Here is a 55,874-nt window from a genome sequence, read left to right on the forward strand (position 1 = left end):
GCAGCCGCCGGCCGCGCCGGGGTCGGCCGCGCCGAAGCCGGGCGCCGCTGCGCCCAAGCCGGGTGCGTCCGCGCCCAAGCCGGGCGCCCCGCGTCCCGGAAACAACCCGTTCAGCCCCAAGGGCGGCTCCGCCGGGCCCCGCCCGGGCGCCCGCCCGGGCGCCCGCCCGGGCGGCCGTGGCGGTGCGCCGCGCCCGGGCAACAACCCGTTCGCCCCCTCGCAGGGCATGCGCTCCGGTCGTGAGGACCGCGCGCCTCGTCCGGGCGGGCCCCGTCCGCAGGCCGGTGCCGGCGGCCCCCGTCCGGGCGGTCCGCGCCCGGCCGCGGGCGCCGGCGGTCCCCGCCCCGGTGGGCCGCGTCCGAACCCGGGCATGATGCCCAAGCAGATCACCCCGGCCCCGCAGCCGGCCCGCGGCCGTGGCCGTCCGGGCGGCGGCCCCGGCGGCGGTCCGGGTCGTCCCGGCGGCCCGGGCGGCCGTGGCGGTCGAGGCAACGCCCAGGGCGCCTTCGGGCGCGGCGGCGGCCCGCGCAAGGGACGCAAGTCGAAGCGCGCGAAGCGCCAGGAGTTCGAGCAGCAGCACACGCGGGAGATCGGCGGCGTCAAGGTCCCCAAGGGCGACGGCACCACCGTCCTGCGCCTGCGCCGCGGTGCGTCCCTGGCCGACTTCGCCGAGAAGATCCGCGCCGACGTCGCAGACCTGGTGAAGGTGCTCTTCACCCTCGGCGAGATGGCCTCGGCCAACCAGTCCCTCGACGAGGAGACCTTCCAGCTGCTCGGCGACGAGCTGGGCTACAAGGTCCAGATCGTGTCCCCGGAGGACGAGGACAAGGAGCTGCTGGAGGCCTTCGACATCGACCTCGAGGCCGAGGAGGCCAACGAGGACGAGGCCGACCTCGAGCCGCGCCCCGCGGTCGTCACCGTCATGGGTCACGTGGACCACGGCAAGACGCGTCTGCTGGACGCCATCCGCTCCTCGAACGTCATCGAGGGCGAGGCCGGCGGCATCACCCAGCACATCGGCGCCTATCAGGTGCCCGTGGAGCACGAGGGCGAGCAGCGTCGCCTCACCTTCATCGACACCCCGGGTCACGAGGCGTTCACCGCCATGCGTGCCCGCGGTGCGAAGGTCACCGACATCGCCGTGCTGGTGGTGGCGGCCGACGACGGCGTCATGCCGCAGACCGTCGAGGCGCTCAACCACGCCCAGTCGGCCGGCGTGCCGATCGTGGTGGCGGTCAACAAGATCGACAAGGACACCGCCGCCCCGGACAAGATCCGCGGTCAGCTCACCGAATACGGCCTCGTGCCCGAGGAGTACGGCGGCGACACGATGTTCGTGGACGTCTCCGCGCGCAGCAACATCAACATCGACAAGCTGCTCGAGGCGATCCTGCTCACCGCGGACGCCGCCCTCGAGCTCAGGGCGAACCCGCACAAGGCCGCCCGCGGCGTGGCCATCGAGGCCAACCTCGACAAGGGCCGCGGCGCCGTCGTCACCGTGCTGGTGCAGACCGGCACGCTGCGCGTGGGCGACACCATGGTGGTGGGCTCCGCCCACGGCCGTGTGCGCGCCATGTTCGACGAGAACGGCAACGCCGTGGAGGCGGCCGATCCGTCGCGTCCCGTCCAGGTGCTCGGCCTGTCCTCGGTGCCGCGCGCCGGCGACTCGTTCCTCGTCACCGACGACGAGCGCACCGCCCGCCAGATCGCGGAGAGGCGCGAGGCGGCGGACCGCAACGCCCAGCTGGCCAAGCGCCGCAAGCGCATCACCCTGGAGGACTTCGACCAGGCCGTGGCCGAGGGCAAGCTGGACACGCTCAACCTCATCATCAAGGGCGACGCGTCCGGTGCCGTCGAGGCGCTGGAGGACTCGCTGCTCAAGATCGAGGTCGGCGAGGACGAGGTGCAGCTGCGCGTCATCCACCGCGGCGTCGGCGCCATCACGCAGAACGACGTGAACCTGGCGACCGTGGACAACGCCATCATCATCGGCTTCAACGTGCGCCCCGCCGAGCGGGTCGCCGACCTGGCCGACCGCGAGGGCGTGGACATGCGCTTCTACAGCGTGATCTACGACGCGATCGACGACATCGAGAACGCGCTCAAGGGCATGCTGAAGCCGGAGTACGAGGAGGTCGAGCTCGGCTCGGCCGAGGTCCGCGAGGTGTTCCGCTCCTCCAAGTGGGGCAACATCGCCGGTTCGCTCGTGCGCTCGGGCCTCATCCGCCGCAACGCCCAGGCCCGCCTGGTGCGCGACGGCGTGGTGGTCTCCGAGCACCTCAAGATCGAGTCGCTGCGCCGCTTCAAGGACGACGCCACGGAGGTCCGCGAGGGCTACGAGTGCGGCATCGGCCTGGGCAGCTTCAACGACATCAAGGAGGGCGACGTGATCGAGACCTTCGAGATGCAGGAGAAGCCGCGCGTCTGACGGCCGGGGCGGGGGCCCGCACGGGCCCCCGCCCTCCGCGTCCCACCCTCTGAACCATCACCACCGGAAGGAACCGCACCATGGCCGATCCGGCACGCGCCGGCCGCCTGGCCCAGCGCATCAAGGTCCTCGTGGCCGAGGCGCTGCGCCGCGGCGTCAAGGACGATCGCGTGGAGCCCGTCACCGTGACGGAGGTCCGCGTGACCAACGACCTGCAGCACGCCACCGTCTACTACACCGTCCTGGGCGACGAGGCCACGGTGGCCGCCGCCCACGAGGGCATCCAGGACAACCGCGGCATCCTGCGCCGCGAGGTGGGCCGCGGGCTCACCATCCGCCTGGTGCCCACCCTCGAGTTCGTGGCGGACACCGTCCCCGAGGCGGCCGCACACCTGGAGGACGTCCTCCGCGCGGCCAAGGAGCGGGACGCCGAGCTGGCGAAGGCGCGCGAGGGCGCGTCGTACGCCGGTGACGCGGACCCGTACCGCACCGCGGAGCCGGACGCCGACGCCGACGACGCCCCGCGCGCCTGAGGCCCGCGGCACGGTGAGCGCACGCAGCACCGGGGGACAGGCCCCCGACGCGCCGGGAACGGAGGCGTCGGGGGTCGTCCTCGTGGACAAGCCGCAGGGGTGGACCTCGCACGACGTCGTCGGGCGGGTCCGCCGGCTGGCGGGCACCCGCAAGGTGGGCCACGCCGGCACCCTGGACCCCATGGCCACGGGCCTGCTCGTGGTCGGCGTCAACAAGGCCACGCGCCTGCTGACCGCCATCACGGGCACGGACAAGACGTACACGGCCACGATCCGGCTCGGGCAGTCGACCGTCACGGACGACGCGGAGGGCGAGGTCGTGCAGACCCGGCTGGCCAACGCCGTCACGCCCGAGCGCGTCGCCGAGCAGGTCGCCGCCCTCACGGGCGAGATCCTGCAGGCGCCCTCGGCCGTCTCCGCCGTCAAGGTGGCGGGCCGGCGCGCCTACGATCGCGTCCGCGCGGGAGAGGACGTCACCCTCGACGCCCGCCCCGTCACCGTGCACGAGTTCACGGTGCACGAGCTGCGCCGGCTCGACGGCGGCCGGCTGGTCGACCTCGACGTCACCGTGCGCTGCTCCTCCGGGACCTACATCCGGGCGCTCGCCCGCGACCTGGGCGAGGCCCTCGAGACCGGCGGTCACCTGACGGCGCTGCGCCGCACCGCCGTCGGCCCGTTCGACGTGGCCGACGCGCTCTCGCTCGAGGCCCTCGCGGAGCGGTTCGCGATGACCGAGCTCTCCGAGGCCGCCGCCGGGCTCTTCCCGGTGCGCGAGCTGACGGAGCACGAGGCCCACGAGCTCGCCTTCGGGCGGGTCGTGGCGCCCACCGGCACGGGTGAGACGCTCGTCGCCGGGCGCGCGCCGGACGGCCGCGTCATCGCCCTCGTCTCCGACGTGCGCCGCCGCGGCGCCGACGTCGCCAAGCCCCAGCTCGTGTTCGCCCCGGCCGAGGGGCCGGGACAGGGAAGGACCGCATGATCCTCGACGCCTGGTTCTGGACGGGACTGGTGATCGGTGCCGTCTCGTTCGTCGTCTGCGTGGTGATGACGGCGATCCGCCGCCACCCCGCGGACGCCTCGATCCTCTCGGTGGCCGCCGTCGAGCTGTTCACGCTCGTCTATGCGGCGGCCGCCGCCGTCCGCCAGCTCGGCGGGGACACCCTGAACGGCCCCGGCTGGGAGTTCTGGGGCTACATCCTCACCGCCCTGATCGTGCCGGTGATCGCCGTGGGCTGGGCCGTCACGGACAAGACCCGGTGGTCCAACCTCGTGCTGGCCGTGGTCGGGCCCACGATCGCCGTGATGCTGCATCGCATGCAGGTCATCTGGTTCGGGCAGTGGTGAGGAGGATGGACATGGCACCCAGCGACGGCGCCCCCGCGCGCAACCAGGGTCTCGGCCGGATCATCGTCATGGTCTACGCGGTGTTCGCCCTCTCCGCGAGCGCGCGCAGCCTCTTCCAGATCCTCACGCAGTTCGACGCCGCCCCCGTGGCGTACACGCTCTCCGCGGTCGCGGCGGTCGTGTACATCGTGGCGACGTTCGCGCTCGCCCGCTCCGGCGCGCGCGCCTGGGCCGTGGCGCTGGGCGCCGTGCTCGTGGAGCTGGCCGGCGTGGTGGGCGTGGGCCTGTGGACCGTCCTGGATCCGGGGATGTTCGCCCACGACACCGTGTGGTCCCGGTTCGGCGCGGGCTACGGCTATGTGCCGCTCGTGCTGCCGGTGGTCGGCCTGATCTGGCTGCTGACGCACCGCCCCGCCCGCCCGGCCGAGGCGGGGGCGCTCTGATGCGGGTCTGGAACAGCCTGGACGAGGTCCCCACGGACCTGCCGCGCACCGTGGTCACCCTGGGCAACTTCGACGGCGTGCACCGCGGCCACCGGGAGGTGCTGCGCCGGGTCGTCGAGCTGGCGCGGGCCCGCGACGCCCTGGCCGTGGCCGTGACCTTCACCCCGCACCCGCGCGCCGTGCACCAGCCCGAGGTGCCCCACGTGGACATCATCAGCCCCGAGCAGCGGGTCGTCCTCCTGGAGGAGGCGGGTCTGGACGCGGTGCTCCTGCAGCGGTACACCCTCGAGTTCGCGGACCAGTCCCCGGAGGAGTTCGTCCGCGGCATGCTCGTGCACGGGCTGCATGCCGCCGTCGTGGTCGTGGGGCACGACGTGCGCTTCGGCCGGGGCAACACCGGCGACGTCGCGGAGATGGTGCGCCTGGGGGCCCGCTACGGCTTCGAGGTCGAGGCCGTCGAGGAGTTCCCCGCCGAGCACGGGGCCGAGCCGGAGCGCCGTTGCTCCTCGACGTGGGTGCGCGAGGCCCTGGCCGCGGGCGACGTCGCTCAGGCCGCGGCCGTGCTCGGCCGGCACCACGTGCTCGCCGGCGAGGTGGTGCACGGGTTCGCGCGCGGCCGCGAGCTCGGCTTCCCCACGGCGAACCTCGAGACGGATGTGCAGGGCATGATCCCGGCCGACGGCGTCTACGCCGGTTGGGTGCACGACGCGCACGGCGGCGTGTGGCCGGCCGCGATCTCCATCGGCTCGAACCCCACGTTCGAGGACGTCTCCCGCGTGGTGGAGGCGCACGTGATCGACCGCCATGACGAGCGGGTGGAGGACTTCGACCTGTACGGCCAGCACATCGAGGTCGAGTTCGTGGCCCGGCTGCGCGGGATGGTCGCCTACGAGGGCGTCGAGAAGCTCGTGGCGCAGATCACGCAGGACGTGGACGAGGCCCGGGCGATCCTGGCCACGACCCCCTCCGACCGGTGAGCGCCCCGGAGCCGGGCGCTTCCCCCGCTGTGCCGAACCTGCCGGGGCGCCCGGCCCGGGCCCGTCGGGCCGGGCCCAACCCCTTCGAGACCGGCGGGGAGCACTACGACGCCGTCCGCCCCTCCTACCCCGCCGCCGTGGTGGACCGCGTCCTGGCGGGCATCGCCGACGGCGCGGACGTGGTGGAGCTCGGGGCCGGCACGGGACTGTTCACCCGGCTGCTCGCGGCCCGCCCGGCGGACCGGGTGCGGACGGTGACGGCCCTCGAGCCGTCGGCGTCGATGCGCGCCGTCCTGGAACGCGAGGTCGCGGCCGGCACGGGCGGGCGGGTGCGCGCCGTGCCGGGCACGGGCGAGGCCACGGGCCTGCCGGCGGCGAGCGCCGACGCCGTGGTGGCGGCCCAGGCATGGCACTGGATGGACCCGGCCGCGGCGAGCGCGGAGGCCGCACGGGTGCTGCGCCCGGGTGGGCGCCTGGCCGCGGTGTGGAACCAGCTCGACACGGCGGTGCCGTGGGTGCACCGTCTCACCCGGATCATGCACGCCGGGGACGTGCACGCCGCCCGGCCGGAGCAGCGCCGGTTCGGCGCCCCGTTCGGGGCGGAGGAGCACGCGCGCTGGGCGTGGACGCAGCCCATGACCGCGGCGGGGCTGCACGGACTCATGGCCTCGCGCTCGTACTGGCTGCGCGCGGACGAGCGGATCCGGTCCCGGATGACGGCCAACCTCGACTGGTACCTGCACGAGCACCTGGGCCATGCGGCGGACGCGGTCCTGCAGGTGCCCTACGTGACGGTGGCCTGGTGGGCGGCGCCGGTCAGGGGCGGGCGCCCACGGTGACCGGGACCGTCCGGGCGATCCCGGCCCGCCGCGCCTGCCAGAGCAGCAGCGCCGTGGCCACCGCGACCACCGCCACCGAGAGCAGCGTGGCCGCCGGGGAGCCGGCGGTCTCCGCGCCCACGTAGCTGTCCTCGACGGTGCCCACGAGCGTGCCGACGGCGATGATCACCACGTTGTTGACCACGTGGAGGGCGACGGCGGCCTCGAGCCCGCCCGTGCGCCACGTGAGCAGGACGGCGGCGACGGCGAACGCGGCGAGGTCCAGCAGGATCCACGGGTCGAGCGAGCCGTGGGCGAGCGAGAAGGTCGCCGCCGAGAGCACCGCGGTGACCGCGGCGGCCACGACCGGCCGGCGGATCCACGTGCCGACGGCCAGCAGCAGCCACCCGCGGAACAGGTACTCCTCGCCCGCGGCCTGGAACGGGGTGAGCACGAACGCCATGACGAGCAGCCAGACCCAGTCCTGCGCGCGCGGGGCCGTGGGGGCGCCGTCGAGGGCCCACGCGCCCAGCACGTAGGCGAGGAACAGCGGCGTCAGCACGACGACGCAGCGCGCCAGCCAGCGCCAGCGCACGCGGCCCTCGACCGAGTGGACGAAGCGGGCGGCGACGGGGTGGCCCAGCGCCACGGCCAGCAGCGCGACCCCGATCAGCGCGGCGAGCAGGAGGTTGTTCAGCAGCACCATGGGCGCGGAGTACAGGTCGAGGTCGGTCACGTCCGTCGGGTCGGCCGCGCCGAGCAGCGCGGGCCCGGACGTGGCGATCAGGGCGAGAGCGCCCAGCACGCCCCCGAGCACGAGGAGGCCCACCAGGCCGGCCAGCACGAGGCCGAAGGACGCGAGCGGGTTCCACCATCGGGCCCGCGGCGTGCGCAGCAGCGCGGGGTAGCCGTGGCCGATCAGCGGCAGATCCAGGGGCGGCGCGGGCGGCCGGAGGGGGAACGACGACGGGGCCGGGGAGTGGGGGACCGGTGGGGTGCTCACCGGGCCAGGGTAGGCGATGCGGTAGACTCGACCCTCGGCCTCCCTGCAGTCCGCGGTGGGGTGGGCCCCGCGTCGTCCGCCCCGGCGGGGCGCGGCCCGTGTTCGCGGTACCGAAGTGAAGGAGGCCCACCATGGCCCTGGATCCCGCTGTCAAGCAGCAGATCATCAAGGAGTACGCCACCCACGAGGGCGACACCGGTTCCCCCGAGGTGCAGATCGCGGTCCTGTCCCGCCGCATCAAGGACCTGACCGAGCACCTCAAGGAGCACAAGCACGACCACCACACCCGTCGCGGCCTGATGGCCCTGGTCGGTCGCCGTCGTCGCATGCTCGGCTACCTGCAGAAGGTCGACATCGAGCGCTACCGCGCGCTGATCGAGCGCCTCGGCCTGCGCAAGTGACCTGAGGAGGCGGCGCCGGAGCCCGCGGGAGACCCGCGAGCGCCGGCGCCGCCTTTCGTCTGCCCCCGGACGCACGTAGTGTGTCCCGGGGGAGAGATCGCCGCAGCCTGCGGCACTCCGGCGCGCCATGGCGCGCATCCCCGCATCATCGACACACCCGACGGCTCCGCGCCCATCGCTCGCGGTCCTCGACAGTGGCTCCCGGACCCCGCCGCACGGCGGGATGCCGAGGGCCTCGATCGAAGACCAGGGGGACAGGGACGCCTGCGGCGCCGTCCACCTGAAAGGAGGCCCTCATGGAGGGTCCTGAGATCACCTTCGCCGAGGCCGTCATCGACAACGGCTCGTACGGCAAGCGCACCGTCCGCTTCGAGACCGGGCGCCTCGCCCAGCAGGCCGCCGGCGCCGCCATGGTCTACATCGACGAGGAGACGTCGATGCTGTCCGCCACCACCGTCGGCAAGTCGCCCCGCGAGGGCTTCGACTTCTTCCCGCTGACCGTGGACGTCGAGGAGCGCATGTACGCCGCGGGCCGCATCCCCGGCTCGTTCTTCCGCCGCGAGGGCCGCCCGTCCACGGACGCGATCCTCACCTGCCGCCTGATCGACCGCCCGCTGCGCCCGGCGTTCGTCAAGGGCATCCGCAACGAGGTCCAGGTCGTCGTGACCGTCACCTCGATCGCCCCGGACGAGATCTACGACACGGTGGCCATCAACGCCGCCTCCCTGTCCACGCAGCTGTCCGGCCTGCCGTTCTCCGGTCCCATCGGCGGCGTGCGCATGGCCCTCATGGACGACGGCTCCGGCACGCGCCAGTGGGTCGCGTTCCCGAAGCACTCCCAGCTCGAGGGCGCCGTGTTCAACATGGCCGTGGCCGGCCGTGTGGTGGGCGACGACGTCGCCATCATGATGGTCGAGGCCGAGGCGACCCCGGACTCCTGGACCCTGGTCAAGGAGCGCGGCGCGCAGGCGCCCACCGAGGAGATCGTGGCCGAGGGCCTCGAGGCCGCCAAGCCCTTCATCCGCGCCCTGTGCGAGGCCCAGGCCGACCTGGTCAAGCGCGCCGGCAAGGACCCGGTGGACGTTCCCGTGTTCCAGGACTACCAGGACGACGCCTACGCCGCCGTCGAGAAGCTCGCCACGGACCGCCTGACCGAGATCTTCTCCATCGGCGACAAGCAGGAGCGCGAGTCGGCCTCGGACGCCTACCTGCTCGAGGTGCTCGAGGAGCTCGCCGGCGAGGGCAAGGACTTCGCCGAGCGCAAGGGCGAGATCGCCGAGGCCTACGGCTCCCTCACCAAGCAGATCGTGCGCCGCCGCATCCTCACCGACCAGGTGCGCATCGACGGCCGCGGCCTGACGGACATCCGCAAGCTGACCGCGGAGGTGGAGGTCCTGCCCCGCGTGCACGGCTCCGCCATCTTCGAGCGCGGCGAGACCCAGATCATGGGCGTCACCACGCTGAACATGCTCAAGATGGAGCAGCAGATCGACTCGTTGGCGCCGGAGACGGCCAAGCGGTACATGCACCACTACAACTTCCCGCCGTACTCCACCGGCGAGACCGGCCGCGTGGGCTCCCCGAAGCGCCGCGAGATCGGCCACGGCGCCCTCGCCGAGCGCGCCCTCGTGCCCGTGCTGCCGGCCCGCGAGGAGTTCCCCTACGCGATCCGCCAGGTCTCCGAGGCCCTCGGCTCCAACGGCTCGACGTCGATGGGCTCCGTCTGCGCCTCCACCCTGTCCCTGCTGAACGCGGGCGTGCCGCTGCGTGCGCCCGTGGCCGGCATCGCCATGGGCCTGGTCTCCGCCGAGGTGGACGGCCAGACCCAGTACGCGGCCCTGACCGACATCCTCGGCGCCGAGGACGCGTTCGGCGACATGGACTTCAAGGTGGCCGGCACCGCGGAGTTCGTCACCGCGATCCAGCTGGACACCAAGCTGGACGGCATCCCGGCCTCCGTGCTGGCCGCCGCCCTGACGCAGGCCCGCGAGGCGCGCCTGCACATCCTGTCCGTGCTGAACGCCGCCATCGACGCCCCGGACGAGATGGCCCCCACCGCCCCGCGGATCATCTCCGTGCGCATCCCGGTGGACAAGATCGGCGCGGTCATCGGCCCCAAGGGCGCCATGATCAACCAGATCCAGGACGACACGGGCGCGGACATCACCATCGAGGACGACGGCACCGTGCTGATCGGCGCCACCGACGGCGCCTCGGCCGAGGCCGCGCGCTCCGCGGTGAACGCGATCGCCAACCCGCAGGTCCCCGAGGTCGGTGAGCGCTACCTCGGCACCGTGGTGAAGCTGACCACGTTCGGCGGGTTCGTCTCGCTCACCCCGGGCAAGGACGGCCTGTTGCACATCTCCGAGCTGCGCAAGCTCAACGAGGGCAAGCGCGTGGACGACGTCGAGGACGTGCTCGGCGTGGGCCAGAAGGTCCAGGTCGAGATCACCAAGATCGACGACCGCGGCAAGCTGTCCCTCTCCCCGGTGGTGGCGGAGTCCGACGCCCTGGCCGAGACCGCGGACGCGATCGAGTCCTCGCAGATCGAGGCCTGATCCGCCCCGCCCGGCCCGGTGACCACGACGGCGCCGCACCCTCCCCGCGAGTGGTGCGGCGCCGTCGTCGCGCATGGGCGAGAATGGCCGTCATGAGTGTTCACCGTGAGATCCCCCTGGACTTCGACGGCGTGCTGGCGGACGAGGGCAACGGTTCCGTGGTGCGCCGCTCCGTGCTGCCCGGCGGCGTCCGCGTGCTCACCGAGGCCATGCCGGACCAGCGCTCGGTGACCATCGGCTACTGGGTGGCCGTCGGGTCCCGTGACGAGTCGCCCGAGGGCTACGGCGCCACGCACTTCCTCGAGCACCTGCTCTTCAAGGGCACTCCCACGCGCACCGCGATGGACATCGCGGCCGCCTTCGACCGCGTGGGCGGGGAGTCCAACGCCGGCACGGCCAAGGAGTCCACCGTCTACCACGCCCGCGTGCTGGACGAGGACCTGCCGATGGCCGTGGAGGTCCTCACGGACATGCTCACCTCCTCCCTGATCGACCCGGACGAGCTCGAGACCGAGCGCGGCGTGATCCTCGAGGAGCTCGCCATGGACGCGGACGACCCCGTGGACGTGGCCCACGAGAAGCTCGCCGAGGTCATGCTGGACGGCCACCCCCTCGGCCGGCCGATCGGCGGCACGCCCGAGACGATCCGGGCCGTCACCCGCGACCATGTGGTGGGGCACTACACGCACTGGTACCGCCCGGACGAGCTCGTCGTCACCGCCGCCGGCCACCTCGACCACGACGAGGTCTGCCGCCTCGTCCTCGCCGCCCTGCGCGCCTCGGGCTGGGAGCTCACCCAGGGGGCCCTGCCCGCCCCGCGTCGTGCCGTGGACACCGCCGGGGCCGCGGCCTCGCGGGTGCGGACCGGCACGCACACCGTCACCAAGGCGGTCGAGCAGGCCAACGTCCTCGTCGGCGGCCGCTCGCTGTCCACCACGGACCCGGACCGCTTCGCCCTGGGCGTCATGCAGTCCGTCCTGGGCGGGGGCATGTCCTCGCGGCTGTTCCAGGAGATCCGCGAGCGCCGCGGCCTGGCCTACAACACCTACTCGTTCTCCGCCGGGTACTCCGACGCCGGCTACTGGGGCCTGTACGCGGGCTGCCAGCCGGACCGGGTGGACGAGGTGGCCGCGCTGATGGAGGCCGAGCTGGACCGGATGGCCGAGGCCGACGTCACCGGGGAGGAGCTCGCGCGCGCCCACGGGCAGATCTGCGGCGGCACCGTGCTGGGCATGGAGTCCACGGGCGCCCGCATGTCCCGGCTGGGACGGGCCGAGCTGGTCACGGGGGAGTACGTGGACCTGGCGGCCTCCCTCGCCCGGGTCCGCGAGGTCGACGCCGGCCAGGTCCGGGCCGTGGCCGCGCGCCTGGCCGCGGGGGACCGGGCGCGCGTCGTCGTCGCCCCGGCCTGACCTCGGCCACGGCCGCCGGGGCGGGCCGCGTAGGCTGGAGGCCATGACCGAGACCCGCACCCCCTCCGCCGTGTCCGCTCCCGACGACGTCCCGCGCGTCGCGATCCTGGGCGCCCGTGGCCGCATGGGCCGCCACGCGGTGCCCGCGGTGCGAGCGGCCGAGGGGCTGGAGCTCGTGGCCGAGCTCGGCTCGCAGGACCGCCTGGACGCGGTGCTCGACGCCGGCGCCACGCACGTCCTGGACCTCACGGTGCCGGACGCCTCGCCCGAGAACGTGGCCTTCGCCGTGGAGCATGGGCTGCACACGGTCGTCGGCACGTCGGGCTGGGTGCCCGAGCGCCGCGAGCGCCTCGAGGCGCAGCTGACTGAGCACCCGGGGGTGGGCGTGCTGATCGCCCCGAACTTCTCGGTCGGCTCGGTGCTGGCCTCGGCGTTCGCCGCGCAGGCGGCGCGGTACTTCGAGTCCGTCGAGCTCGTCGAGCTGCACCATCCGGACAAGGTGGACGCCCCGTCGGGCACGGCCGTGCGGACCGCCGAGCTCATCGGCGCGGCCCGGGACGCGGCCGGCGTGCCCGTCTCCCCGGACGCCACCGAGCACGACCCGGACGGCGCGCGCGGCGCCGTCGTCCACGGCGTGCACGTGCACGCGGTGCGCCTGCGTGGCCTGGAGGCGCACCAGGAGGTGCTGCTGGGCGGGCCGGGCGAGCAGCTCGTGGTCCGGCACGACGCATTCGACCGCGGCGCCTACATGCCCGGCGTCGTCCTCGGCCTGCGGACCGTGGCCTCCCGCCCGGGTCTGACCTACGGACTGGACGGATACCTGGACCTTGGCTGAGCCCTCCCGCACCCCCGACGACGGCGCCGTGGGCCCGACCGCGCACGCCGCCCGTGCCCGCCGCTCGACCGTGATGAGCAAGGTGTGGGTCGGCTTCGTCTGCCTGCTCGTGCTGCTGTTCGCCGGGTTCGCCCTCAACGCGTCCGTCGCGCTGGTGCGCGCCCCGCAGCCGCTGGCCAAGGCGATCGGCGTGGGCGTCATCCTCGTGGTGCTGGTGACCGTGGCCGTCCTGGCCCGCGAAGTGTGGTTCGGCCGCCAGACCGAACGCCTGGCCGACCAGCTCGAGGCCGAGGGCGGACTGCCGGAGGACGACCTGCCGCGCTCGCCGGGCGGCCGGATCGACCGGGAGGCCGCCGACGCCCAGTTCGAGCTGTACCGCGTGGAGGCCGAGGCCGCACCGCGCGACTGGCGCGCCCGCTACCGCCTCGCCCTGGCCTACGACGCCTCGGGCGACCGCCGCCGCGCCCGCGAGGCGGCCCGGGAGGCCGTCCGCCTGCACCGCGCCGGCTGACGCGGCCCACGCGTCGCTCAGCGCCCTCCGACGGCCCGTTCCCCACCCGCCCGGGAGAGCCGGGCCATCACGGCCTCGAGCGGACCCCGTCGGCCGCTGAGCTCGGCGGCCAGCCCGGCCGCGAGGCTCAGCACGACGAGGGCGGCGAGCAGCGCCCCGTCGGCCGGATCGAGTCCGGTCGCGTCCACGAGCGCGAGCACCACGAGGTGCCCCACGTAGAGCGTGAGCGGGATGCGCCCCGCACCCACGAGCGGGCGCAGCGCGGCGTGCCCGACCAGCGGCCGGGCCAGCAGGCAGGCGCCCAGCACGGCGCAGGCCCAGCCCGCCGCGAGCACGGCGGCCACCACGGACCCGGAGTGCGGGGTCGGCAGGGCGAGCCACAGCGGATCCGGGATCAGCAGCGCGAGCCGCGGCTCGCCCGTGCGCAGCGTGAGCGCCGTCTCGGCCGGGTCCGTGCCGATCGCCGCGGCGACGCGCCCGACCGTGCCCGGAGCCCGCAGCACCGCCGCACCGACGACGCCGGCCGCCGCCCACGCCGCGGCCCCGCCGCCGAGGATCCCGGCGGCCACGCGGGGCCGGTCCAGCGGCAGCCGCCCCAGGGCCAGCCCCAGCACGAGGAACGCGCCCCAGGACAGGACGGGGTAGTAGCCCGTGACCGTCAGATCGGCCAGCAGCAGCCCGGGACGCAGCAGGTCCGCGGGGCCGGGGGAGAGCCAGAGCCGCCCGCCCACGAAGAACTCCTGGCGCCCCACGGCGGCCTGCGCGGCCGCGACCACCGCGAACACCAGCACCGGCCCGAGCACGAGCCACGCCCCCGCGATCAGGCCCAGGGCGCGGGCGCGCAGGCCCAGCAGGGGCAGCGCGAGCAGGAAGAGCAGGGCGTAGTGGCACAGGATGACGGCCACGGGGACGCCGAGCGTCCCGCACGCGAGCCCGAGCACGAACAGCAGGCCCGCGCGTCGGGTGATCCGGCGGCGCAACGCCGCGCGCCGGACCCCCGTGGCCGGCGTCGCGCCCCCCGTGGACAGGGCCAGCCCGACGCCGGCCAGCAGGACGAACAGCACCGAGGCGCGTCCGGCGAACCACAGGAACGCCGGGTGCGGCGCCCCGTCCGCCGTCGCCGGGTCGACGACGTGGACGGTGATCATGCCGAGCAGGGCGATCCCGCGGGCCGCGTCGACGCCGGGCAGCCGGCGACGCGCGGGCCGGTCCGGGCGGACGGCGGCGGGGGGCGGGGCGGGACGCAGGGCGGGCTCCTCTCGAGTCGCCGCGCGTCGCGGAGGGGCCACGGACGGCGCGGGCCCCCAGTCTCGCAGGTAGGGTGGGGCCCATGAGTGCCGTCCGTTCCGCCGTCATCCCCTCCGAGCTGCTCTTCGGCACGGTCGTGCCCGCCATGGTCACCCCCATGACGGACGAGGGCGCCGTGGACCTCGAGGCGGCCGCCGCGCTGGCAGAGCACCTGGTGGACCGCGGGGCCGACGGCCTCGTGGTCACCGGCACCACCGGCGAGACCTCCACGCTCACGGACGACGAGAACGTGGCGATGTTCCGCACCGTCGTCGAGGCCGTGGGGGACCGCGCCAGGGTCGTGGCCGGCACCGGCACCAACGACACGGCGCACACCCTCGAGCTGTCCCGCCGCGCGGCCGAGACGGGCGTGGACGGGCTGCTGCTCGTCACCCCGTACTACAACAAGCCCAACCAGGCCGGCATCCGCGCGCACTTCGAGGCCGTGGCCGACGGCGTGGACCTGCCGATCATGCTCTACGACATCCCGGGCCGCTCCGTGATGCCGATCGAGCCCGAGACGATCATCGCGCTCGCGCAGCACCCCAACATCCGTGCACTCAAGGACGCCAAGGGGGACCTGCAGTCCACCACCACCGTCCTGGCGCACACGGACCTCGACCTCTACTCCGGCGACGACGGCGCGACCCTGCCGCTCATGGCGCTCGGCGCCGTCGGGGTCGTCTCGGTGGCCGCGCACGCGGCCCCCGAGCTGTACCGCCAGCTCGTGGACGCCGTCCACGCCGGCGACCTGGCCGGTGCCCGTGACCACCACTTCGCGCTGGACCCCGTCCAGCGCGGCATCATGACCCACGTCCAGGGCGCGGTGGCCGCGAAGGCCGTCCTCGCCGCCCAGGGCGTCATCCCGTCCGCAGCCGTGCGGCTGCCCCTCGTCCAGGCCACGCCGGACGAGCTCTCCGTCATCCGAGCCGACCTCGCGGAGGCCGGCATCACCTTCTAGAAGGGACCCGTTCCATGACCGCAGGCACCCGCCTGTCCACCCCGCCCAAGCTCAAGCGGGGCACCTGCCGCATCGTCCAGCTGGGCGGCCTCGAGGAGGTCGGCCGCAACATGGTCACCTTCGAGATCGACGGCAAGATCCTCATCGTCGACTGCGGCGTCCTCTTCCCCGAGGAGCACCAGCCCGGCGTCGACCTGATCCTGCCGGACTTCGACTACATCCGGGACCGCGTGGACGACGTCGTCGGCATCGTCCTGACCCACGGCCACGAGGACCACATCGGTGCCGTGCCGTACCTGCTGCGCCTGCGCGACGACATCCCCGTGATCGGCTCCAAGCTGACCCTCGCCCTGATCGAGGCCAAGCTCGAGGAGCACCGGATCAAGCCGCGCACCCGCGTGGTCAAGGAAGACGACATAGTCGAGTTCGGCCCGTTCGAGTGCGAGTTCGTGGCCGTGAACCACTCGATCCCGGACGCGCTCGCCGTCGCCATCCACACGGACGCCGGCACCATCCTGCACACCGGCGACTTCAAGATGGACCAGCTGCCGCTCGACGGCCGCATCACGGACCTGCGCGCCTTCGCCCGTCTCGGCGAGGAGGGCGTGGACCTGTTCATGACCGACTCCACGAACGCCGAGGTCCCGGGGTTCACCACCACGGAGGCGGAGATCGGCCCCACCCTCGAGCGCTACTTCGCCACGGCGAAGCGCCGCATCGTGGTGGCCTCGTTCTCCTCCCACGTGCACCGCGTGCAGCAGGTCCTCGACGCCGCCCACAAGCACGGTCGCAAGGTGGCCTTCGGCGGGCGCTCCATGATCCGCAACATGACCATCGCGGCGAAGCTCGGCTACCTCGACGTGCCGAACGGGATCCTCGTGGACATCCGCAAGGTGGACAAGTACCGAGACGACGAGATCGTGCTCATGGTCACCGGCTCCCAGGGCGAGCCGATGGCGGCCCTGTCCCGCATGGCCAACGGGGACCACCAGGTGCAGCTGGAGGAGGGCGACCTCGTCGTGCTGGCCTCCTCCCTGATCCCGGGCAACGAGAACTCCGTGTTCCGCGTGATCAACGGGCTCATGAAGCTCGGCGCGACCGTGGTGCACAAGGGCATGGCCAAGGTGCACGTCTCCGGCCACGCCTCCGAGGGCGAGCTGCTGTACTGCTACAACATCGTCGAGCCCGAGTTCGTGATGCCGGTGCACGGCGAGACCCGCCACCTGATCGCCAACGGCCGGATCGCGGAGAAGACCGGCGTGCCGGCCGAGAACGTCATCCTGGCCGGCAACGGCACCGTGGTGGACATGACCGACGGCCTCGTGAAGGTCGTCGGCGAGGTGGAGTGCGGCTACGTGTACGTGGACGGCTCCTCCGTGGGTGAGATCTCCGACTCGGACCTCAAGGACCGCCGTGTCCTGGGCGAGGAGGGCTTCATCTCGATCATCACCGTGGTCAACCGGCAGACGGGCACGATCGTGTCCGGTCCGGACGTCCACGCCCGCGGCGTCGCCGAGGACGAGAAGGTGTTCGAGGAGATCAAGCCGAAGATCGTCCGGGCGCTCGAGGAGGCCGTGCAGTCCAGCAAGGACCACACCGCCCACCAGCTCCAGCAGGTGGTCCGCCGGACCGTCGGCACGTGGGTCAACCGCAAGCTGCGCCGGCGCCCGATGATCATCCCGGTGGTCCTGGAGGCCTGACCCCTCCGGGTCGCCATGCCTGCCGTGTCCGCGGTTCGCGGTAGTTTGGTGGGCATGGCGACCCGTACTTCCCCCACGCGTTCGTCGTCCTCCTCCTCCGCCACGTCCCGCTCCGGCTCCGCCGGACGCCGAGGCTCCGGACGGAAGGGGTCGACCGCGACCGTCCCCGAGGCCGACCGGCCCGCCGCGCCCCTGCGCGCCCTGCACACCCTGTGGATGGGGTTGGCCACACCGGTCGGCGCGGGCTTCCGCAAGCTCGGCCCGGACGTGCGCATCGACCGCGAGGAACGCCGTGACGGCACCGGCCTGGTCCTGCTGCTGCTCGCCGCGCTGATCGCGGCCGTGGAGTGGTGGGGCCTGCGCGGCACCGCCGTCGGCCGCGTGGTGCACGGGGTGGTGGGCGGCACCGTCGGGTGGTTCGCCCTCCTGGTGCCGATCGCCCTGCTCGTCGTGGCCGTGCGCTGCTTCCGCCACGCCACGGACCATCGCGCCAACGGACGCATCATCATCGGCCTGCTCATGGCCACCGTCGCGGGCTCCGGCATCGCCCACCTCGTGGGCGGCGTGCCCTCGGCCGCCGACGCCTTCGAGGACATGCTCGGCGCCGGGGGCATGGTCGGCTACCTCGCGACGGCGCCGTTGGCCTCCCTGCTGACACCCGTGCCCGTCTGGGTCCTCATGATCCTGCTGGCCTTCTTCTCGGTGCTCGTGCTCACCGCGACGCCCGTCGGCTCGATCCCGCAGCGGATCGCGGGCGGCTACGACTGGCTCACGGGCCAGGACCCCGAGGGTGCCTCCGAGCAGCGGGCCGCCCGCCGTGCCGAGCGGCGCCGGGCCCGGGAGGAGCGCCGCGAGGCCGAGGACCTCGCCACCCCGCTCTCCGTGGATGCGGAGACCGGGCGCACCCACCCGGACCACGACCAGTCCTACCTGGACGGCCCGGCCGCCGGCGCCCACGCCGCCGGGGCCTCCCGCCCCGGCCTGTTCGCGCGCCTGTTCGGCGGGCGCCGGGCACGCGAGGAGCAGGCCGCCGACGCCGCCCCGGAGCACACCGCCAGCACCGCCTACGACTCCCCGGTGATCCACGAGGCCGAGGCCGGCTCCCACGCCGCCCCCGAGGCGGAGACCACCCAGGTCCTGCCCCGGCCCGCCCCCCGGCGAGCCGCTCGCGGGGAGCAGGGCGTGTTCGACGCCGAGCAGGCCGCCGCGGACGCGCGGGACGCGGGCCGGGACGCCTCGGACGACTTCGACCCGTGGGTGGACGAGGACGACGCGCCCGAGGACGCGGACGCCGAGCCGCAGCCGCCCGCCGGAGTGCGCCGGCCCACGGCCGCGGACCGTGCCCTCGAGCAGGTCCGCGAGCATGCCCGCGCCCAGCGCGAGTCCGCCGCCCCGGCCGCCGCGCGCCAGGAGGGGGACGCGGGGGAGGACACCCCGTTCGCCCTGGACGACGCCCCGGGTCAGGGCTCCGGGGCCGCCGCGCCGTCGTCGTCCTCCGCCGTGCCCGCCAGCACCCCCGCGCCGGTGCCGCCGGTGACCGCCGAGCCGGCCCGCGGCACCCAGTCCGAGCTGGGCGGGGACGTGTCCTACACGCTGCCGCAGTCGGCCCTGCTCCCGGCCGGGCCCCAGCCGAAGGAGCGCTCCGAGGCCAACGACCGGGTCGTCGCCGCGCTGACCACCACGTTCACCGAGTTCAAGGTGGACGCCCAGGTCACCGGGTTCTCCCGCGGGCCGACGGTGACGCGCTACGAGGTCGAGGTCGCCCCCGGCACCAAGGTGGAGAAGGTGACGGCGCTGGAGAAGAACATCGCGTACGCGGTGGCCTCCTCGGACGTGCGGATCCTCAGCCCCATCCCGGGCAAGCGCGCGATCGGCATCGAGATCCCCAACACGGACAAGGAGGTCGTGGCCCTCGGCGACGTCCTGCGCTCGCAGGCCGCCCAGCGCACCGACCACCCGATGGTGATGGGCGTCGGCAAGGACGTGGAGGGCGGCTACGTGGTGGCCAACCTCGCGAAGATGCCCCACATGCTCGTGGCGGGCGCCACCGGCGCCGGCAAGTCCTCGTTCGTGAATTCGATGATCACCTCGATCCTCATGCGCTCCACCCCGGACGAGGTGCGCATGGTGATGGTGGACCCCAAGCGCGTCGAGCTCACCGCGTACGAGGGCGTGCCCCACCTGGTCACCCCGATCATCACGAGCCCGAAGAAGGCGGCCGAGGCGCTGCAGTGGGTCGTCAAGGAGATGGACACCCGCTACGACGACCTCGCGGCGTTCGGCTACAAGCACGTGGACGACTTCAACAAGGCCGTCCGGGCCGGCCAGGTGAAGCTGCCGCCGGACTCCAAGCGCGTGCTGCGCCCGTACCCGTACCTGCTGGTCATCGTGGATGAGCTCGCGGACCTGATGATGGTCGCCCCGCGCGACGTCGAGGACGCGATCGTGCGCATCACCCAGCTGGCCCGTGCGGCCGGCATCCACCTCGTGCTCGCCACGCAGCGGCCGTCCGTGGACGTGGTCACGGGCCTGATCAAGGCCAACGTGCCCTCGCGCATGGCGTTCGCGACGTCGTCGGTCACGGACTCGCGCGTGGTCCTGGACCAGCCCGGCGCGGAGAAGCTGCTCGGCCAGGGCGACGCCCTGTTCCTGCCGATGGGCAAGTCCAAGCCCATGCGCGTGCAGGGGGCGTGGGTCAACGAGTCCGAGATCCACGCCGTCGTGGAGCACGTGAAGTCGCAGATGCAGGTCCAGTACCGCGAGGACGTGATCCCCGAGAAGACCGAGAAGGTCATCGACGAGGACATCGGCGACGATCTGGACCTGCTCCTGCAGGCCGTCGAACTCGTGGTCACCACGCAGTTCGGCTCCACGTCCATGCTGCAGCGCAAGCTGCGGGTGGGCTTCGCGAAGGCCGGCCGCCTCATGGACCTCATGGAGTCCCGCGGCGTCGTGGGCCCCTCCGAGGGCTCCAAGGCCCGCGACGTGCTGGTCAAGCCCGACGACCTCGCGGACGTGCTCGCCACCATCTCCGGAGACACCCCGCCCTCGACCGGAACCGGTGACGACGCCGCCTCGGCGTCGTCCGCTCCGCGCGACCTGGTGCAGGAGGACCTGGACTCGCGCCCGGCCGCCGTGGACTGGAACGATGAGGACGACGACGAGGGATCGGAGGACGCGTGGCAGCTGACGGGCAGATGAGCACGGCGGGCGGGGCGCAGCACGTGTCCGCCTGGAACCTGCCGAACATCCTGACCTCGGTGCGCATCCTGATGGTGCCCTTCTTCGCCTGGGCGCTGTGGGCCGGCGGGCCGTGGGGCGGCGACTCTCTCCTCGCCCGCTGGCTCGCGCTGGCCCTGTTCGCGGCGGCCATGTACACCGACAAGCTCGACGGGGACATCGCCCGCGCCCGCGGGTTGATCACCGACTTCGGCAAGATCGCGGACCCCATCGCGGACAAGCTGCTCACGGGCACGGCCCTCGTGCTGTTCTCCCTGCTGGGCGAGCTGTGGTGGTGGGTGACCATCGTGATCCTGGTGCGTGAATGGGGCATCACCCTGATGCGCTTCGTGGTGATCCGCTACGGCGTGATGCCGGCCGGCCGCGGCGGCAAGCTCAAGACCGTGCTGCAGACCGTGGGCATCGGCCTGCTGCTCCTGCCCCTGGCTCCGCTCGTGGGCGGCTGGTGGCCGTGGGCCGGCTGGGTGGTCATCGGGGCCGCCACCGTGCTGACGGTGCTGACCGGTCTGGAGTACGTCAAGGACGCGTGGATCCTGCGGCGGGACGCCCTCGCCGCCCAGCGGGGGGCCTGAGGCGATGACCATGGCGGCGGCCCGGGACGTGGTGCACGCGCTCGCGGACGCGGGCCTCACGGTGGCGACGGGGGAGTCCCTCACCGCCGGTCTGGTGGCCGCGCGCCTGGCCGACGTCCCCGGGGCGTCGGCCGTGCTGCACGGCGGCGTGGTGGCCTACCAGAACGCCGTGAAGACCGGCCTGCTGGGTGTGCCGGAGGACCTGCTCGCGCGGGTCGGGGCGGTGGATGCGGACGTGGCCCGACGGATGGCCCTCGGCGCCCGGGCGGCCCTGGGCGCCGACGTCGGTGTGGCCACCACGGGCGTCGCCGGGCCCGAGCCGCACCAGGGCCAGCCGGTGGGCACCGTGTGGCTCGGCCTGGCCGTGCCCGACGCGGACGCGAGCGCGCTGGACGTGCTCGGCGGCGAGCGCGACGGCGCGGCCACCGCGATCCTCCTCCGGCTCGACGGCGACCGGGCCGCGATCCGGGAGGCCACCGTCGCCGCGGCGCTGCAGGCCCTGACGCACCTGCTCGCCGGCCCCGGCCACTGAGGCTGCACGGGGGCGCCGACCGACCCGACTCGGCGCCCCGTCCCTGGTGCCGGCCCAACCCGGTGCGTAGGTTCGGCGCGATGGAGACCGCATCGCCTCCCACCCCGCCCGAGCATGCACCGCAGGACGGCGACGACGCCCCGGGCCCCCGCGTCATCGGCCTCGTGGCCGACCCGGGCACCCCGTGGGCCCTCGTGCGCCGCATCGCCGGGGACGTCGAGGACCGGCTCGACGAACGCCTGCCGCAGCCCGGCGGCTGGCGGGTCGAGACACGGCAGGAGTCGCTGCCGGTCGGTGCGACCGGGGGCATGGTCCTGGAGGAGCCGGTCCGCTCACTCGCGGACGGGCAGGGATGGGACACGGTGGTCGCCGTCGTCGACCTGCCCCGGTTCGACGACCGGCGCGGCGTGGTGGCGGACGTCGTGCCGCAGCTGCGGGTCGGCGTCGTGTGCGTCCCGGCGCTGGGGGTCATCACCCCGGCCCGCCGGCTGCGGGAGACGGTGCTGCGGATCGTCGAGCACATCGACACCGCCCCCCACGTGGACCCGCCGGACGGGGAGCTGGACGTGCAGTCCTCCGACGAGTCCGGCGAGGTGGAGGAGGACGACGACCGGTCCCCGACGGACGAGCCCCCTGAGCCCGACACGGACGCACTGCGGGGCATCGCCCCCCTGGTCGACGTCGACGCGGACGTGACCACGACCACCCGGATGGGCGGCGGGTCCCGGCGCACGTCCACGGTGTACGTGAAGGGCTGGACGGGCACGCTGCGTCTGCTGGCCGGGATGGTGATGGCCAACCGGCCGCTGCTCATGCCGCGGGACATGACGTTCACGATCGCCTCGGCCAGCGCGGCCGGTGCCTACGGCGTGTTGTTCGGCTCCATCTGGGTGCTCTCCAGCGTGATGTCCCCGGGGCGGCTCGCGGCGGTCAGCGTGCTGTCCGTCGTGCTGCTGGTGGCGTGGCTGGTCACCACGAACGGTCTGTGGACGCATGGTGCGGCCCACCGGCACAGCTCGCGGCTGGACGACCTCTCCACCGTGCTCACCGTGGGCCTGGCCTGCACCGTCGTCTACGTGCTGCTCTTCGTGACGCTGCTGCTGGTCGCGCTCATGATCATCCCCGTGGAGTATCTGGGGGAAGATCTCGACCAGCCCAGCGGCGTGGGCGACTACGTCCGGCTCGTGTGGCTCGCGGCGTCGATGGGCACGATGGCCGGGGCCGTCGGCTCGAGCCTGGACGACTCCGACCGCATCCGGAACGCCACGTACTCCCTGCGGGAACGGCATCGGCGCTCGGAGCGGCACGGGGGCGACGGGGCCGCGGAACGCCCGAGGGAGGGGGAGGCCGTGCCTCGGGAATGAACGCGACCCCGCCCGACGTTGAATGTAATGAGTCAAGAAGAGTGCCTCGCGGGATCAGGCCCGCGGCCCGGTGCCTTCAGGAAAAGTCCAGGAGCAGGCGATAGACATGATGCGACATCCCGTCCATTCCCACGGAATCACGCGCTGGGTCGATGACCAGCCCCGTCCCCGCGCGGCCGCCCCCGACATCAAGGAGCGCAGCATGCCCCTCCTCCGCCACGAGATCGGCGACGTCCTGCGCGACGTCCGGCAGCTCCAGGGCCGCACCCTGCGCGAGGTCTCGCACGATGCCCGTGTCTCGCTCGGCTACCTGTCGGAGGTGGAGCGCGGCCAGAAGGAGGCCTCCTCCGAGCTGCTGGCCTCGATCTGCCAGGCGCTGGACATCCCGCTGTCCTACCTGCTGCGGGAGGTCTCGGACCGGCTCGTGGAGCAGGAGGGCATGGTCGTCCCGGACACCCTGCCGGACGACCTCACGGACCCCAGCCTGGGCTCGCTGGCCGGCCGCTGACCCCGCCACACCCACGGCGCGGGCGCCCCGTCTCGGGGCGCCCGCGCCGTCTGCGTCCCCGTCCCTGACCCCGCGACCGACCACAGAGAGGACCGCCCGTGCGCGAGAGCGAGTTCCGCCGGCTGATGGACGAGGAGTTCGGCCCCGCCCGGGCCGGCCTCGTGGCCGACTCCCTGCACCTGCCCGGCCTGGACACCACCGCGACGGCGGCGCTCGCCGCCGGCGTGGACCCGCGGCGGGTCTGGCTGGCGGTCTGCGACCTGCATGAGATCCCGCAGGAGCGGCGTCTCGGTCGGGACGTGCCGCCGAAACGCTGACGCCGCGACGCGCTGGCGGGGCACTGCCCCTGTTCGAACACGTGTTCGAAGAATGCGGTAGAGTCCTGCACAGCAGTGCGACGGGGTGATCTCGTGCACAGGCGGGGCCGGCCACGCTTATCGTGTCCGCCGCCCCCCGTAGATTCACGGACATGACCGAGGCGGGCGCTCCAGCGTCCGCGGCAGCACCACCAGAGCTAGGGGTGAAGGATGAGCAAGGTGACGGATCGCGAGAAGGCCCTCGAGGCCGCTCTCGCCCAGATCGACAAGCAGTTCGGCAAGGGTTCCGTCATGCGGCTGGGGGACCAGACCCAGGCACCCGTCGAGGTCATCCCCACGGGCTCGGTGGCCATGGACGTGGCCCTGGGCATCGGCGGCCTGCCGCGCGGCCGCGTGGTGGAGATCTACGGCCCGGAGTCCTCGGGCAAGACCACCCTGGCCCTGCACGCGGTGGCCAACGCGCAGCGCAACGGCGGCATCGCGGCCTTCATCGACGCGGAGCACGCCCTGGACCCGGTCTACGCCCGCCAGCTCGGGGTGGACACGGACGCCCTGCTGGTCAGCCAGCCGGACACCGGCGAGCAGGCCCTGGAGATCATGGACATGCTCGTCTCCTCGGGCACCCTGGACATCGTCGTCATCGACTCCGTGGCCGCGCTGACCCCGCGCGCCGAGATCGAGGGCGAGATGGGCGACTCCCACGTCGGCCTGCAGGCCCGCCTCATGTCCCAGGCGCTGCGCAAGGTGACCGGCCGCCTGCACCAGACCAAGACCACGGCCATCTTCATCAACCAGCTGCGCGAGAAGATCGGCGTGTTCTTCGGCTCCCCGGAGACCACCACGGGCGGCAAGGCGCTCAAGTTCTATGCGTCCGTGCGCATCGACGTCCGCCGCATCGAGACCCTCAAGGAGGCCGGCAACCCCGTCGGCAACCGCACCCGCGTGAAGATCGTCAAGAACAAGATGGCCCCGCCCTTCAAGCAGGCCGAGTTCGACATCCTCTACGGGGTCGGCATCTCCCGCGAGGGCGGCCTGATCGACATGGGTGTCGAGGAGGGCATCGTCAAGAAGTCCGGCGCGTGGTTCACCTATGACGGGGACCAGCTCGGGCAGGGCAAGGAGAACGCCCGTCGCTTCCTCAAGGACAACCCGGACCTCGCCAACGAGATCGAGGAGCGCATCCTCACGAAGCTCGGCATCGGCGTGGCCCCGGAGGCCGAGGACGACGAGGCCCCGGCCCTGACCGCGGTTCCGGGGGACACCGCGGCCGGATGACCCGATCGCGCCGGAACGTCGGAGGCGGGGCCGCCCACCGGTCGGAGACGACCGGCCGGAGCGGCTCCGCTCCCGGTGCGTCCGCGTTCGACGACGCCCGGGACTCGGACGTGGGCCGGATGTGGCTCGATCTGGCCGGCGCACCGGAGCCGACGTCGTCCGACGCGGACGCCACGGAGGCCGCGCGGAACGCCGTGCCCGCGCACGATGCCGGGACCCCCGCGGGGGACGTCCCGGATCCCGCCCCCGGCGTGGCACCGGATCTCGGGGCCCTGCTGACTCGCGCGAGCGACCTGCCCAGCCCCGCGCCCGGCGCCGGGCCCCGGACGCTGCCCTGGTCCGGGCGCGAGGACACCCGGGCGGACATCGAGCGCCGGGGCCGGAAGCGGGCCACCACGCCCCCGCGGCGTGGCCGTCCTCGCGACGAGGGACGCCCGGCCGTGGATCCCCGCCCCGCCGTCGAGACCGACCGCCCCCGACGTCGCCCCGGCCCGGCGCCCCTGCCCACCGCACCGCGTGAGCGCGAGGAGGCCGCACGCGAGGTCGTCCTGCGCCAGCTCGCCCTGGGCCCCCGCTCCCGCGGCCAGCTCGAACGCAAGCTCGCCGAGCGCCAGGCCGAGCCCGAGCTGATCGAGCGCGTCCTCGACCGCTTCGAGGAGGTGCGCCTCGTGGACGACGCCGCCTTCGCCGAGGTCTGGGTCCGCAGCCGTCACCGAAGCAAGGGCCTGGCGCGCCGTGCCCTCGGGCACGAGCTCCAGCAGAAGGGCGTGGACCGGGAGATCGCCGCCGAGGCGCTCGAGGCCATCGACGGCGAGGACGAACGGGCCGCCGCCCTCGACCTCGTGCGCCGACGGCTGCGGGGCCGCACCGTCCCCGGCGGTGCCTCGCCGGAGGCCCGGGCCGAGCGGGACAAGGTGACCCGCCGCCTCGTCGGCATGCTGGGACGCAAGGGCTACGGCGGCGGCCTCGCGTTCGCCGTCGTGAAGGAGGTCCTCGCCGAGCACGAGGAGTGAGCGGACCCGGGCCGCGCCCGGAGTTCCTAGAATGGTGCGGTGACTCTGACGGACCCCACCCCCCGCACCACCCCGCTCGCGCAGGACGGCGCCGCCGCGCGCCCGCACGAGGGCCTGACCTATGAGGTCCGCACCTTCGGCTGCCAGATGAACGTGCACGACTCCGAGCGCATCTCCGGCCTGCTCGAGTCCACCGGCTACGCCCCGGTCGCCGAGGACGCCCAGGCCGACCTCGTGGTCTTCAACACGTGCGCGGTCCGCGAGAACGCGGACAACCGCCTGTACGGCAACCTCGGCAACCTGCGTGCGGTGAAGGACGCGCACCCGGGCATGCAGATCGCCGTCGGCGGGTGCCTCGCCCAGAAGGACCAGGCCGCCATCCAGCGCAGGGCCCCGTGGGTGGACGTCGTCTTCGGAACCCACAACATCGGCTCCCTGCCCGTGCTGCTGGAGCGCTCGCGCCACAACGCCGAGGCCGAGATCGAGATCCTCGAGTCGCTCGAGGTGTTCCCCTCCACCCTGCCCACCAAGCGCGACTCCACCCACTCCGGCTGGGTGTCCATCTCCGTGGGCTGCAACAACACGTGCACGTTCTGCATCGTCCCGTCGCTGCGCGGCAAGGAGAAGGACCGCCGCCCCGGGGAGATCCTCGCCGAGGTGCAGGCGCTCGTCGACGCCGGCGCCGTCGAGGTCACGCTGCTGGGCCAGAACGTGAACACCTACGGCGTCGAGTTCGGCGACCGCGGCGCGTTCGCCAAGCTGCTGCGCGCGTGCGGGGAGATCGAGGGCCTCGAACGCGTCCGCTTCACCAGCCCCCACCCGGCCGCGTTCACGGACGACGTCATCGACGCGATGGCCGAGACCCCCAACGTCATGCCGCAGCTGCACATGCCCCTGCAGTCGGGCTCGGACAAGGTGCTCAAGGACATGCGCCGCTCCTACCGGTCCGCGAAGTTCCTGCGGATCCTGGAGAAGGTGCGCGAGCGCATCCCGCACGCCGCCATCACCACGGACATCATCGTCGGCTTCCCCGGGGAGACCGAGGAGGACTTCGCCGAGACGATGCGGGTGGTCGAGGCCTCCCGCTTCTCTTCCGCGTTCACCTTCCAGTACTCCATCCGCCCGGGGACCCCGGCCGGGGAGATGGACCACCAGGTGCCCAAGGCCGTCGTCCAGGAGCGCTTCGAGCGCCTCGTGGCCCTGCAGGACCGGATCTCGGCCGAGGAGATGGCCACGCTCGTCGGCACCCGCCAGGAGCTGCTCGTCACCGCCGACTCCGGCTCCAAGGCCGCGGAGCGCGGCCGCCTGTCCGGGCGCGCACCCGACAACCGGCTCGTGCACTTCTCCGTGCCCGCCGGCGCCGAGACCCCCCGCCCCGGCGACTTCGTCACCGTGACGGTCACCGAGGCCCACCCGTTCTTCGCCGTCGCCGACCCGACCGCACAGGACTACGTCCTGCGCCGCTCCCGGGCCGGCGACGCGTGGGACCGCGCCCAGGCCGAGTCGTGCGGCGCGCCCGCCCCCGGCACGGCGGGCGGCTCCGGGGCCACGAGCCTCGGCATGCCGACCCTGCGCCCGCGGTCCTGATGTCCGCCGCCGCGGCCCGGCCGCCCGTCGTCGCCGTCGTCGGGGCGACGGCGACGGGCAAGTCCGCCCTCGCCGTCGCCCTGGCGCACGCGCTGGACGGCGAGGTGGTCAACGGGGACGCCCTGCAGTTCTACCGGGGGATGGACGTGGGCACGGCGAAGGTCACCCAGGCTGAACGCGAGGGCGTCCCGCACCATCAGCTGGACGTGCTCGACGTCGGCCAGGAGGCCTCGGTGGCGGCCTTCCAGTCCGCGGCCCGCGACCTGTTCGACCAGATCCGCGCGCGGGGTCGGACCCCGATCCTCGTGGGTGGCTCCGGGCTGTACGTGCGGGCGGCGCTGGACGTGCTCGAGTTCCCGCCCACGGACCCGGCGCTGCGGGCCGAGCTGGAGGCGCGCGCGCAGCGGGAGGGCCTGGCCGGGCTGAGGGCCGAGCTGGCCGCCCTGGACCCGGTCTCGGCGGAGCGGCTGCAGGACGCCCGCCGCATCGTGCGCGCGCTGGAGGTGTGCCGGCTGACGGGCCGCCCGTTCTCCGCGTTCATGCCGGAGCGCACGTACGCCCCGGAGGTCGCCCCCGTGGTGCAGCTCGGCCTGCGCCTGGACCGGGCCGAGCTGCACCGGCGGATCGCGGCCCGGGTGGAGCGCATGCTGGCCGAGGGCCTGCTGGACGAGGTCCGCCGCCTTGACGTCCCCGGGCCGGACGGGCTGCGGCAGGGACCGACCGCGTCCCGCGCGATCGGCTACGCCCAGATGCTCGCCGTCTTCGACGGCGAGCTCACCGAGGCGGAGGCGGCCGAGCAGACCGTCGTGGCCACGCGCCGGTTCGCCCGACGCCAGGAGACCTGGTTCCGGGCCGACCCGCGCGTCGTCTGGCTCGACGCGCAGGGCGAGGACGTCGTGGCGGAGGCGCTCGCCGTCGTCGCCGGGGGCGCCACCTAGACTGGGCCCATGACCGAGCAGCCCGCGGCGCCCGCCGCCCAGGACCCCCTCCACGCGAGCGCGCCGCGCGTGCCGTTCACGAAGGGCCATGGCACGGGCAACGACTTCGTGCTGATCGCCGACCCGGACGGCAACACGCAGCTCGACGCCCAGCGCGTCGCACGGCTGGCTGACCGGCACCGGGGGATCGGCGCCGACGGCGTCATCCGCGCCGTGCGGTCCGCGCGCCTGCCGGAGGGTGCGGCGCTGCTCGCCGAGCACCCCGAGGCCGAGTGGTTCATGGACTACCGCAACGGCGACGGCTCGATCGCCGAGATGTGCGGCAACGGGGTGCGCGTCTTCGTGCACTTCCTGGTCGAGAAGGGCCTCGTGGACCTGGCCCCCGGCCGGTCGATCACCATCGGCACGCGCGCCGGTGTGAAGGCCGTGACCCGGCTCGAGCACGGCTACGCGATCGACATGGGCCCCTGGTCCTACCTCGACCCCGAGCTGGCGGAGGAGGCGGCGTCGGACTCGATGGTCCTCGCCCACGGCCTCACCGATCCGCGTCCGGCGCTGAGCGTGTCGCTGGGCAACCCCCACACCGTGGTCCCGCTGGCCTCCTTCGCCGACCTGCAGGGTCTGGACCTGGGCCGCGCCCCCGAGGTGGACCCGGCTCCGCCGCACGGCACGAACGTCGAGTTCGTGGCCGCGCACGAGCCGCTCGTGCGCGAGGGCGTCGGCCGCGTGCGGATGCGCGTGCACGAGCGCGGGGTGGGCGAGACCCAGTCCTGCGGGACGGGCGCGTGCGCGGCGGCTGTGGCGATGCGCGCGTGGTCGGGCGACCAGGGCTCGGACTCGTGGCTCGTCGAGGTGCCCGGTGGCGTGCTGGCCGTGGATGTCGTGCCGGGTCCGGAGGGGGCCGAGCACGTGGTCCTCTCGGGGCCGGCCGAGCTGGTCTTCGACGGCGAACTCACCGCCTGACCGCTGTCGTTCGGGAAACGGCGGGCCACGAACCGCTGTCGTTCGGGAAACGGCGCCTCAGCGCGCCCGCGCCACCCGCAGGATCCGGAAGCCCTTGACGCTGTCCGCCCGCTCCGCGGTGAACCGGCTGGGCGCGCGCTCCTCGAGCATCCGGCCGATCCACGGCAGCAGCGAGTCCGCGCCGAGGTTCTTCTGCACCACCAGCCAGGCTTCGCCGCCGGGGGCCAGTCGTGGCAGCCACCGCTCCAGCAGGGCGTGCAGCGCCGGCTTGCCGATCCGGATGGGCGGGTTGGACCAGATGAGGTCGAACTCCGCGCCCTCGGGGACGTCCTCCGGCCGCAGTGCCACGACATTGCCGAGGCCCAGCGCCGCGGCGTTGTCGCGGGTCAGCTGCAGGGAGCGGTCGTTGACCTCGACGGCGGTCACCTCCGCCTCGGGCGACCGCAGCGCCAGCGTGAGGGCGACCGGCCCCCAGCCCGCGCCGACGTCGAGGAACCGGCCCCTCGCCGGCGGCGCGGGCACGGCCGAGAACAGGGCCGCGGTGCCCTTGTCCAGACCGTCCGGGGAGAAGATCCCGTTGGCCGTCTGGACCTCGACGTCGCGGCCGGCCAGGCGGGTCCGCAGGGTGCGGCGCCGCTCGGGCGCGGAGGGGTCGGCGTCGAAGTAGTGGGATGCGGAGCTCACGGCGACCATGGTAGCCAGCAGGTCGTCGCGGCCCTCAGCCCGACGCCGGCCCGGCCAGGTCCGCGAGGATCGCGCGCGCTGCGTCGCGCCCGGCGCGGTTGGCCCCGACCGTGGACTGGGAGGGGCCGTAGCCGAGGAGGAACAGGCGCGGCTCGTCCAGGGCGCGCGCGCCCGCCACGCGGATGCCGCCGGCGGGCGTGCGCAGCCGCAGGGGAGCGAGGTGCCGGATCGCCGGCCGGAAGCCGGTGGCCCAGAGGATCACGTCCGCCGGTTCGAACGAGCCGTCGGGCATCCGCACCCCGTCCGGCTCGACGGCCGTGAACATGGGGTGGCGCACCAGCACGCCTCGTGTCTCGGCCTCGCGCACCCAGGACGAGCGGTGCATCCCGGTCGCCTCGACCACGGAGCCCGGCGGCAGGCCCGCACGGATCCGTTCGTCCACCCCGCGCACCGACTCGGCCAGGGCGCCGGGCGCGGCCGAGTCCTGCCACTGCGGCTCGCGGCGGGTCACCCACAGGGTGTCCGCGACCGTGGAGGTCTCGGCCAGCAGCTGCGTCGCCGAGACGCCCATGCCCACGATCCCCACCCGCTGCCCGGCGAACTCGTCCTTGGACACGTAGTCATGGGTGTGCAGCTGCCGGCCGCGGAACGAGCGCATCCCGGGCACCGAGGGCCACCGCGGGGACGTCCAGGTGCCGGTCGCGTTGACCACGAAGTCCGCCCGCCACGTGCCCGGCGCCCCGTCCGTGCGGACGAAGAACCCGCGCGCACGTCCCGGCTCGCCGATCCGCTCGACGCGCCTCACGCGCACGGGCCGCCGGATCGGCAGGGCGAACCGTGCCTCGTAGTCCGCGAAGTAGGCCGGCAGCAGGGCGTTGGCGCGCGCGGCCGGGTCGGCCGGCGGCACCGGGTCGCCGGGCAGCTCGTGGATGTGGTTGACGGTGGCCATCGTGAGCGAGTCCCAGCGGTGCTGCCAGGCCCCGCCCGGGGCGGTCTCCGCGTCGAGCACCACGAACGTGCCGGGGGCGTCCTCGGGGACGCCGGCGGCGCCGTCGTCGTTCGGAGTCAGCCCCACGAAGCCGCGGCGGCGCAGGTGGTAGGCGGCGGACAGCCCCGCCTGGCCCGCGCCGATCACGACGACGGTCGCCCGGCCCGTCCGGCCGGGCTGCGGCGGGGCGGGGGGGGGGGACGCGGTCATGCCCGCAGGATACGTGCGCGTCGTCAGCGGACCGGGCGCCGGGGCCCCTGTCGCCCACACGCGCCGCCCGGTACACTCGACGCCCATGTGGATCTTCCTGCGCTGACGCCCCCGCGTCACTGCCCGCCCCCGCCCCCTCGCGCGCCCGCCTCGGATGAGGCCGTCGAGCGCGCCCCGGCACCTGATGGAGATCCCACCATGGACGATGTGGTCCGCCCCTGCACGCCCGCCGACGAGACTTCGTGGCTGCGGTGCCGCGTGCTCGCCTTCCTCCCGCGAACGGAGCCGCCGCGAGATCGTCGCAGCGCGGCGCCGACCCCTGCCCACACGGCCGTGCGCGTCACCCGTCACGTCCGCCCCCTGCGGACAGCCGCCTAACGCGTCCGCGCACCCCTTTACCCTGAGACCATCGGGCCACCCGACCGCGGCGGCCCAGAGGAGACCATGACTGAGAAGAACCAGCACACCCCCGGCCCCCAGGGCACCCACGGCTCCGAGGACGAGATCCAGGCCGTGATCGAGCGCATCCTGGCCGCCGATGACGCTCGCCGTGCCTCCGAGCGCGAGGCGACCGGGCGCGGCTCCGCGGTCAGCGTGGCCGCGGACGACGAGGGCGCCCCCGACGCCGGCACCCCGGACCGTTCCGGCGCGCTCGCGGGCCGCGCACTCGCCCTGAACGAGGGCGAGGACGGCCACACGGACGCCGACGGCGACCAGGACGAGCTCGCCGCGCGTCACTCGCTCAAGCGCGTGCAGGGCCTGTCCACCGAGCTCGAGGACATGACCGAGGTCGAGTACCGCCAGCTGCGCCTGGAGCGCGTGGTGCTGGCGGGCGTCTGGACCGAGGGCTCCGCGGAGGACGCGGAGAACTCCCTGAGGGAGCTCGCCGCGCTCGCCGAGACCGCGGGCTCGGAGGTGCTCGACGGCGTCATCCAGCGCCGTGCCACCCCGGACCCGGCCACGTTCCTCGGCAAGGGCAAGGCGCAGGAGCTCGCCGAGATCGTGGCGCTCTCCGGCGCGGACACCGTGGTGGTGGACTCCGAGCTCGCCCCGTCCCAGCGCCGTGCGCTGGAGGACGTGGTGCGGGTGAAGGTGATCGACCGGACCGCGCTGATCCTGGACATCTTCGCCCAGCACGCGAGCTCGCGTGAGGGCCGCGCCCAGGTCGAGCTCGCGCAGCTCGAGTACCTGCTGCCGCGCCTGCGCGGCTGGGGCGATTCCATGTCCCGGCAGGCCGGCGGCCGTGCCGCCGCCGGCGAGGGCATCGGCTCCCGCGGCCCCGGCGAGACCAAGATCGAGCTGGACCGCCGCCGCATCCGCACCCGCATGGCGAAGCTGCGCCGGGACATCGCCGGGATGAAGCCGGCACGCGAGGCCAAGCGCGCCAACCGTCGTCGCAACCGGGTGCCGTCCGTGGCGATCGCCGGCTACACCAACGCCGGCAAGTCGTCCCTGCTCAACCGCCTCACCCACGCCGGGGTGCTCGTGGAGAACGCCCTGTTCGCCACCCTGGACCCCACCGTGCGCAAGGCCATGACGCCGGACGGCATCGGCTACACCCTCTCGGACACGGTCGGCTTCGTGCGGAACCTGCCCACGCAGCTGGTCGAGGCGTTCCGCTCCACCCTCGAGGAGGTCGCGGACGCGGACGTCATCCTGCACGTCGTGGACGGCTCGCACCCGGACCCCGAGGGCCAGATCGCCGCGGTGCGCTCCGTGTTCGCGGAGGTGGACGCGCACCGGATCCCCGAGATCATCGTGCTGAACAAGGCGGACGCGGCGGACCCGGCCGTCGTCGCCCGGATCCGGTCCAAGGAGCCCCACGCCGTGGTGGTCTCCGCGCGCACCGGCGAGGGCATCGACGAGCTCGAGCGCGCCATCGCGGCCACCATCCCGCGGCCTGACGTGCGGCTCGAACTGCTGATCCCGTTCACCCGGGGTGAGCTGGTCTCCCGCCTCCACTCGGCGGACGCGGAGATCCTGGCCGAGGGCTACGAGGAGGGCGGCACCCGCCTGTCCGTGCTGGTCCGTGAGGACATCGCGTTGGACTTCGCCGAGTTCGTCGTGGAGGCGGACGCGTTGTGAGCGGCGGGGCGGAGGAAGTCGGGGCGGGCGGCGCGCAGCCCCGCACGGAGCGCGAGCGCGAGGCGCTGCGCCTGCTGGACGCCGCGGTGCAGGCCACCGGCGGCCAGCATCGCGCGGGCCAGCGGGAGATGGTGCTGCAGGTGGCGCGCGCCCTCGAGTCGCGCCGCCACCTGCTCGTGCAGGCCGGCACCGGCACCGGCAAGTCCCTCGCCTACCTCATCCCCGCGATCCAGCACGCGATGACGCAGGAGGACCCCGTCGTCGTCGCCACGGCCACGCTCGCGCTGCAGGCCCAGATCATGAAGCGGGACGCCCCTCGGCTGGTCGAGGCGCTCAAGGACGAGCTGCCTCGCGAGCCCGTCGTCGCCCTGGTCAAGGGCCGCTCCAACTACCTGTGCCGGCACAAGGTGGACGGCGGCTACCCCGGGGACGAGGGCGAGGAGGCCCTCTTCACGGTCGCCGACGACGGCGGGGTGATCGGCTCCGCCACGGACGGCGCCGCCGGGCCCTCCTCCCTGTTGGGCAAGGAGGTGATGTACCTGCGGGCGTGGGCGGACCAGACCGAGACCGGGGACCGCGACGACCTCGAGGTCCCCGTCACCGACCGCGCGTGGCGGCAGGTCTCCGTCTCCGCGGTCGACTGCCTCGGCGCGTCCCGCTGCCCCCAGGCCGAGGAGTGCTTCTCCGAGCGGGCCCGCGCGGACGCGGCGGACGCGGACGTCGTGGTCACCAACCACGCGATGCTCGCCATCAGCGCCTTCGAGGGGCTCGCGGTGCTGCCGGCGTACTCGGCCGTCGTCGTGGACGAGGCCCACGAGCTGCAGGACCGGGTGACCGGTGCGGTCACCGGGCAGCTGTCCGGGTCGATCGTGCACGGCGCCGCCACCTCGCTGCGCCGTCACACCACCGTGGCCGTGGAGGACCTGATCGAAGCCGGGGCGGCCCTGGACCGCGCGTTCACGGACACCCCGTCCGGCCTGATCGCCGCCGGCCCGGACGAGGTGCAGGAGCAGGCCCTCACCGGCGTCCTCACGGCCGCGCGCCAGTGCCTGTCCGACCTCGGCCAGGACAAGGACAAGGAGGCCGACGCCGACGGCGGACGGCAGATGGCGCGCTCGCGGATCCTCGAGGTCCTCGAGGTGGTGGAGCGCATGCTCGCCGCCAGGCCCGAGGCCGACTTCCCCGAGGTGCTGTGGGCCACCCGCCCCGGCCACTTCGAGCCCGGCGTGGGCTGGCAGCCGGGGGACGAGACCGACCCGCCCCAGCTCTACGTGGCCCCGCTCTCGGTGGCCGGCAAGCTGCGGGAGGGCCTGTTCGGCAAGGCGACGACGGTGCTCACCTCCGCCACGCTCACCGTGGGCTCGGGGGAGCGCCGGTTCGACTCGGTGGCCGGCGACGTGGGCCTGGCCGGTCCGGACGCCCCGAAGTTCGAGGCCCTCGACGTCGGCAGCCCCTTCGACTACCCGCGTCAGGGGGTGCTCTACGTGGCCCGGCACCTGCCCCGGCCCGGCAGGACGGCCTCGCCGGAGTCCCTGGATGAGCTCGAGGCGCTCCTGAGGGCGTCGCGGGGCGGGGCCCTCGGCCTGTTCTCCTCGCGCCGGGCGGCCGAGGACGCCGCCGCCGAGATGCGCCGTCGGCTCGGGCCGAAGACCACGATCCTGTGCCAGGGGGACGCGACCCTCTCCGCCCTCGTGCGCCAGTTCGCCGAGGAGCCGGACACGTCCCTGTTCGGCACCATGAGCCTGTGGCAGGGCGTGGACGTGCCGGGGAACTCGCTGCGGCTGGTGGTGATCGACCGCATCCCGTTCCCGCGGCCGGACGACCCGCTCTCCCAGGCCCGCACCCGGGACGTCGCCCGGCACGGCGGCAACGGGTTCATGCGGATCTCCGCCACGCACGCGGCCGTGCGCATGGCCCAGGGCGCCGGGCGCCTCGTGCGCTCCGTGACGGACCGCGGCGTGGTGGCCGTGCTGGACCCCCGCCTGGCCACCGAGCGGTACGGCGGCTACATCACGAGCGCCCTGCCGGACTTCTGGCGCACCACGGACGGCGACGTCGTCCGTGGGGTGCTGGCACGGCTCGCCTCGGGCGATTGAGCTCGCTCGGCCTCGGGCCGTCAGCCCGGCCCGGTCGGAGGGAGCGGGTCAGAGCGAACGCAGGACCGTGACGACCCGCCCCATCACGGTGGCGTGATCGCCGAGGATGGGCTCGTAGGCCGTGTTCTGGGGGAGGAGCCAGGTGTGCCCGTCGCGGCGGCGGAAGGTCTTCACGGTGGCCTCGTCGTCGAGCAGGGCCGCGACGATGTCGCCGTTCTCCGCCGTCTCCTGCCGGCGCACCACCACCCAGTCGCCGTCGCAGATCGCGGCGTCCACCATCGAGTCACCCGTGACACGCAGCATGAACAGCTCGCCCTCGCCCGTGAGGCGTCGCGGGATCGCCATGACGTCCTCGACATGCTGCTCGGCCAGGACGGGGCCGCCCGCCGCGATGCGGCCGACCCAGGGGACCGGCACGCTGTCCGCCTCGTCCGTGCCGGTGTGCCACGCGGGGATCGTGGAGACCTGCGACGACGGCGCAGCGGCGGGGGAGGCGGCCTCGCCCAGCGGGGTGCCGTCCACGTCGAGCAGCACCTCGAGGGCACGCGGGCGTCCGGGGTCGCGCCGGATGTAGCCGTGCCGCTCGAGACGGCCCAGCTGGTGCGTGACGGAGGAGAGCGAGGCCAGGCCCGCGGCGTCGCCGATCTCGCGCATGGAGGGCGGGTAGCCGTGGTCGGCGATCGCGTCCCGGATGGTCTGCACGATCCGCCGCTGGCGGTCGGTGAGCGGCGCGCGCGCCGCCGGCTGATCGTCGGTGGTGCTCATGGCTGCCGTCCGTTCTCCCGGGGTGATGGTGGCCGGACTCGTGTTCCGGCGTCCGGCTGCCGTCCGGACGCTTACCGTGTCCGCCCCCGCTGGTTGCCTGTGTCCTGGCGATCCCCGGGGGCGTTCCGGGGCGTCCGTGCATCGCTTCGAGCCTAGAGGAGAGCCGCCTCTCCTTCAAAGATATGTTCGATCTCGTCGTGGCGTGTCTCGAACACCTGTGCTAGAAAGGGATTCGAACGGATTCGAACAGATGTTCGATCGCCTGGAGGGCATCCGCCCCGGAGGAGGACACCATGACGCTCACCACCGCCCAGTTCGCCGGTTCGCCCGCGACGGCGCGGCCGCGTCCGGCCACCATCCGTCTGACCCGCCGCGGCCGCCTCGTGCTGCGGGGGATCCCCGTGATCGCCGCGGCCGTGGCCGCCACGCTGGCGGCCGCCTTCTTCCTGGGTGTGCTGCTGTCGCCCGCCGCGGTGTCCGCGGACACCGCGGGACCGGCCACCCAGTCCGTCACGGTCATGCCCGGGGACAGCCTGTGGACCATCGCCGCCACGGTGGCGCCGGAGGCGGACGTCTACGAGGTGATCGCCACGATCGACGAGCTCAACGGGCTCGAGGGCCGGGCCCCCGCGCCGGGCGAGGAGCTGTTCGTCCCGGCCATGCGGTGACGCACGGCGGGCCTCGCCCTCCACGGTTCCTAGACTGGCGGCCATGACCGACCTCAGCTCCCTGCCCCTGCGCGAGAACCTCCGCGGCCTGAGCCCCTACGGCGCCCCCCAGCTGGACGTGCCGTACATGCTCAACACCAACGAGAACACGCATCCGGTGCCGCAGGAGGTCGCCACCGCCATCGCCGAGCGGGTCGCGGCCGTCGCCGGGGGGCTGAACCGCTACCCGGACCGCGAGTTCACGGGGCTGCGACGTGCGCTCGCCGGCTACCTCGGCCACGGCCTCACGGCGGACCACGTGTGGGCCGGCAACGGCTCCAACGAGATCCTGCAGCAGATCCTCCAGGCCTTCGGCGGCCCCGGACGGACACTGCTGAGCTTCCTGCCCTCGTACTCCATGTACCCGCTGCTGGCCGGCGGCACGGACACCGTGTTCGTGGACGGCGGCCGCGCCGCGGACCACACCCTCAGCGCCGAGCACGCGGCGGCCATGGTGCGGGAGCACCGTCCGCACGTCGTCTTCCTGGCCTCCCCCAACAACCCGACGGGCACGGCCCTGGACCTGGCGACCATCGAGGCCGTGTACGCCGCGCAGGCGCAGAACGAGGCCGCCGGCGGGCCCGGCGCGATGGTCGTCGTGGACGAGGCCTACGCGGAGTTCGCCCTCGCCGGCACCCGCTCCGCCCTTACGCTCCTGCCCGGCCGCGAGCGGCTGATCGTCACGCGCACCATGTCCAAGGCGTTCGCCCTGGCCGGCGCGCGCCTGGGCTACCTGGCCGCGGACCCCGCCGTCGCCGACGCCCTGCGCCTGGTGCGCCTGCCGTACCACCTCTCCGCGGTCACGCAGGCCACGGCGGAGGCCGCCCTCGACCACGTGGACGCGCTGCTGCGCACCGTGGAGGACATCAAGGCCCAGCGCGACCGCATCGTCTCCACCCTGCGCGGCCTGGGACTGAGGCCCTCGGTGTCCGACTCGAACTTCGTCTTCTTCGGTCACCTCGAGGACGCGTCCGACGTGTGGCGCCGCCTGCTCGACCGCGGCGTCCTCGTGCGGGACGTCGGCATCCCGCACCACCTGCGCGTCACCGCCGGCACCGAGGCGGAGACGACGGCGTTCCTCACCGCTCTCGCGGAGGTCCTCGGCGAGACCGGGGACCGGTCCTGAGGCGTCACCGGAGTCTCGGCGTCCGCCCGGCTCCCTAGGATAGGGACAGCGCGCGCGGCGCCCCGGCCCGCCGGCACCGGCCGCGCGCACCCGCATCCCCCCGCACCCGTCCCGGACCGGTGCGGACCCAGCCCGAGGAGGACCCGTGGCAGCCGAGTTGATCTCCGGACGCCGTGCGCGCATGACGCGCACCACGAGCGAGTCGGACGTGTACGTCGAGATGGATCTGGACGGCACCGGCCGCGCTGAGATCTCCACCACCGTGCCGTTCTACGACCACATGCTCACCGCGCTGTCCCGGCACTCCCAGATCGACCTGACGGTCCGTGCCACCGGGGACACGCACATCGACGTGCACCACACGGTCGAGGACGTCGCCATCACCCTGGGCGAGGTGCTCAAGACCGCGCTCGGGGACAAGTCCGGCATCCGCCGCTTCGGCGAGGCGTCCGTGCCGCTGGACGAGGCGCTGGCGCGCGCCGTCGTCGACGTCTCCGGCCGGCCGTACCTCGTGCACGAGGGCGAGCCCGAGGGCCAGCAGTACCACCTCATCGGCGGGCACTTCACCGGTTCCATGACCCGCCATGTGTTCGAGTCGATCACGTACCACGCGGCGATCTGCCTCCACATGGACGTCGTGCGAGGCCGGGATCCGCACCACATCGTCGAGGCGCAGTTCAAGGCCTTCGCCCGCGCCCTGCGCGCCGCCGTCGAGGACGACCCCCGCATGACCGGCGTGCCCTCCACCAAGGGCGCCCTCTGATGGCCCGCCCCACCACCGTCCCCGGCGTGCGGCCGCGCGTCGCCGTCCTGGACTACGGCTCGGGCAACGTGCACTCGGCCCTGCGTGCCGTGGAGCGGGCCGGCGCGGAGGTCGAGCTCACGCGCGATCCGCAGGCCGTGCAGGAGGCCGACGGGCTGCTCGTGCCCGGCGTCGGGGCGTACGCGTCCGTGATGCGGGCACTGACCGAGGTCGGCGGCACCCGCTGGATCGGCCGCCGCGTGGCCGGGGGCCGACCCGTCCTCGGCATCTGCGTGGGCCACCAGATCCTCTTCGACGCCGGCGTCGAGCACGGCGAGCGCACCGCAGGCATGGGGGAGTGGCCGGGTGTCGTCGCCGAGCTACCCGCCGAGGTCCTGCCCCACATGGGCTGGAACACCGTCCGGCCGCCCGAGGGCAGCGCCCTCTTCGCGGGCATCGAGGACGAGCGGTTCTACTTCGTCCACTCCTACGGCGTGCTCGAATGGGAGTTCGACCAGACGATCTCCGCCATGCGTCCGCCCCAGGTCACCTGGGCGCACCACGGCGCGGACTTCATCGCCGCCGTGGAGAACGGCCCCCTGTCGGCCACGCAGTTCCACCCCGAGAAGTCCGGGGACGCCGGGCTGCAGCTGCTGCGCAACTGGCTGGAGACCCTCTGATGCCCTACTGGTCCGTCCTCTACCTCGCCCTCGGCGGGCTGCTGCTCGGCGCCGCCTGGTCCATGCGCACGCAGAAGGCGCCGCTGTGGGCCATCGTGATCGTCCTCGTGCTGGCCGGCATGGCCATCGCCGCCTCCTTCCTGACCGTCGGCGCCTGACCGCGCCGGCCGCCCCACCCGAGAGGAACCCCATGACCCCGAACGCCCCCGCCCTCGAGCTGCTGCCCGCCGTCGACGTCCAGGACGGCCAGGCCGTCCGCCTCGTCCAGGGCGAGGCCGGCAGCGCCACCTCGTACGGCGACCCGGTCACCGCCGCCCTGGACTGGCAGCGCGCCGGCGCGGAGTGGATCCACCTCGTGGACCTGGACGCGGCCTTCGGTCGCGGTGACAACCGCGAGGTCATGCGCCGTGTGGTGGAGGAGATCGGCGTGAAGATCGAGCTGTCCGGCGGCATCCGCGACGACGCCTCGCTCGAGAACGCCCTCGAGATGGGTGCGGCGCGCGTGAACCTGGGCACCGCCGCCCTCGAGGACCCGGACTGGACCGCGCGCGTCATCGAGCGCTTCGCCGACCGGGTGGCCGTGGGCCTCGACGTGCGCGGCACCACGCTCGCCGCCCGCGGCTGGACCAAGGAGGGCGGCGACCTCTGGGAGGTGCTCGCCCGCCTCGAGGATGCCGGCTGCGCCCGCTACGTGGTCACCGACGTCACGAAGGACGGCACGCTCAAGGGGCCGAACACGGAGCTGCTCGCCCAGGTCTGCGCGAAGACCGCGAAGCCGGTCGTCGCCTCGGGCGGCATCTCCTCCCTCGAGGACGTTGCCGCGCTCGCGGCCATGACCGGCCAGGGCGTCGAGGGCGCGATCATGGGCAAGGCGCTGTACGCCGGCCGCTTCAGCCTGGAGCAGGCGCTGGCCGTCGCCGGCGGCGCCACGGTGGAGCAGGCGCGCTCCGAGCAGCCCGGCCCGGTCGCCCCGTGACGGGCTCGCACGACGACGGCGGCCTGGCCCGCGACGACGGGCTCGGTCCGATCGACGAGACGGTCGCGGTGCCGCATCCGGCGGCCCGGGAGCTGCCGGGGCACATCCGGGCCGCACTCGACCGCATGCGGGAGAAGACCGCGGGCGAGAACACCGCGGACACCGCGGGCGTCCCGTGGCAGGGCCGTGACCTCTCCGGCCCCGGCGTGGACGGCTCCGCGAACCCGTTGCACGTGTTCGACGAGGACGACGGCACCAGCCCGGCCGAGTGGACCGCCGTCATGTCGGCCCTGACGGACGGCTCCGCCGGTGAGCGGGAGGTGACGGAGGTGCTCGCGCGCATCCGCGTGTTCGCCGCCGTCGTGCCCACCCTTGCCGTGGACGAGGACGACGTCCACGACCACGCCGACCACACCGGTCACGAGCACGACGTCGCGGCGCACGGGGACAAGGCCGCGGACGTGGCCCTCGTGACCATGCGCGCGCCGGACGGCCGGCAGGCGCTGCCGGTGTTCACGAACGTGCCCGCGCTGACGGCATGGAACCCGGTCGCCCGACCCGTGGCCGTGTGGCTGCCGCGTGCCTGCCTGTCCGCCGTGGACGAGGGCTGTGAGCTCGTCGTCATCGACGCCGGCGCCGAGCACACGTACGTGGTGCGACGCCCGGCCGTGTGGTCGCTCGCCCAGCAGAGGGAGTGGACCCCCGCCTATCGGGACCAGGAGATCGCGGACGAGATCGCCGAGGTCGCCGACCTGGTCCCGAACCTGTTGAACCTGGGCCTCGCACCCGGGTCGGGGGTGGCCACGCACACGGGTTCCGGCGCGGTGATGAACGGAGGCGGGGCCGGGCCCGAGCTGCAGATCGTCGCGATGCCCACCCGGGACGCCGACGCGGCCGGGGTGCGCCTGATGACGGCCACGCTCAAGACCCTCCTGGCAGACCTGCCGCTGCTGGCCGAGCGGGCCGACTCCGTGGAGATCACGGTCCGCCGACCCTGATCGGTCGCCCGGCCTGTCCGGTACCGTTGAGGGGGAGGGGAGGGCCCGTGGTGGCCCCACCCCATCCTGGAGGCCGTGCGCCGCGCGCCGGCCCCATGCCTCCCATCCTCCGAGGAGTACCCATGAGAACCAGAACCTTGACCGGCGTCGCCACCGCGGCGCTGGGCGCGGTGGTGGTGGCCGGTGCCGGCCCCGCCCTCGCGCAGACCACGCTCACCCAGGGCTCGGCGATCACCGCGCCGGCCGGGGCGTGCAGTCTGACCATCGTCGACGACGCCACCGCCTACACCGCGGCCCACTGTGGTGCGGGCCAGTGGCAGATCGGCTCGACCGTCCGCGACGCTGACGGCACCGCGATCGGCACCGTCTCGGCACTGCCCGGCGATTCGGGCGTGGACGCGGTCCGCGTGGCCCTGGCCGACGACGTCGACGTCGTGGGCGACTGGTCCACGCGGCCGGCCTCGTCCATCGGTGTGGGCGAGACCGTCTACACCCACGGCTCGTCCGTGCCGCTGGGCGCGCCGAACACCGTGTCCCACACGCAGACCTTCGAGGCCGCCACGGTCTGCGACGACGCGTACGCGGATCAGGTTGCCCTCGACACCGCCTCGACCTACGCCGGCGACTCGGGCGGGGCCGTCTATGACGCCCAGCAGCGGGTGGTCGGGGTCATCTCGGGCATCGCCCCGGTGACCTTCGACGCCGAGGGCAACGTGGTGGGCTGCGACGCCCAGGCGATGTCCTCGATCATGGTCCCGGTCGAGTCCCTCGACGCGCTGGACGCCTCCGCGGCGCCCGCCGCCGAGACCGCCGCGGCCGCGGAGACCGCCGCGGCCGCGGAGACCGCTCCGGCCGCCGAGACCGCCCCGGCGATCGCCGACGTCGCGGGCCCCGTGGCCGACGAGGACCTGCCCACCGGCGGCGAGCCCGCCGTGGACGAGTCCGAGCTGACGGAGTTCACGCCGGCCGAGGAGGAGGCCATCGCGGCCGAGCTCAAGGCCCGCGACGAGGCTGCCGCGGAGGAGGAGGCCGCCGAGGCGGCCCCCGCTGCTGAGACCCCGGCCGCCGAGGCCGCCGCGCCGGGCGTGACCGACGTCGTGGCCGCGCCCGCCGAGGGTGTCGCCTACGGCACCCAGGTGGTCGCGCAGACCGAACAGGGCGGCTTCGCCTCCGTCACCGTCACGGCCTATGACGCGGACGGCACCGTCCTGGGCCAGGACGGCCTGGACCTCACCGGCGAGTACCGCGCCTGGCTGCCCGTGCCGGCCGAGGTGCCCGCGGGCGGCTCCGTGGTGGTGACCGTGGTCGACGCGGCCGGCGCCGCCACGGACGCCACCGTGACCCTGGGCGGTCAGCTGGTCGGCTGATCGATTCCGCCCCCAACGGCACGACGAGGCCCGGTGATCCCGCACGGATCACCGGGCCTCGTCACGTCCCGGGGCGGCCCCGGCCAGGTGGGGACGCGGTCAGCACAGCCCCTCGAGCCGCCGCCCCAGGCGGGAGAAGATCCGGGTGAGGGACTCCGCCTCGCCCGGCGCGAGGTCGCCGAGGAAGAGCTCGTCCACCTGCTGGGCGTGCTCGATCGCGGCGCGTCGGAAGGCGGACCGGCCCTCGTCGGTGAGGACGGCCTCGAAGCCCCGCCGGTCACAGGCCACCGGGCGGCGGTCGATCAGGCCGCGGGCCACGAGCGTCTTCACCTGGTAGGTGATGCGCGACGGGGAGAAGACCATCCGGGACGCCAGCTCTCCCAGCCGGAGCCGGCCCTCGGGGGACTCGTAGAGGAGCAGCAGCAGGTTGTAGTCGGCCAGCGACATGCCGCAGTCCTGTTTCAGGCGGCGCTCCAGCACCTCCGTGAGCATCTGGGTGGCTTCGAAGTAGGCGCGCCAGGCGCGCTTGGGCGGGTCCACCGGGCGGTGCGCCTCCGATGCGGAGCCGAACCAGCCGCCGTCGGGCTCCGCCGGCGCCGCGTCCTGCGGGGCGGGCTCAGGGGCCGGGGTTGAGGAGCTGCTCAAAGGGGGTCACCTCCAGGTCGAGGTCCGCGGGCGCGGCGGCGCGTGCCCGCGGGGGGCGGCTCAGGGTGATCTCGGCCAGGTCGCGTCCGGCGGCCCGGATGCGGGACTGCAGCGGGTCGGTCCGCATCGAGGCCTGCACGCCGGCCGCCTCGCCCCAGTCGTCCGAGGCCGCGAAGACGGCGGTCGGCACGATGCGGGCCTTGAGGTAGGCGAACAGCGGCCGCATGGCGGTGTCGATCATGAGCGAGTGGCGGGCGGTGCCGCCGGTGGCGCCGAGGAGCACGGGCACGCCGACGACGGACGTCGGCTCCGCGAGGTCCCAGAAGGACTTGAACAGGCCCGAGTAGGAGGCCTTGTACGTGGGCGAGACCGCGATGACGGCGTCGGCCTGGGCGACCTCGTCCAGGGCGGCGCGCAGGGCCGGGGAGATGGCGAAGGTCACCAGGGCCTGCGCGATGTCCACGGCGAGCTCCCGCAGCGTGATCAGGTGGATCTGCGGGACCACGCCGTGCTCGGAGAGCGCCGCCGAGGCGGACTCCGCCATGCGTTCGGCGAGCATGCGGGTCTGGGACGGGTCCCCGGACCCGCCGGAGACCACGGCGAGGTGCCGGGCCTGCGGCGTGAACGGGGCGGAGGCATCGGGGGCGCCGGGGGTGGTCACTGCGCGGCACCGCCCTTCGCGGCATCGGCGGTGGCGCGCTGCTCGGCGGCCGCCGCGCGGTCGAGCTGGGCCTGCGATCCCTCCTTGCCGCCGGGCACGGGAGCCTCGCCGCGGCGGGCGCGTGCCACGAGGAACTCGTGGGTCGGGGCCGCCGGGACGTCGTCCGGCTTCAGAGCGTCGAACTCCTTGCGCAGCACGGGCAGGACCTCCTCGCCGAAGAGGTCGATCTGCCGCAGGACGGTGTCCGTGGGCAGGCCGGCGTGGTCGATGAGGAACATCTGACGCTGGTAGTCGCCCACCCAGTCGCGGAACGTGAGCGTGCGCTCGATGACCTGCTGCGGCGAGCCGACCGTCAGGGGCGTCATCCTCGAGAAGTCCTCGAGGGACGGGCCGTGGCCGTAGACCGGCGCGTTGTCGAAGTAGGGGCGGAACTCCGCCACGGCGTCCTGCGAGTTCTTCGCCATGTAGGCCTGGCCGCCCAGGGCCACGTACGCCTGATGGGCCTTGCCGTGGCCGTAGTCCTCGTAGCGCTGGCGGTACAGGCGCACCATCTGGATGACGTGCTCCTTGTTCCAGAAGATGTTGTTGTGGAAGTAGCCGTCGCCGTAGTAGGCGGCCTGCTCGGCGATCTCGGGGGAGCGGATGGAGCCGTGCCACACGAAGGGGGCGACGCCGTCCAGGGGCTGCGGGGTGAGGGTGAAGTCCTGCAGCGGGGTGCGGTGGTTGCCGCTCCAGTCCACGGTCTCCTCATGCCACAGGCGGTAGAGGAGGTTGTAGTTCTCCACGGCGAGTTGGATGCCCTGGCGGATGTCCTTGCCGAACCACGGGTACACGGGGCCGGTGTTGCCGCGGCCCATCGTCAGGTCCACGCGACCGTCGGCGAGGTGCTGCAGGTACGCGTAGTCCTCGGCCAGACGCACCGGGTCCATGGTGGTGATCAGGGTCGTCGCCGTGGAGAGCTGGAGGGTCTCGGTCTGCGCGGCCAGGTAGGCCAGCAGCGTGGGCGGGTTGCCCGGGGCCACGAAGGGCGGGTTGTGGTGCTGGCCGGTCGCGAACACCTCGAAGCCCGCCTGCTCGGCGTGGCGGGCGATCTTGACGGTGTCCTTGATCCGCTGATGCTCGGTGGGGGCGGTCCCGTTCGTCGGATCGGCGGTGATGTCGCCGATCGTGAAGACGCCGAACTGCATGGTGTGCTCCTCAGTGTGCCCGGGGGCGGGTCTCACGGTGCCGGCCGCGCCGTCGCCGTGTTCTTCAAAAATGAACTATACCGCACAACGAGCCGCCCCGTCCTGAATATTCCGCAGGGCCCGACACGGCAGACTGGTCCCATGAGCCCCGCCTTCGACGCCGGTCGCCTCGCCCACACGGACGTCCTCATCCTGCAGCAGGTGACGAGCTTCCTGTCCAACGACATCCAGGTGACGGACCCGGACGGGCGCACCGTCGTCTCGGTGGTCACTACGGGCGGGGGCCTGGGCCGAATGCTGATGGGGAACCGCAGCTTCGACGTGGTCGACGGTGACGACGGCCGCGTGCTCTTCCGCCTCGCCGACCCGGCCACGTTCGGCCGCGACCGCTTCGCGATCCTGGACGCCGACGGGCTGCCCTTCGCCAACCTCGTCCGCCAGATCGCGTTCCTGCGGACGTCCGTGAGCGTCGAGGTCGTGGACGGCACGTGCTTCGCGGTGACCGGCGACCTGTGGGACCACGACTACACCATGACCGTGGGGCAGCGGCCGATCGCCCGCGTGACCGCGCAATTCGGAGGTGTCATGAACGCCCTGGCCGGGCGCTCGCGGTACGAGATGCGCCTGGACCCCGGCATGCCGCCCGTGGTGCGCTGCGCCGTGCTCGGCACGGCCATCGCCCTCGACCTGATCCGGGCCAAGGACCGGCGCAGCAACGGCTGAGTCCGCCGAGCGCGCGGCCGTCTCGGCGGCGCCTCCGGGGCGTGCCTTGACGCCTCCCATAGGATTCGACGGTGGACTTCGGAGCGTACGGACGGCTGTTGCAGGACCCTCGGATCCGCCATCTGCTGGCGGTGGGGTTCATCGCCCGCTTCCCGCACACCGCGGCCGGGGTGATCCTCACCCTCCACGTGGCGCTCACGCTGGGCCTGGGCTACGGCCAGGCCGGCCTGGCCGGGGCGGCGATGACGCTGGGCATCGCGGTGGGCTCGCCGTGGCGGGGCCGCGTGGTGGACGCGAAGGGGCTGCGCCGTGCACTGCTGCCCTCCGTGATCGCGGAGGCCGTGATCTGGCCGATCGTCCCGTGGCTGCCGTTCTGGCCGATGCTCCTGGCCGTGTTCCTGGGCGGCGTGTTCTCACTGCCGATCTTCTCCGTCGTCCGGCAGGGACTCGGCGTGCTCACCCACGGCAAGGACCGGCAGACGGCGTTTGCCCTGGACTCCATCGTCACGGAGACGATCTTCATGATGGGCCCGGCGCTGGGCGCCGTCGTCGCGGCCACGTGGTCGAGTGCCCTCGGCCTGACCATCGTCGGCCTCTCCAGCGCGCTGGGCGGCATCCTGCTGATGTGGTTCAACCCGCCGACACGGTCGAGTCAGCTGGCCGTCGTCGGACCGGCGACCGAGGATCCCTACACCGAGGAGCAGGACCGTCAGGAGGCGATCGCCCAGGCGGTGACCGCCGCGCCCATGCACGTGGAGATGGCCGCCCCCAGCCTGGCGACCGGTGCGCTGCCGGCCATCACGGAGGCCATCCCCCTGGTCACCGGGTCGCTGCCCGTCATCGCCGCGGACGGCTCCGGGCCGACGACGGCGCCGCGCCGGGCCCGGGCCGAGCGGCTGCGGCAGTGGCGGCGGACCCACTTCTCCTGGGTCGGGCCGGAGGTGCTCGGCGTGCTCGTGGTGTCGATGGCGGCCGGGATCGTCATGGTCGGCACCGAGGTCTCGATGGTGGCCGAGCTGGAGTCGCAGGGCGCCGCGGCGTCGGTGGGTCTGGTGTACGCGTTCTGGTGCGGCGCCTCCGCCGTGGGCGGGCTCTTCTATGGGGCCTGGGGCCGCCAGGTGCACCCGTACCTGCTGATGGCGCTGTTCGCCGTGGCGACGGTGCCGCTCGCGCTCGTGGACGGGGTGTGGGCGCTCGCGCTGGCCTCGATCCCCTCGGGTCTGCTGACGGCGCCGACCCTGGCCTCGGCCTCGTCCCGGCTCTCGCACCTCGTGGTGGAGGAGCGGCGCGGCGAGGCGATGGGCTTCTACGGCTCGGCCATGACCGCCGGCGCCGCCATGGGCGCCCCGCTGGCCGGCGTGTTCATCGACGGCGTCGCCCCGTCCGCGGGCTACGTGTTCGCGGCGGCCGCGGGCTTCGTGCTCGTGCTGCTGGCCGCCCTGGCGACGGTGATGCGCGGGCGGCGTCCCGCCTGAGCCGGACCCGCTCCGCGCGTCAGGCCAGGAGCTCGTGGATGCGGCGGACCAGCACGGCGGTGAGGTCCGCGTCGAAGTCCGCGGTGGAGGAGTCCATGAACAGGTGCCGGTCCGTGTCGTACTCGAAGAGGTCGGCGGGGCGGTCCGGGTGCTCGGCGGTGGCCGCGTAGGAGCGGGCGGTCTCGAGGTCGCCCTCGAGGGCCCAGGGGTCGCGGGTGCCGAGGTGGATCTGCAGGGCGGTGTGGGGCTGCCAGAGCGGGGCGTAGGCGTCGAGGGCCAGGACGCCGGCCATGGCGATGCACGCGCGGAAGCCGGGGACCACCTGGGCGGCACGCCAGGCGGGCATCACGCCCATGCTGATGCCCGCGACGACGGAGGCCTCCTGGTGCTCGGCACACGCCCGCATGCCGCGTCGGCCGATCTCCTCGAAGCCGAGGTGCTGGGCGTGGGCGACACCCTCGTCCACGGTGGCGAACGTGCGGCCGTCGTAGAGGTCAGGGGTGTGGACGGTGTGACCGCCGCTGGCGATCTGTTCGGCGAGCGCGCGCACGCCGTCCGTGAGACCGAGGGCGTGGTGGAAGAGGATGATCTGCGCCATGGGTCAGAGCGTAGACCGCGGTGAGCGGCTGCCCCAGAGGGCGGGTGGGTGATCGGGGGCGAAGAAGAGAGGTGGCTCGCGTGTCTCGCCACACGTAGGGTGGCGCTCATCGCGGCGGATCGGAGAGAGCCATGCAGCTGAGACGCTGGGTCCCGCTGGCCCTGGTGGGTTTTGCTCTGCTGGCCTGTTGGATCAACTGGCCGGACCCTTCAGGGCGTGGACCCTGGGGGAGTGCTGTGTCGACTCTGCTGGTCGCAGCGGCGCTCATCGCGTGCATCGCGAGCGCAGTTCTTGCCCGATCGGTGCCGGTTGGGATGGTCGCCCTGGTCTTCTCGGCGGCGGCCCTGGCGGGGTCCCTCGTGACGCAGGCGCCGGCTTCGGTGCCCTGGGTTCTCGCTGGAGCAGGCCTCCCGGCGCGTGCTCTGCTGGGTGGGGACGGGGCCGCTCGAGGCATGAGCGGGCAGCGGCCTCGTCGCTCCATCCGTCCTGCGACCTCCAGGACGTCATCGCCGGACGACGCCGCGGCCGATAGGTCGCCGTCCCCTTAGGACGTACGGCGACGAAGGGGCGCCATGTCTGGCTGCTCCCGGTGCGCTCGCCCGTGACGTCCACGCGGCATCGCCGTCAGTGCGGTCACGCCGGGGCGGGAGACGCGAGCTGGCAGGGCATGCCGGGTTCGGGGACGGCGGGACTGATGTGCACGGCCCGCCCCGGCAGGGGCTCGACCTCGGTCAGCCGGGGCCAGACGAGCCGGTGCTCGGCGTTCGTCCCGGCCGGCACGAAGAATCGATGGGGCAGGTGCAGCAGCAGCCGGCCCGTCGCCAGCTCGCGGCCGCCGAACACCGCCAACCGCAGCCCGGCGGCCGCCGGACGGCCGAGCCAGTCGTGCACGTCCTCCTCGACCGTGCGGTAGGTGTCCCCGACGCGCAGGCCGGACCACGCGTTCCAGCCCGTGATCACTGCCGTGCCGCCGGCGGCCGCGAGCTCGCGCAGGCGGGCCAGGACGGCCTCCCCGGCACCCTCGGAGTCCGGGGTCAGCACCGGCCACCCGGACCGTGCGGCCGCCGCGGCCTCCCCGGTGCCGTCCAGCACGGCCACCGGCCGGCCGCTGCGCATCGCCACCTCGACGACGGCGGCCAGCGTCTCCGCGCGACCGCCCGCGGCCTCGACGATCCATGCGGTGCGTCCCTCCGCGCCGGTCGGCCACCGCCAGGGACGGTGCCGGCCGTGGGCCGCGTCGTCGAGCAGGGCCAGGGCCGTGGCCTCCGCCCGGCGAGCGCGGTCCGGCACCCAGCGCTCCGGCAGGGCGGGGGTGACCACGGGCGGGGGTGTCGGCCAGTCACCCGCCGCGTACTTCTCCACCAGGACCGAGACGACGGCCTCCCAGGGGGCGACGGCCGGGGCGGCCGCGGCCTCGCCCAGCCGTCGCCACACGGGCGTGCCGCCGTCGACCGTCCACTGGGACGCGCGGAACGGGACCGTCGGGCGCCCCGCCGTCGAGAGGATCGCGGAGCCGGGGCGACGCGGGTCGAGCCGGGCCGCGGCGGCCGTGCCCACGAGATCCCACGACTCCTGCTCCGTCGCGGTGCGCAGGGCGATCGTGCTGCCCAGGTTCGAGCGCAGGTCCGAGCCCACCGCACCCGTGGCCCGCTGCGTGGCCAGGATGAGGTGGAAGCCCAGGGAACGGCCCGTGGCGGCCAGACGCTGCAGGACGGCGGCCGCGTCCGGGTGGTCGTCCACGAGCACGCGCAGTTCGTCGATCGCCACGACGAGCCGAGGCAGCGCCGCGTCCGGATGGCGGCGACGGAAACCGGGATAGTCGCTGACCCCGGCCTCTGCGAAGAGGGCCTCGCGGCGATGCAGCTCCGCCCGGATGGCGCTCAGCGCCCGCAACGAGGCCGTTCCCACGTGGTTGGTCTCCAGGCTCATCGTGTGGGGGAGCGCGCCCAGCGGACCGAACGACGCGCCGCCCTTGAAGTCCAGCAGCAGGAACGCGACCTCGGCCGGCGGGTGGTGCGCCGCAGCCCCCAGCAGGAGGGACAGCAGGAGATCCGACTTCCCGGATCCCGTGGTGCCCGCGATGAGCAGGTGCGGCCCGTCGGCGGCCAGGTCCATCTCGACGACGCCCGTCTCGTCGCCGCTACGGACGAGGGTCACGGTGAGCCCGTCGACGGCATCGCGGGCGCCCACCTGCCCCGGTGGTGTGAGCGTGCCGTCGCCGTCGTCGGTGGGCAGCAGGCCGAGGTCCACGACGTCGTCGGCCAGCTCGGTCAGCCAGGCGACCAGGGTGCCGTCGGCGAGGCCGTCGGCGGTCACGTCCTCGAAGCGCTGTTGTTCGGCCGGGACCACGACGGTGCGCCCGCGCAGGTCGACGACGGCGTCCCCCGGCGCAGGCGACGGCCCGGTGAAGTCGTACCGCGTCCAGGGCAGATCCGCCCGGGCCGTGGGCGTCGTCCCCGCGTCGCCGCCGATGGCGGCCCGCCACGCTCGCCACGCCGGATCCAGTGCCGCGTCCTCAGGAGCCGACACCAGCAGCCGCGGGCCGGAACCGCCCGACCACCAGGTGCGGCGGACTCCACCGGCCTCCACCACGAACGCGCCGTCGGCGGCCACCGCGTGCCGCAGGAGCTGGAACACCGCCCACCGGCAGGCCCCGGCCACATCGCGCGGCGGCCCGAGCACGACGACGCGCGACTCCGGCGGTGACGTCGTCATCACGGTGCGCCGCGACGTGACGGCCTCCACCCATGCCTCGTCCGGGTCGTCCCGCGACAGGGACAGCGCCCCGACGCCGGAACCCCACGAGACCGCCACGGCCTCGTCGGCCCCCGCCGTCAGTCCGAAGCGGTCCGTCGCGCCGGAGCGGACGGCGCGGGTCACCCCACCGGGGCTCAGTGCCGCCCGAGCCCGCCGGCGGACGACCGCGTCCGCGCGGGCGGCGAGCAGCCGCGCATGCCGCAGCCGGGTACGGCGCTGCATCGCCAGCATGACCAGCGCCACCGTCACGGACAGCACACCGAACAGCAGGAACATCGGGTTGCCCATCATCAGGACCAGGGCGACCCCGAGCACCAGCGGGCCCAGGGCCGCCACCAGCGGGATCACGACGGACTGCCGGGCCGGTGGGGATCCGAGGTTGACGGCGGGCGGCTCCGGCGTGATCGGCCGCGGCAGGGCGGCCCCGGGCCCGCGGACCAGGCCCAGGGCGGTCCGGCCCACAGGGAGCGGGCTGCGGCCGTCCCACAGGCGTCCGGTGTCCCGAGGACCGTCGTGGACGTGCAGCCCGGTGGGCGCGAGCCGCAGACGCATCGGCCGCGACGGGGCAGAGGGGTCGTCCAGCAACAGCCGCGCCCCGCCGCGTCCCACGCTCAACCCGCCCTCCCCCAGAGGGACGAGGCGGCCGGCGTCGGGTCCGTGCTCGGTGACCACCGCGAGCTCCGGCCCCCGGGCCGGTGCACTCCCGACCCGTTCCGCGTACGTCACGCTGCGCGGCCCGGCAGCGCACCGGTGCAGCGACCGGGCGGGAAAACGTTCCCGCACCGCCCGGTCCTGCTCGTCCGCGTCGGCGGGGAAGTGCTCCACCCGCCATGTCTCGGGAGCGGCCCCGCCCAGGATCCGCACGCTCCAGGCCATCCCCGCCCCTCCCTCCTGAGACCGGCGACCGGCCCGTCCGGCCGCCTGGGGACGACCCTGCCACGGCCTGATGGCGGCTCGGGCGGCCTGTGGACAACTCCCCGTCGAACGGGACCGCCGCCACGTTGTCCACAGTCATGGTGTCCTGGACCACACGCATCGACGGAACGGGGTATCTTCCTGATCGAGACATGTGCGGCGCTGGGGATGGCGCCGAATCGGGCACAGGAGGGACACATGGATGCGGTGCGCATTCTCGAGGACGAGATCCGGGAGATCGTCCGGCGGCAGGGCATCGATCCGCAGCGTGAGCACGCCCGGGTCCTGACGCTCATCCAGGACGCGGCGGCGGACTACGAGTCCCGCGCGATGGTCAGCTCGTTGCCGGACCTGGAGGATCCCGTGGCGGCGCGGCAGGACCTGTTCGACCGCATCGCGGGCCTCGGGCCGCTCCAGCGGCTCATGGACGATCCCTCCGTGGAGGAGATCTGGCTGAACGCGCCGGACGCCGTCTACTGCGCGCGGTCGGGCCGCTCCGAGCTGACGGGCATCGTCCTGACCGAGGAGGAGGTGCAGGACCTCGTCGAAGTCATGTTGAAGTCCTCGGGCCGGCGGCTGGACCTGTCGATGCCGTTCGTCGACGCGGCCCTGCCAGACGGTTCGCGCCTGCACGTGGCCATCCCCGACATCACGCGGCGGCACTGGGCCGTGAACATCCGGAAGTTCATCGCCCGGGCGCGCCGGCTGGACGACCTCGTCCGGGGCGGTTCCCTCACTCCGACGGCGGCCCGCTTCCTGGACGCGGCCGTGGACGTGGGCATGAACATCCTCGTCAGCGGGGCCACCCAGGCGGGCAAGACCACCCTGCTCAACTGCCTGGCTTCGGCCATCGGCCCGCGGGAGCGGGTGATCACCGTGGAGGAGATCTTCGAGCTGCAGATCCCGGTGCGCGACGTCGTCGGGCTGCAGTGCCGCCAGCCGAACCTGGAGGGCCACGGCGAGATCCCGCTGCGCCGCCTCGTCAAGGAGGCGCTGCGGATGCGCCCGGACCGCCTGATCGTCGGCGAGGTGCGCGAGGCCGAGGCACTGGACATGCTCGTCGCGCTGAACTCCGGCCTGGCCGGCATGTGCACGATCCACGCGAACTCGGCCGCGGACGCGCTCACGAAGCTCTGCACGCTGCCGCTGCTGGCCGGGGAGAACATCTCCCGGGACTTCGTCGTTCCGACGGTCGCCACGTGCATCGACGTCGTCGTGCACTGCGAGCGCGACCGTCAGGGCCGCCGGCGGGTGCGGGAGATCCTCACCGTCGGCTCACGGGTGGAGGGCGGGGTCATCGAGACGTCGGCGCTCTTCCAGCGTGACGCCGAGGGCGACCTGCGCCTCAACGAGGGTGCAAACCTGGAGTTCGAGGCGCTCGCCCGTCGCGGCGTAGACGTCCACGAGCTGGTGGGGCTGCGCTGATGGCCGCGCTGCTGGGGCTCGCGCTCGGCTGCGGCCTGTTCCTGCTGTGGTGGTCCCTCTGGTCCCCTCCCACGGAGAAACCCGGGGCCGCCCGCACCGACTCCCGCCTGCGTGTGCTGATCGCCCAGTCCGGCATCCAGCGTCTCAGCCCGGCCGGCGTCGTGTCCGCCATGGCCGTCGGCGGTCTCGTGGTCGGGCTGCTCGTCCTGTCGCTGACCAGTACGTGGACCATCGCCGCGTGCTTCGCCGTCTTCGGCGCGGCCGTGCCCTGGCTGCTGTTGTCCTGGCAGGCCCGCCGGCGGTCCACGGCACTGCGCGAGCTGTGGCCGGACGCGATCGACCACGCCCGGTCGGCCATCCGCGCGGGCCTGACTCTCCCGGAGGCGCTCATCCAGCTCGGGGAGACCGGGCCGGAGGGGCTGCGCGAGCCGTTCCAGCAGTTCGCCCGGGACTACCGGGCCGGAGCCCGCTTCGTGGACGCACTGGACCGGCTCAAGGCCCGGATGGCCGACCCCGTCGCGGACCGCCTGGTGGTCTCGCTGCGCTTGACCCGCGAGGTCGGCGGCGCCGACATCGGCCGTCTGCTGCAGACCCTCTCCGAGTTCCTCCGGCAGGACGCCCGCATCCGCGCCGAGCTCGAGGCCCGGCAGTCGTGGACCGTGAACGCGGCCCGGTTGGCGGTGTGCGCCCCGTGGCTCGTGCTCCTGCTGCTGGGGACCCAGCCCGCCGCGGTCGCGGCCTACCGGTCCGCCGCCGGCGGGGCCGTGCTCCTCGCCGGCATGGTCGCCTCCGTCGTCTGCTACCGCGTCATGCTCCGCATCGGCGCGCTGCCCCGGGAGAAGCGGGTGTTCGCATGACGTCCGCGCTGATCTGGGCCGCGCTCCTGGGCCTCACCCTCGGGGCGGGACTGCTCCTCATCCTGGTCACCCAGCCGGTGGGCTGGCGCCCCAGCCTCGAGCAACGGGTCGAACCGCAGCTGCGCCACCACATCCCGGCCTCCCGCCTCCTCGAGGAGGAACGTGCGGGCGCCTCGCCCTGGGGAGCGTGGGGACGCATCCTCGATCCCGTGGTGCAGGCCGGAGTCGGCTGGGTCCAGCGCATCTCCCCGGGCGGGGCGGCGCTCGACCGCAAACTGGCCGCCGCGGGGCTGGCGGTCACGTCGACGGACTTCCGTGCCCAGCAGGTCCTGAGCGCGGCCGCGGGGGCCGCCGTGGCGGCCGTCCTCGCGCTCAGCCTCACCGTCACGGGCCGCGTGCCGGTGATCACGGGGGTCGCCCTCGTGATCGCCGGCGGCATGGCCGGGTTCCTGCTCCGGGAGCAGCTGCTCTCCCTGCGGGTGCGACGGCGGCGCGAGGCCATCCTCTCCGAGTTCCCGTCCGTGGCCGAGCTGTTCGCGCTCTCGGTGGGCGCGGGGGAGAGCGCCGCCGGAGCGCTCGAACGCATCGCGGGGACGGCGCGCGGGGAGCTGGCCGGCGAGTTCCGCACCACGCTCGCCGACATGCGTGCCGGGGCGTCGCTGTCCGCGGCGCTCAAGGCCATGGGACGGCGCGTGCAGCTGGCCCCCGTCGAACGGTTCATCGGGGGCGTGCTCATCGCGCTCGACCGCGGCACGCCCCTCGCCGACGTCCTGCGCGCGCAGGCCCAGGACGTGCGTGAGATGGGTCGCCGCGAGCTCATGGAGGCCGCCGGCCGGAAGGAGATCCAGATGATGGTCCCCCTGGTGTTCGGCATCCTCCCGCTCACGGTGATCTTCGCCGTCTTCCCCGGCATCTCCCTGATGCGCCTGGGGTTCTGAAGACCCACAACTGAATAGTCCATCCATCCACCCACGATCACCATCCACTCCGGCCGCACGGGCGGCCGGCCACCCGAGGAGGGGACCATGCTCCACCACCACGCCATCACCGTCCTGGCCGCCCTGCGCGCCCTCATCCACGACGACGTCCGCGACGAGCGCGGCGACGTCCCCGGCTGGGTGATGATCACCCTCATGTCCGCCGTGCTCGTGGCCGGCCTGCTGGCCCTCGCCCTGCCGGCGCTCCAGGGACTGTTCAACCAGGCCATCTCCCAGGTGTCCCAGGGCGGCTGAGCATGCCCCGGGGTGCTGCCCACGGCGCGCAGGCGCCCCGTGGCGGCCACACGGGTGTCCGCTGGCGGGACGACCGGGGCGCCGCGGTGGCCGAGTCCACCATGGTGATGACCCTGGTCGTCCTGCTCTTCGCGGCGCTGCTCCAGGCCGGCGTCGTGATCCACACGCGCAACGTGATGATCGACGCCGCCTCCGCCGGCGCCCGGTACGGGGCGCTCGCGGACCGGAGCCCCGAGGACGGCGTCCAGCGGGCTCGGGAGCTGCTCTCGGCCGGCGTGCCCGGCCAGTCCGGGGCCGACGTCGCCGCGGAGCTCACCAGCCAGGACGGGGTCCCGGTCCTGCGCGTCACGGTCTCGAGCTCGCTGCCCGGCCTGGGGTTCCTGCCGGGCCCGATCCCCGTGGAGGTGAGCGGTCATGCGTTCCGTCAATGACGTCCGCGACGAGCGGGGAGCGGC

At 73.9% G+C, this 55,874-nt stretch carries 53 protein-coding genes (1 of these 53 running past the window's edge); 43 read left to right on the top strand and 10 right to left on the bottom strand.

Features of this window, described 5'->3' with window-relative positions; translation table 11 throughout:
- The 7 genes from infB to NR072_RS04025 all read left to right on the top strand — a co-directional run.
- A partial coding sequence (gene infB / locus NR072_RS03995; RefSeq protein WP_256836238.1) for a translation initiation factor IF-2 occupies nt 1-2,428 on the top strand: 2,428 nt, incomplete at its 5' end.
- 80 nt (nt 2,429-2,508) lie between these two features.
- Entirely contained in the window at nt 2,509-2,961 is a 453-nt protein-coding gene (gene rbfA, locus NR072_RS04000; protein WP_036314977.1) for a 30S ribosome-binding factor RbfA, read from the top strand.
- A gap of 13 nt (nt 2,962-2,974) precedes the next feature.
- Nucleotides 2,975-3,940: a tRNA pseudouridine(55) synthase TruB gene (gene truB / locus NR072_RS04005; protein WP_078026112.1), complete on the top strand. Its 966-nt coding sequence runs from the start codon at nt 2,975-2,977 to the stop codon at nt 3,938-3,940.
- On the top strand, nt 3,937-4,305 hold the full coding sequence (locus NR072_RS04010; protein WP_002855305.1) for a hypothetical protein: 369 nt from the start codon (nt 3,937-3,939) through the stop codon (nt 4,303-4,305). The genes truB and NR072_RS04010 overlap by 4 nt, the downstream gene beginning before the upstream one ends.
- 11 nt (nt 4,306-4,316) lie before the next feature.
- Nucleotides 4,317-4,748 carry a hypothetical protein gene (locus NR072_RS04015; RefSeq protein WP_036314984.1) on the top strand — a complete coding sequence of 144 codons (432 nt, stop codon included), beginning with the start codon at nt 4,317-4,319 and terminating at the stop codon, nt 4,746-4,748.
- Nucleotides 4,748-5,725, top strand: a complete 978-nt coding sequence (locus NR072_RS04020; RefSeq protein WP_036314988.1) for a bifunctional riboflavin kinase/FAD synthetase — start codon at nt 4,748-4,750, stop codon at nt 5,723-5,725. Before NR072_RS04015 ends, NR072_RS04020 begins: the two co-directional genes overlap by 1 nt.
- Complete coding sequence (locus tag NR072_RS04025) at nt 5,722-6,564, top strand: class I SAM-dependent methyltransferase (protein WP_256836241.1); 843 nt, start codon at nt 5,722-5,724, stop codon at nt 6,562-6,564. Before NR072_RS04020 ends, NR072_RS04025 begins: the two co-directional genes overlap by 4 nt.
- Here NR072_RS04025 and NR072_RS04030 read toward each other — a convergent pair.
- A complete protein-coding gene (locus NR072_RS04030; RefSeq protein ID WP_044658601.1) occupies nt 6,542-7,546 on the bottom strand; it encodes a CPBP family intramembrane glutamic endopeptidase in 1,005 nt (334 codons plus the stop codon). The two genes, NR072_RS04025 and NR072_RS04030, sit on opposite strands and share 23 nt — an antisense overlap.
- Nucleotides 7,547-7,677: 131 nt before the next feature.
- Between NR072_RS04030 and rpsO the strand changes: the two genes are divergently transcribed.
- The 5 genes from rpsO to NR072_RS04055 all read left to right on the top strand — a co-directional run bounded on the left by rpsO (nt 7,678) and on the right by NR072_RS04055 (nt 13,263).
- Nucleotides 7,678-7,947 carry a 30S ribosomal protein S15 gene (gene rpsO / locus NR072_RS04035; protein WP_017488396.1) on the top strand — a complete coding sequence of 90 codons (270 nt, stop codon included), beginning with the start codon at nt 7,678-7,680 and terminating at the stop codon, nt 7,945-7,947.
- Between the two features lie 296 nt (nt 7,948-8,243).
- On the top strand, nt 8,244-10,505 hold the full coding sequence (locus NR072_RS04040) for a polyribonucleotide nucleotidyltransferase (RefSeq protein WP_134416526.1): 2,262 nt from the start codon (nt 8,244-8,246) through the stop codon (nt 10,503-10,505).
- An 83-nt stretch (nt 10,506-10,588) separates the two neighbouring features.
- Nucleotides 10,589-11,917 carry a pitrilysin family protein gene (locus NR072_RS04045; protein ID WP_036315003.1) on the top strand — a complete coding sequence of 443 codons (1,329 nt, stop codon included), beginning with the start codon at nt 10,589-10,591 and terminating at the stop codon, nt 11,915-11,917.
- Between the two features lie 43 nt (nt 11,918-11,960).
- On the top strand, nt 11,961-12,752 hold the full coding sequence (gene dapB / locus NR072_RS04050; protein ID WP_041104246.1) for a 4-hydroxy-tetrahydrodipicolinate reductase: 792 nt from the start codon (nt 11,961-11,963) through the stop codon (nt 12,750-12,752).
- Nucleotides 12,745-13,263, top strand: coding sequence for a hypothetical protein (locus NR072_RS04055; protein ID WP_041104248.1), 519 nt, complete (start codon nt 12,745-12,747; stop codon nt 13,261-13,263). Before dapB ends, NR072_RS04055 begins: the two co-directional genes overlap by 8 nt.
- 17 nt (nt 13,264-13,280) lie before the next feature.
- On the opposite strand, the gene NR072_RS04060 is transcribed toward NR072_RS04055, so the two are convergent.
- The gene (locus NR072_RS04060; protein ID WP_041104251.1) at nt 13,281-14,552 is read right to left on the bottom strand and encodes a heparan-alpha-glucosaminide N-acetyltransferase domain-containing protein; all 1,272 of its coding nucleotides are present in this window, start codon (nt 14,550-14,552) and stop codon (nt 13,281-13,283) included.
- A 41-nt stretch (nt 14,553-14,593) separates the two neighbouring features.
- On the opposite strand from NR072_RS04060, the gene dapA reads away from it, so the two are divergent.
- The 13 genes from dapA (at nt 14,594) to dapF (ending at nt 29,520) form a co-directional block, all read left to right on the top strand.
- Nucleotides 14,594-15,511 carry a 4-hydroxy-tetrahydrodipicolinate synthase gene (gene dapA / locus NR072_RS04065; protein WP_036384223.1) on the top strand — a complete coding sequence of 306 codons (918 nt, stop codon included), beginning with the start codon at nt 14,594-14,596 and terminating at the stop codon, nt 15,509-15,511.
- 14 nt (nt 15,512-15,525) lie between these two features.
- Nucleotides 15,526-17,211 carry a ribonuclease J gene (locus tag NR072_RS04070; RefSeq protein ID WP_134416528.1) on the top strand — a complete coding sequence of 562 codons (1,686 nt, stop codon included), beginning with the start codon at nt 15,526-15,528 and terminating at the stop codon, nt 17,209-17,211.
- A 54-nt stretch (nt 17,212-17,265) separates the two neighbouring features.
- Entirely contained in the window at nt 17,266-20,412 is a 3,147-nt protein-coding gene (locus NR072_RS04075; protein WP_134416530.1) for a DNA translocase FtsK, read from the top strand.
- Nucleotides 20,409-21,023 (top strand): CDP-alcohol phosphatidyltransferase family protein, encoded by a 615-nt coding sequence (locus tag NR072_RS04080; RefSeq protein WP_041104255.1) that lies wholly within the window; start codon nt 20,409-20,411, stop codon nt 21,021-21,023. Before NR072_RS04075 ends, NR072_RS04080 begins: the two co-directional genes overlap by 4 nt.
- A gap of 10 nt (nt 21,024-21,033) precedes the next feature.
- Entirely contained in the window at nt 21,034-21,555 is a 522-nt protein-coding gene (locus NR072_RS04085) for a CinA family protein (protein WP_095353821.1), read from the top strand.
- A gap of 80 nt (nt 21,556-21,635) precedes the next feature.
- Entirely contained in the window at nt 21,636-22,919 is a 1,284-nt protein-coding gene (locus NR072_RS04090; RefSeq protein ID WP_256836254.1) for a hypothetical protein, read from the top strand.
- Between the two features lie 106 nt (nt 22,920-23,025).
- Nucleotides 23,026-23,427 carry a helix-turn-helix domain-containing protein gene (locus NR072_RS04095; RefSeq protein ID WP_036315027.1) on the top strand — a complete coding sequence of 134 codons (402 nt, stop codon included), beginning with the start codon at nt 23,026-23,028 and terminating at the stop codon, nt 23,425-23,427.
- 98 nt (nt 23,428-23,525) lie between these two features.
- Complete coding sequence (locus tag NR072_RS04100; RefSeq protein WP_002856506.1) at nt 23,526-23,744, top strand: DUF3046 domain-containing protein; 219 nt, start codon at nt 23,526-23,528, stop codon at nt 23,742-23,744.
- Nucleotides 23,745-23,954: 210 nt separating this feature from the next.
- A complete protein-coding gene (gene recA, locus NR072_RS04105) occupies nt 23,955-25,019 on the top strand; it encodes a recombinase RecA (protein WP_041104259.1) in 1,065 nt (354 codons plus the stop codon).
- A gap of 119 nt (nt 25,020-25,138) precedes the next feature.
- The gene (locus NR072_RS04110) at nt 25,139-26,032 is read left to right on the top strand and encodes a regulatory protein RecX (RefSeq protein ID WP_254184060.1); all 894 of its coding nucleotides are present in this window, start codon (nt 25,139-25,141) and stop codon (nt 26,030-26,032) included.
- A 39-nt stretch (nt 26,033-26,071) separates the two neighbouring features.
- Nucleotides 26,072-27,619 (top strand): tRNA (N6-isopentenyl adenosine(37)-C2)-methylthiotransferase MiaB, encoded by a 1,548-nt coding sequence (miaB, locus tag NR072_RS04115; RefSeq protein WP_020628159.1) that lies wholly within the window; start codon nt 26,072-26,074, stop codon nt 27,617-27,619.
- Complete coding sequence (gene miaA / locus NR072_RS04120; RefSeq protein WP_256836270.1) at nt 27,619-28,557, top strand: tRNA (adenosine(37)-N6)-dimethylallyltransferase MiaA; 939 nt, start codon at nt 27,619-27,621, stop codon at nt 28,555-28,557. The genes miaB and miaA overlap by 1 nt, the downstream gene beginning before the upstream one ends.
- A gap of 9 nt (nt 28,558-28,566) precedes the next feature.
- A complete protein-coding gene (dapF, locus tag NR072_RS04125) occupies nt 28,567-29,520 on the top strand; it encodes a diaminopimelate epimerase (protein WP_036336799.1) in 954 nt (317 codons plus the stop codon).
- Nucleotides 29,521-29,577: 57 nt separating this feature from the next.
- Here the strand turns inward: dapF and NR072_RS04130 are convergent, their stop codons facing one another.
- Complete coding sequence (locus NR072_RS04130) at nt 29,578-30,213, bottom strand: class I SAM-dependent methyltransferase (RefSeq protein ID WP_134416538.1); 636 nt, start codon at nt 30,211-30,213, stop codon at nt 29,578-29,580.
- A gap of 25 nt (nt 30,214-30,238) precedes the next feature.
- Nucleotides 30,239-31,402 carry an NAD(P)-binding domain-containing protein gene (locus NR072_RS04135; protein WP_256836273.1) on the bottom strand — a complete coding sequence of 388 codons (1,164 nt, stop codon included), beginning with the start codon at nt 31,400-31,402 and terminating at the stop codon, nt 30,239-30,241.
- A gap of 444 nt (nt 31,403-31,846) precedes the next feature.
- Here NR072_RS04135 and hflX point away from each other — a divergent pair, with 444 nt between their 5' ends.
- Together hflX and NR072_RS04145 are read left to right on the top strand one after the other, a co-directional pair.
- Complete coding sequence (gene hflX / locus NR072_RS04140; protein WP_044658588.1) at nt 31,847-33,487, top strand: GTPase HflX; 1,641 nt, start codon at nt 31,847-31,849, stop codon at nt 33,485-33,487.
- Nucleotides 33,484-35,583 carry an ATP-dependent DNA helicase gene (locus NR072_RS04145; protein ID WP_044658587.1) on the top strand — a complete coding sequence of 700 codons (2,100 nt, stop codon included), beginning with the start codon at nt 33,484-33,486 and terminating at the stop codon, nt 35,581-35,583. The genes hflX and NR072_RS04145 overlap by 4 nt, the downstream gene beginning before the upstream one ends.
- Before the next feature lie 48 nt (nt 35,584-35,631).
- On the opposite strand, the gene lexA is transcribed toward NR072_RS04145, so the two are convergent.
- Nucleotides 35,632-36,348, bottom strand: a complete 717-nt coding sequence (lexA, locus tag NR072_RS04150) for a transcriptional repressor LexA (RefSeq protein WP_044658586.1) — start codon at nt 36,346-36,348, stop codon at nt 35,632-35,634.
- Between the two features lie 293 nt (nt 36,349-36,641).
- Here lexA and NR072_RS04155 point away from each other — a divergent pair, with 293 nt between their 5' ends.
- The 8 genes from NR072_RS04155 (at nt 36,642) to NR072_RS04190 (ending at nt 42,944) form a co-directional block, all read left to right on the top strand.
- Nucleotides 36,642-37,016: a LysM peptidoglycan-binding domain-containing protein gene (locus NR072_RS04155; RefSeq protein ID WP_044658585.1), complete on the top strand. Its 375-nt coding sequence runs from the start codon at nt 36,642-36,644 to the stop codon at nt 37,014-37,016.
- A 43-nt stretch (nt 37,017-37,059) separates the two neighbouring features.
- Entirely contained in the window at nt 37,060-38,181 is a 1,122-nt protein-coding gene (locus NR072_RS04160; RefSeq protein ID WP_044658584.1) for a histidinol-phosphate transaminase, read from the top strand.
- Between the two features lie 181 nt (nt 38,182-38,362).
- Entirely contained in the window at nt 38,363-38,944 is a 582-nt protein-coding gene (hisB, locus tag NR072_RS04165; protein WP_152743305.1) for an imidazoleglycerol-phosphate dehydratase HisB, read from the top strand.
- On the top strand, nt 38,944-39,603 hold the full coding sequence (gene hisH / locus NR072_RS04170; RefSeq protein ID WP_004167703.1) for an imidazole glycerol phosphate synthase subunit HisH: 660 nt from the start codon (nt 38,944-38,946) through the stop codon (nt 39,601-39,603). Before hisB ends, hisH begins: the two co-directional genes overlap by 1 nt.
- A complete protein-coding gene (locus NR072_RS04175) occupies nt 39,603-39,761 on the top strand; it encodes a hypothetical protein (RefSeq protein ID WP_004167696.1) in 159 nt (52 codons plus the stop codon). Before hisH ends, NR072_RS04175 begins: the two co-directional genes overlap by 1 nt.
- A gap of 32 nt (nt 39,762-39,793) precedes the next feature.
- Nucleotides 39,794-40,579, top strand: a complete 786-nt coding sequence (priA, locus tag NR072_RS04180) for a bifunctional 1-(5-phosphoribosyl)-5-((5-phosphoribosylamino)methylideneamino)imidazole-4-carboxamide isomerase/phosphoribosylanthranilate isomerase PriA (RefSeq protein WP_036313998.1) — start codon at nt 39,794-39,796, stop codon at nt 40,577-40,579.
- The gene (locus NR072_RS04185) at nt 40,576-41,577 is read left to right on the top strand and encodes an SseB family protein (protein WP_020628148.1); all 1,002 of its coding nucleotides are present in this window, start codon (nt 40,576-40,578) and stop codon (nt 41,575-41,577) included. Before priA ends, NR072_RS04185 begins: the two co-directional genes overlap by 4 nt.
- Before the next feature lie 122 nt (nt 41,578-41,699).
- Nucleotides 41,700-42,944: a trypsin-like serine protease gene (locus NR072_RS04190; RefSeq protein WP_235281203.1), complete on the top strand. Its 1,245-nt coding sequence runs from the start codon at nt 41,700-41,702 to the stop codon at nt 42,942-42,944.
- A 99-nt stretch (nt 42,945-43,043) separates the two neighbouring features.
- Here NR072_RS04190 and NR072_RS04195 read toward each other — a convergent pair whose 3' ends face one another.
- From NR072_RS04195 to NR072_RS04205, 3 genes are read right to left on the bottom strand one after another with little or no spacing between them, the layout of a single operon-like run.
- The gene (locus NR072_RS04195; protein ID WP_225348399.1) at nt 43,044-43,589 is read right to left on the bottom strand and encodes a MarR family winged helix-turn-helix transcriptional regulator; all 546 of its coding nucleotides are present in this window, start codon (nt 43,587-43,589) and stop codon (nt 43,044-43,046) included.
- A complete protein-coding gene (locus tag NR072_RS04200; protein WP_044658582.1) occupies nt 43,561-44,250 on the bottom strand; it encodes an FMN reductase in 690 nt (229 codons plus the stop codon). The genes NR072_RS04195 and NR072_RS04200 overlap by 29 nt, the downstream gene beginning before the upstream one ends.
- Nucleotides 44,247-45,437 (bottom strand): LLM class flavin-dependent oxidoreductase, encoded by a 1,191-nt coding sequence (locus NR072_RS04205; RefSeq protein ID WP_044658581.1) that lies wholly within the window; start codon nt 45,435-45,437, stop codon nt 44,247-44,249. Before NR072_RS04205 ends, NR072_RS04200 begins: the two co-directional genes overlap by 4 nt.
- 141 nt (nt 45,438-45,578) lie before the next feature.
- On the opposite strand from NR072_RS04205, the gene NR072_RS04210 reads away from it, so the two are divergent.
- Both NR072_RS04210 and NR072_RS04215 read left to right on the top strand, forming a co-directional pair.
- On the top strand, nt 45,579-46,160 hold the full coding sequence (locus tag NR072_RS04210; RefSeq protein ID WP_044658580.1) for an LURP-one-related/scramblase family protein: 582 nt from the start codon (nt 45,579-45,581) through the stop codon (nt 46,158-46,160).
- Nucleotides 46,161-46,231: 71 nt separating this feature from the next.
- Nucleotides 46,232-47,635, top strand: a complete 1,404-nt coding sequence (locus tag NR072_RS04215; RefSeq protein WP_036339096.1) for an MFS transporter — start codon at nt 46,232-46,234, stop codon at nt 47,633-47,635.
- 19 nt (nt 47,636-47,654) lie between these two features.
- Here NR072_RS04215 and NR072_RS04220 read toward each other — a convergent pair whose 3' ends face one another.
- Nucleotides 47,655-48,233 (bottom strand): dienelactone hydrolase family protein, encoded by a 579-nt coding sequence (locus NR072_RS04220; RefSeq protein ID WP_036383332.1) that lies wholly within the window; start codon nt 48,231-48,233, stop codon nt 47,655-47,657.
- A gap of 633 nt (nt 48,234-48,866) precedes the next feature.
- A complete protein-coding gene (locus NR072_RS04225; RefSeq protein WP_256836276.1) occupies nt 48,867-51,866 on the bottom strand; it encodes an FtsK/SpoIIIE domain-containing protein in 3,000 nt (999 codons plus the stop codon).
- A gap of 237 nt (nt 51,867-52,103) precedes the next feature.
- Here NR072_RS04225 and NR072_RS04230 point away from each other — a divergent pair, with 237 nt between their 5' ends.
- The 6 genes from NR072_RS04230 to NR072_RS04255 form a co-directional block, all read left to right on the top strand.
- Nucleotides 52,104-53,330, top strand: coding sequence for a CpaF family protein (locus tag NR072_RS04230; RefSeq protein WP_041104284.1), 1,227 nt, complete (start codon nt 52,104-52,106; stop codon nt 53,328-53,330).
- The gene (locus NR072_RS04235; RefSeq protein ID WP_060974324.1) at nt 53,330-54,187 is read left to right on the top strand and encodes a type II secretion system F family protein; all 858 of its coding nucleotides are present in this window, start codon (nt 53,330-53,332) and stop codon (nt 54,185-54,187) included. The genes NR072_RS04230 and NR072_RS04235 overlap by 1 nt, the downstream gene beginning before the upstream one ends.
- Nucleotides 54,184-55,125, top strand: coding sequence for a type II secretion system F family protein (locus tag NR072_RS04240; RefSeq protein ID WP_060974325.1), 942 nt, complete (start codon nt 54,184-54,186; stop codon nt 55,123-55,125). Before NR072_RS04235 ends, NR072_RS04240 begins: the two co-directional genes overlap by 4 nt.
- Before the next feature lie 87 nt (nt 55,126-55,212).
- Nucleotides 55,213-55,419, top strand: a complete 207-nt coding sequence (locus NR072_RS04245) for a hypothetical protein (protein WP_010079078.1) — start codon at nt 55,213-55,215, stop codon at nt 55,417-55,419.
- 2 nt (nt 55,420-55,421) lie between these two features.
- A complete protein-coding gene (locus tag NR072_RS04250; RefSeq protein ID WP_036381779.1) occupies nt 55,422-55,850 on the top strand; it encodes a TadE/TadG family type IV pilus assembly protein in 429 nt (142 codons plus the stop codon).
- Nucleotides 55,834-55,874: the 5' portion of a hypothetical protein gene (locus NR072_RS04255; RefSeq protein ID WP_036313982.1), read on the top strand. 388 nt of this gene lie beyond the right edge of the window; 41 of the gene's 429 nt are visible here — the first part of the coding sequence; the start codon lies at nt 55,834-55,836; its stop codon lies beyond the right edge, outside the window. The genes NR072_RS04250 and NR072_RS04255 overlap by 17 nt, the downstream gene beginning before the upstream one ends.

The sequence above is a fragment of the Micrococcus sp. Mcc89 genome (genome assembly GCF_024519795.1).
Classification (GTDB): domain Bacteria; phylum Actinomycetota; class Actinomycetes; order Actinomycetales; family Micrococcaceae; genus Micrococcus; species Micrococcus luteus.

Excerpts from the sequence above, each read along its gene's own strand:
- rbfA (WP_036314977.1), top strand. The coding sequence starts at position 2,509 with ATGGCCGATCCGGCACGCGCCGGCCGCCTGGCCCAGCGCATCAAGGTC.
- NR072_RS04010 (WP_002855305.1), top strand. The coding sequence starts at position 3,937 with ATGATCCTCGACGCCTGGTTCTGGACGGGACTGGTGATCGGTGCCGTC.
- NR072_RS04015 (WP_036314984.1), top strand. The coding sequence starts at position 4,317 with ATGGCACCCAGCGACGGCGCCCCCGCGCGCAACCAGGGTCTCGGCCGG.
- NR072_RS04020 (WP_036314988.1), top strand. The coding sequence starts at position 4,748 with ATGCGGGTCTGGAACAGCCTGGACGAGGTCCCCACGGACCTGCCGCGC.
- rpsO (WP_017488396.1), top strand. The coding sequence starts at position 7,678 with ATGGCCCTGGATCCCGCTGTCAAGCAGCAGATCATCAAGGAGTACGCC.
- NR072_RS04040 (WP_134416526.1), top strand. The coding sequence starts at position 8,244 with ATGGAGGGTCCTGAGATCACCTTCGCCGAGGCCGTCATCGACAACGGC.
- NR072_RS04045 (WP_036315003.1), top strand. The coding sequence starts at position 10,589 with ATGGCCGTCATGAGTGTTCACCGTGAGATCCCCCTGGACTTCGACGGC.
- dapB (WP_041104246.1), top strand. The coding sequence starts at position 11,961 with ATGACCGAGACCCGCACCCCCTCCGCCGTGTCCGCTCCCGACGACGTC.
- dapA (WP_036384223.1), top strand. The coding sequence starts at position 14,594 with ATGAGTGCCGTCCGTTCCGCCGTCATCCCCTCCGAGCTGCTCTTCGGC.
- NR072_RS04070 (WP_134416528.1), top strand. The coding sequence starts at position 15,526 with ATGACCGCAGGCACCCGCCTGTCCACCCCGCCCAAGCTCAAGCGGGGC.
- NR072_RS04075 (WP_134416530.1), top strand. The coding sequence starts at position 17,266 with ATGGCGACCCGTACTTCCCCCACGCGTTCGTCGTCCTCCTCCTCCGCC.
- NR072_RS04080 (WP_041104255.1), top strand. The coding sequence starts at position 20,409 with ATGAGCACGGCGGGCGGGGCGCAGCACGTGTCCGCCTGGAACCTGCCG.
- NR072_RS04085 (WP_095353821.1), top strand. The coding sequence starts at position 21,034 with ATGGCGGCGGCCCGGGACGTGGTGCACGCGCTCGCGGACGCGGGCCTC.
- NR072_RS04090 (WP_256836254.1), top strand. The coding sequence starts at position 21,636 with ATGGAGACCGCATCGCCTCCCACCCCGCCCGAGCATGCACCGCAGGAC.
- NR072_RS04095 (WP_036315027.1), top strand. The coding sequence starts at position 23,026 with ATGATGCGACATCCCGTCCATTCCCACGGAATCACGCGCTGGGTCGAT.
- recA (WP_041104259.1), top strand. The coding sequence starts at position 23,955 with ATGAGCAAGGTGACGGATCGCGAGAAGGCCCTCGAGGCCGCTCTCGCC.
- NR072_RS04110 (WP_254184060.1), top strand. The coding sequence starts at position 25,139 with ATGTGGCTCGATCTGGCCGGCGCACCGGAGCCGACGTCGTCCGACGCG.
- miaA (WP_256836270.1), top strand. The coding sequence starts at position 27,619 with ATGTCCGCCGCCGCGGCCCGGCCGCCCGTCGTCGCCGTCGTCGGGGCG.
- dapF (WP_036336799.1), top strand. The coding sequence starts at position 28,567 with ATGACCGAGCAGCCCGCGGCGCCCGCCGCCCAGGACCCCCTCCACGCG.
- NR072_RS04130 (WP_134416538.1), bottom strand. The coding sequence starts at position 30,213 with ATGGTCGCCGTGAGCTCCGCATCCCACTACTTCGACGCCGACCCCTCC.
- NR072_RS04135 (WP_256836273.1), bottom strand. The coding sequence starts at position 31,402 with ATGACCGCGTCCCCCCCCCCCGCCCCGCCGCAGCCCGGCCGGACGGGC.
- hflX (WP_044658588.1), top strand. The coding sequence starts at position 31,847 with ATGACTGAGAAGAACCAGCACACCCCCGGCCCCCAGGGCACCCACGGC.
- lexA (WP_044658586.1), bottom strand. The coding sequence starts at position 36,348 with ATGAGCACCACCGACGATCAGCCGGCGGCGCGCGCGCCGCTCACCGAC.
- NR072_RS04155 (WP_044658585.1), top strand. The coding sequence starts at position 36,642 with ATGACGCTCACCACCGCCCAGTTCGCCGGTTCGCCCGCGACGGCGCGG.
- NR072_RS04160 (WP_044658584.1), top strand. The coding sequence starts at position 37,060 with ATGACCGACCTCAGCTCCCTGCCCCTGCGCGAGAACCTCCGCGGCCTG.
- hisB (WP_152743305.1), top strand. The coding sequence starts at position 38,363 with ATGACGCGCACCACGAGCGAGTCGGACGTGTACGTCGAGATGGATCTG.
- hisH (WP_004167703.1), top strand. The coding sequence starts at position 38,944 with ATGGCCCGCCCCACCACCGTCCCCGGCGTGCGGCCGCGCGTCGCCGTC.
- NR072_RS04175 (WP_004167696.1), top strand. The coding sequence starts at position 39,603 with ATGCCCTACTGGTCCGTCCTCTACCTCGCCCTCGGCGGGCTGCTGCTC.
- priA (WP_036313998.1), top strand. The coding sequence starts at position 39,794 with ATGACCCCGAACGCCCCCGCCCTCGAGCTGCTGCCCGCCGTCGACGTC.
- NR072_RS04190 (WP_235281203.1), top strand. The coding sequence starts at position 41,700 with ATGAGAACCAGAACCTTGACCGGCGTCGCCACCGCGGCGCTGGGCGCG.
- NR072_RS04205 (WP_044658581.1), bottom strand. The coding sequence starts at position 45,437 with ATGCAGTTCGGCGTCTTCACGATCGGCGACATCACCGCCGATCCGACG.
- NR072_RS04210 (WP_044658580.1), top strand. The coding sequence starts at position 45,579 with ATGAGCCCCGCCTTCGACGCCGGTCGCCTCGCCCACACGGACGTCCTC.
- NR072_RS04220 (WP_036383332.1), bottom strand. The coding sequence starts at position 48,233 with ATGGCGCAGATCATCCTCTTCCACCACGCCCTCGGTCTCACGGACGGC.
- NR072_RS04225 (WP_256836276.1), bottom strand. The coding sequence starts at position 51,866 with ATGGCCTGGAGCGTGCGGATCCTGGGCGGGGCCGCTCCCGAGACATGG.
- NR072_RS04230 (WP_041104284.1), top strand. The coding sequence starts at position 52,104 with ATGGATGCGGTGCGCATTCTCGAGGACGAGATCCGGGAGATCGTCCGG.
- NR072_RS04235 (WP_060974324.1), top strand. The coding sequence starts at position 53,330 with ATGGCCGCGCTGCTGGGGCTCGCGCTCGGCTGCGGCCTGTTCCTGCTG.
- NR072_RS04240 (WP_060974325.1), top strand. The coding sequence starts at position 54,184 with ATGACGTCCGCGCTGATCTGGGCCGCGCTCCTGGGCCTCACCCTCGGG.
- NR072_RS04245 (WP_010079078.1), top strand. The coding sequence starts at position 55,213 with ATGCTCCACCACCACGCCATCACCGTCCTGGCCGCCCTGCGCGCCCTC.
- NR072_RS04250 (WP_036381779.1), top strand. The coding sequence starts at position 55,422 with ATGCCCCGGGGTGCTGCCCACGGCGCGCAGGCGCCCCGTGGCGGCCAC.